Source organism: Streptomyces sp. NPDC058289, from assembly GCF_042880975.1.
Lineage (GTDB): Bacteria > Actinomycetota > Actinomycetes > Streptomycetales > Streptomycetaceae > Streptomyces > Streptomyces stoeckheimensis.
The window spans coordinates 1-55,498 of sequence record NZ_JBHVYI010000047.1; the positions used below are offsets into that span (position 1 = coordinate 1).

At 72.2% G+C, this 55,498-nt stretch carries 55 protein-coding genes and 1 tRNA gene (1 of these 56 cut by a window edge); 32 read left to right on the forward strand and 24 right to left on the reverse strand.

Annotated features, from left to right (window positions below; genetic code table 11):
- The first annotated feature begins 355 nt into the window (after window positions 1-355).
- The 4 genes from ACFVX6_RS23325 to ACFVX6_RS23340 are packed head-to-tail and all read left to right on the forward strand — an operon-like array spanning window position 356 to window position 4,697.
- A complete protein-coding gene (locus ACFVX6_RS23325) occupies window positions 356-1,282 on the forward strand; it encodes an NTP transferase domain-containing protein (RefSeq protein ID WP_389694361.1) in 927 nt (308 codons plus the stop codon).
- The gene (locus ACFVX6_RS23330) at window positions 1,279-2,604 is read left to right on the forward strand and encodes a molybdopterin molybdotransferase MoeA (protein WP_389694363.1); all 1,326 of its coding nucleotides are present in this window, start codon (window positions 1,279-1,281) and stop codon (window positions 2,602-2,604) included. The genes ACFVX6_RS23325 and ACFVX6_RS23330 overlap by 4 nt, the downstream gene beginning before the upstream one ends.
- Entirely contained in the window at window positions 2,592-3,692 is a 1,101-nt protein-coding gene (locus tag ACFVX6_RS23335; protein WP_389694365.1) for a potassium channel family protein, read from the forward strand. The genes ACFVX6_RS23330 and ACFVX6_RS23335 overlap by 13 nt, the downstream gene beginning before the upstream one ends.
- 27 nt (window positions 3,693-3,719) lie before the next feature.
- On the forward strand, window positions 3,720-4,697 hold the full coding sequence (locus ACFVX6_RS23340) for an NAD(P)H-quinone oxidoreductase (RefSeq protein WP_389694367.1): 978 nt from the start codon (window positions 3,720-3,722) through the stop codon (window positions 4,695-4,697).
- Between the two features lie 179 nt (window positions 4,698-4,876).
- Here the strand turns inward: ACFVX6_RS23340 and ACFVX6_RS23345 are convergent, their stop codons facing one another.
- The 3 genes from ACFVX6_RS23345 to pdhA are packed head-to-tail and all read right to left on the reverse strand — an operon-like array spanning window position 4,877 to window position 8,414.
- Window positions 4,877-6,253: a dihydrolipoamide acetyltransferase family protein gene (locus ACFVX6_RS23345; RefSeq protein ID WP_389694369.1), complete on the reverse strand. Its 1,377-nt coding sequence runs from the start codon at window positions 6,251-6,253 to the stop codon at window positions 4,877-4,879.
- The gene (locus ACFVX6_RS23350; RefSeq protein WP_389694371.1) at window positions 6,253-7,266 is read right to left on the reverse strand and encodes an alpha-ketoacid dehydrogenase subunit beta; all 1,014 of its coding nucleotides are present in this window, start codon (window positions 7,264-7,266) and stop codon (window positions 6,253-6,255) included. Before ACFVX6_RS23350 ends, ACFVX6_RS23345 begins: the two co-directional genes overlap by 1 nt.
- Window positions 7,263-8,414, reverse strand: a complete 1,152-nt coding sequence (gene pdhA / locus ACFVX6_RS23355) for a pyruvate dehydrogenase (acetyl-transferring) E1 component subunit alpha (protein WP_389694373.1) — start codon at window positions 8,412-8,414, stop codon at window positions 7,263-7,265. The genes ACFVX6_RS23350 and pdhA overlap by 4 nt, the downstream gene beginning before the upstream one ends.
- A gap of 178 nt (window positions 8,415-8,592) precedes the next feature.
- On the opposite strand from pdhA, the gene ACFVX6_RS23360 reads away from it, so the two are divergent.
- A complete protein-coding gene (locus tag ACFVX6_RS23360; protein WP_389694375.1) occupies window positions 8,593-9,189 on the forward strand; it encodes an Lrp/AsnC family transcriptional regulator in 597 nt (198 codons plus the stop codon).
- 4 nt (window positions 9,190-9,193) lie between these two features.
- Entirely contained in the window at window positions 9,194-9,727 is a 534-nt protein-coding gene (locus tag ACFVX6_RS23365) for a MepB family protein (protein ID WP_389694377.1), read from the forward strand.
- 4 nt (window positions 9,728-9,731) lie between these two features.
- On the opposite strand, the gene ACFVX6_RS23370 is transcribed toward ACFVX6_RS23365, so the two are convergent.
- Together ACFVX6_RS23370 and ACFVX6_RS23375 are read right to left on the reverse strand one after the other, a co-directional pair.
- Window positions 9,732-10,319, reverse strand: coding sequence for a TetR/AcrR family transcriptional regulator (locus ACFVX6_RS23370; RefSeq protein ID WP_274548577.1), 588 nt, complete (start codon window positions 10,317-10,319; stop codon window positions 9,732-9,734).
- Window positions 10,316-11,896: a 3-hydroxyacyl-CoA dehydrogenase gene (locus ACFVX6_RS23375; RefSeq protein WP_389694379.1), complete on the reverse strand. Its 1,581-nt coding sequence runs from the start codon at window positions 11,894-11,896 to the stop codon at window positions 10,316-10,318. The genes ACFVX6_RS23370 and ACFVX6_RS23375 overlap by 4 nt, the downstream gene beginning before the upstream one ends.
- Window positions 11,897-12,053: 157 nt before the next feature.
- Between ACFVX6_RS23375 and paaN the strand changes: the two genes are divergently transcribed.
- Window positions 12,054-13,736 (forward strand): phenylacetic acid degradation protein PaaN, encoded by a 1,683-nt coding sequence (gene paaN, locus ACFVX6_RS23380; protein WP_389694381.1) that lies wholly within the window; start codon window positions 12,054-12,056, stop codon window positions 13,734-13,736.
- Here paaN and ACFVX6_RS23385 read toward each other — a convergent pair.
- From ACFVX6_RS23385 to ACFVX6_RS23395, 3 genes are all read right to left on the reverse strand, one after another.
- Window positions 13,733-14,506, reverse strand: coding sequence for a TrmH family RNA methyltransferase (locus ACFVX6_RS23385; protein WP_389694383.1), 774 nt, complete (start codon window positions 14,504-14,506; stop codon window positions 13,733-13,735). The two genes, paaN and ACFVX6_RS23385, sit on opposite strands and share 4 nt — an antisense overlap.
- A gap of 112 nt (window positions 14,507-14,618) precedes the next feature.
- The gene (locus ACFVX6_RS23390) at window positions 14,619-15,809 is read right to left on the reverse strand and encodes an HTTM domain-containing protein (protein WP_389694385.1); all 1,191 of its coding nucleotides are present in this window, start codon (window positions 15,807-15,809) and stop codon (window positions 14,619-14,621) included.
- Window positions 15,797-16,504, reverse strand: a complete 708-nt coding sequence (locus ACFVX6_RS23395) for a DUF5819 family protein (protein WP_389694387.1) — start codon at window positions 16,502-16,504, stop codon at window positions 15,797-15,799. The genes ACFVX6_RS23390 and ACFVX6_RS23395 overlap by 13 nt, the downstream gene beginning before the upstream one ends.
- A 145-nt stretch (window positions 16,505-16,649) precedes the next feature.
- On the opposite strand from ACFVX6_RS23395, the gene paaA reads away from it, so the two are divergent.
- The 6 genes from paaA to ACFVX6_RS23425 all read left to right on the forward strand — a co-directional run bounded on the left by paaA (window position 16,650) and on the right by ACFVX6_RS23425 (window position 21,675).
- Complete coding sequence (gene paaA / locus ACFVX6_RS23400; RefSeq protein WP_389694389.1) at window positions 16,650-17,699, forward strand: 1,2-phenylacetyl-CoA epoxidase subunit PaaA; 1,050 nt, start codon at window positions 16,650-16,652, stop codon at window positions 17,697-17,699.
- Window positions 17,696-17,980, forward strand: a complete 285-nt coding sequence (paaB, locus tag ACFVX6_RS23405) for a 1,2-phenylacetyl-CoA epoxidase subunit PaaB (RefSeq protein ID WP_243331024.1) — start codon at window positions 17,696-17,698, stop codon at window positions 17,978-17,980. Before paaA ends, paaB begins: the two co-directional genes overlap by 4 nt.
- Window positions 17,977-18,723 (forward strand): 1,2-phenylacetyl-CoA epoxidase subunit PaaC, encoded by a 747-nt coding sequence (paaC, locus tag ACFVX6_RS23410; RefSeq protein ID WP_389694392.1) that lies wholly within the window; start codon window positions 17,977-17,979, stop codon window positions 18,721-18,723. The genes paaB and paaC overlap by 4 nt, the downstream gene beginning before the upstream one ends.
- Window positions 18,720-19,250, forward strand: a complete 531-nt coding sequence (gene paaD / locus ACFVX6_RS23415) for a 1,2-phenylacetyl-CoA epoxidase subunit PaaD (RefSeq protein WP_389694394.1) — start codon at window positions 18,720-18,722, stop codon at window positions 19,248-19,250. Before paaC ends, paaD begins: the two co-directional genes overlap by 4 nt.
- Window positions 19,251-20,420 carry a 2Fe-2S iron-sulfur cluster-binding protein gene (locus ACFVX6_RS23420; RefSeq protein ID WP_389694396.1) on the forward strand — a complete coding sequence of 390 codons (1,170 nt, stop codon included), beginning with the start codon at window positions 19,251-19,253 and terminating at the stop codon, window positions 20,418-20,420.
- Window positions 20,421-20,532: 112 nt separating this feature from the next.
- A complete protein-coding gene (locus ACFVX6_RS23425; protein WP_389694398.1) occupies window positions 20,533-21,675 on the forward strand; it encodes an acyl-CoA dehydrogenase family protein in 1,143 nt (380 codons plus the stop codon).
- 20 nt (window positions 21,676-21,695) lie between these two features.
- On the opposite strand, the gene ACFVX6_RS23430 is transcribed toward ACFVX6_RS23425, so the two are convergent.
- From ACFVX6_RS23430 to ACFVX6_RS23450, 5 genes are all read right to left on the reverse strand, one after another.
- Entirely contained in the window at window positions 21,696-22,040 is a 345-nt protein-coding gene (locus ACFVX6_RS23430) for a rhodanese-like domain-containing protein (RefSeq protein WP_389694400.1), read from the reverse strand.
- A gap of 126 nt (window positions 22,041-22,166) precedes the next feature.
- Window positions 22,167-23,006, reverse strand: a complete 840-nt coding sequence (locus ACFVX6_RS23435) for a J domain-containing protein (RefSeq protein ID WP_389694402.1) — start codon at window positions 23,004-23,006, stop codon at window positions 22,167-22,169.
- A gap of 140 nt (window positions 23,007-23,146) precedes the next feature.
- Window positions 23,147-24,655: a DUF2252 domain-containing protein gene (locus ACFVX6_RS23440; RefSeq protein WP_389694404.1), complete on the reverse strand. Its 1,509-nt coding sequence runs from the start codon at window positions 24,653-24,655 to the stop codon at window positions 23,147-23,149.
- Between the two features lie 43 nt (window positions 24,656-24,698).
- Window positions 24,699-25,346 (reverse strand): response regulator, encoded by a 648-nt coding sequence (locus ACFVX6_RS23445; protein WP_389694481.1) that lies wholly within the window; start codon window positions 25,344-25,346, stop codon window positions 24,699-24,701.
- Between the two features lie 20 nt (window positions 25,347-25,366).
- Window positions 25,367-27,061 carry a sensor histidine kinase gene (locus ACFVX6_RS23450; protein WP_389694406.1) on the reverse strand — a complete coding sequence of 565 codons (1,695 nt, stop codon included), beginning with the start codon at window positions 27,059-27,061 and terminating at the stop codon, window positions 25,367-25,369.
- Between the two features lie 373 nt (window positions 27,062-27,434).
- Between ACFVX6_RS23450 and ACFVX6_RS23455 the strand changes: the two genes are divergently transcribed.
- The 6 genes from ACFVX6_RS23455 (at window position 27,435) to ACFVX6_RS23480 (ending at window position 32,616) form a co-directional block, all read left to right on the forward strand.
- Entirely contained in the window at window positions 27,435-28,046 is a 612-nt protein-coding gene (locus ACFVX6_RS23455; RefSeq protein WP_389694408.1) for a MerR family transcriptional regulator, read from the forward strand.
- Window positions 28,047-28,511: 465 nt separating this feature from the next.
- The gene (locus tag ACFVX6_RS23460) at window positions 28,512-29,315 is read left to right on the forward strand and encodes a sensor histidine kinase (protein ID WP_389694410.1); all 804 of its coding nucleotides are present in this window, start codon (window positions 28,512-28,514) and stop codon (window positions 29,313-29,315) included.
- A complete protein-coding gene (locus ACFVX6_RS23465) occupies window positions 29,299-29,997 on the forward strand; it encodes a response regulator (RefSeq protein WP_389694412.1) in 699 nt (232 codons plus the stop codon). The genes ACFVX6_RS23460 and ACFVX6_RS23465 overlap by 17 nt, the downstream gene beginning before the upstream one ends.
- 231 nt (window positions 29,998-30,228) lie before the next feature.
- Entirely contained in the window at window positions 30,229-31,053 is an 825-nt protein-coding gene (locus tag ACFVX6_RS23470) for a UbiA family prenyltransferase (RefSeq protein WP_389694414.1), read from the forward strand.
- A 124-nt stretch (window positions 31,054-31,177) separates the two neighbouring features.
- Window positions 31,178-31,954 carry a BTAD domain-containing putative transcriptional regulator gene (locus ACFVX6_RS23475; RefSeq protein WP_389694416.1) on the forward strand — a complete coding sequence of 259 codons (777 nt, stop codon included), beginning with the start codon at window positions 31,178-31,180 and terminating at the stop codon, window positions 31,952-31,954.
- A complete protein-coding gene (locus tag ACFVX6_RS23480; RefSeq protein WP_389694418.1) occupies window positions 31,951-32,616 on the forward strand; it encodes a 4'-phosphopantetheinyl transferase family protein in 666 nt (221 codons plus the stop codon). Before ACFVX6_RS23475 ends, ACFVX6_RS23480 begins: the two co-directional genes overlap by 4 nt.
- A gap of 82 nt (window positions 32,617-32,698) precedes the next feature.
- On the opposite strand, the gene ACFVX6_RS23485 is transcribed toward ACFVX6_RS23480, so the two are convergent.
- The 4 genes from ACFVX6_RS23485 to ACFVX6_RS23500 form a co-directional block, all read right to left on the reverse strand.
- Window positions 32,699-33,922 carry a lactonase family protein gene (locus ACFVX6_RS23485; protein ID WP_389694420.1) on the reverse strand — a complete coding sequence of 408 codons (1,224 nt, stop codon included), beginning with the start codon at window positions 33,920-33,922 and terminating at the stop codon, window positions 32,699-32,701.
- On the reverse strand, window positions 33,919-35,148 hold the full coding sequence (locus ACFVX6_RS23490) for a hypothetical protein (protein ID WP_389694422.1): 1,230 nt from the start codon (window positions 35,146-35,148) through the stop codon (window positions 33,919-33,921). The genes ACFVX6_RS23485 and ACFVX6_RS23490 overlap by 4 nt, the downstream gene beginning before the upstream one ends.
- Entirely contained in the window at window positions 35,145-37,355 is a 2,211-nt protein-coding gene (locus tag ACFVX6_RS23495) for an MMPL family transporter (protein WP_389694424.1), read from the reverse strand. Before ACFVX6_RS23495 ends, ACFVX6_RS23490 begins: the two co-directional genes overlap by 4 nt.
- Window positions 37,356-37,478: 123 nt before the next feature.
- A complete protein-coding gene (locus ACFVX6_RS23500; RefSeq protein WP_389694426.1) occupies window positions 37,479-38,144 on the reverse strand; it encodes a DedA family protein in 666 nt (221 codons plus the stop codon).
- A 216-nt stretch (window positions 38,145-38,360) separates the two neighbouring features.
- Between ACFVX6_RS23500 and ACFVX6_RS23505 the strand changes: the two genes are divergently transcribed.
- The gene (locus ACFVX6_RS23505) at window positions 38,361-38,993 is read left to right on the forward strand and encodes a class I SAM-dependent methyltransferase (protein WP_389694428.1); all 633 of its coding nucleotides are present in this window, start codon (window positions 38,361-38,363) and stop codon (window positions 38,991-38,993) included.
- Here the strand turns inward: ACFVX6_RS23505 and ACFVX6_RS23510 are convergent.
- The gene (locus tag ACFVX6_RS23510) at window positions 38,981-39,646 is read right to left on the reverse strand and encodes a MerR family transcriptional regulator (RefSeq protein WP_389694430.1); all 666 of its coding nucleotides are present in this window, start codon (window positions 39,644-39,646) and stop codon (window positions 38,981-38,983) included. The genes ACFVX6_RS23505 and ACFVX6_RS23510 overlap by 13 nt on opposite strands.
- 213 nt (window positions 39,647-39,859) lie before the next feature.
- On the opposite strand from ACFVX6_RS23510, the gene ACFVX6_RS23515 reads away from it, so the two are divergent.
- From ACFVX6_RS23515 to ACFVX6_RS23535, 5 genes are all read left to right on the forward strand, one after another.
- Window positions 39,860-40,849: an AfsA-related hotdog domain-containing protein gene (locus tag ACFVX6_RS23515; RefSeq protein ID WP_389694432.1), complete on the forward strand. Its 990-nt coding sequence runs from the start codon at window positions 39,860-39,862 to the stop codon at window positions 40,847-40,849.
- A complete protein-coding gene (locus tag ACFVX6_RS23520) occupies window positions 40,846-41,529 on the forward strand; it encodes an HAD family hydrolase (protein WP_389694434.1) in 684 nt (227 codons plus the stop codon). Before ACFVX6_RS23515 ends, ACFVX6_RS23520 begins: the two co-directional genes overlap by 4 nt.
- Before the next feature lie 31 nt (window positions 41,530-41,560).
- The gene (fabG, locus tag ACFVX6_RS23525) at window positions 41,561-42,265 is read left to right on the forward strand and encodes a 3-oxoacyl-ACP reductase FabG (protein ID WP_389694436.1); all 705 of its coding nucleotides are present in this window, start codon (window positions 41,561-41,563) and stop codon (window positions 42,263-42,265) included.
- Between the two features lie 98 nt (window positions 42,266-42,363).
- Window positions 42,364-42,807, forward strand: coding sequence for an ester cyclase (locus tag ACFVX6_RS23530; RefSeq protein WP_389694438.1), 444 nt, complete (start codon window positions 42,364-42,366; stop codon window positions 42,805-42,807).
- A gap of 127 nt (window positions 42,808-42,934) precedes the next feature.
- A complete protein-coding gene (locus tag ACFVX6_RS23535) occupies window positions 42,935-44,341 on the forward strand; it encodes an MFS transporter (RefSeq protein WP_389694483.1) in 1,407 nt (468 codons plus the stop codon).
- Here ACFVX6_RS23535 and ACFVX6_RS23540 read toward each other — a convergent pair.
- From ACFVX6_RS23540 to ACFVX6_RS23560, 5 genes are all read right to left on the reverse strand, one after another.
- On the reverse strand, window positions 44,244-44,651 hold the full coding sequence (locus ACFVX6_RS23540) for a MaoC/PaaZ C-terminal domain-containing protein (RefSeq protein ID WP_389694440.1): 408 nt from the start codon (window positions 44,649-44,651) through the stop codon (window positions 44,244-44,246). The genes ACFVX6_RS23535 and ACFVX6_RS23540 overlap by 98 nt on opposite strands.
- Window positions 44,648-45,127: a MaoC family dehydratase N-terminal domain-containing protein gene (locus tag ACFVX6_RS23545; protein WP_389694442.1), complete on the reverse strand. Its 480-nt coding sequence runs from the start codon at window positions 45,125-45,127 to the stop codon at window positions 44,648-44,650. The genes ACFVX6_RS23540 and ACFVX6_RS23545 overlap by 4 nt, the downstream gene beginning before the upstream one ends.
- Window positions 45,128-45,297: 170 nt before the next feature.
- Window positions 45,298-46,428 carry a beta-ketoacyl synthase N-terminal-like domain-containing protein gene (locus ACFVX6_RS23550; protein WP_389694444.1) on the reverse strand — a complete coding sequence of 377 codons (1,131 nt, stop codon included), beginning with the start codon at window positions 46,426-46,428 and terminating at the stop codon, window positions 45,298-45,300.
- Window positions 46,425-47,681 (reverse strand): beta-ketoacyl-[acyl-carrier-protein] synthase family protein, encoded by a 1,257-nt coding sequence (locus tag ACFVX6_RS23555; protein ID WP_389694446.1) that lies wholly within the window; start codon window positions 47,679-47,681, stop codon window positions 46,425-46,427. The genes ACFVX6_RS23550 and ACFVX6_RS23555 overlap by 4 nt, the downstream gene beginning before the upstream one ends.
- Window positions 47,674-47,949 (reverse strand): acyl carrier protein, encoded by a 276-nt coding sequence (locus ACFVX6_RS23560; protein ID WP_250738697.1) that lies wholly within the window; start codon window positions 47,947-47,949, stop codon window positions 47,674-47,676. The genes ACFVX6_RS23555 and ACFVX6_RS23560 overlap by 8 nt, the downstream gene beginning before the upstream one ends.
- 247 nt (window positions 47,950-48,196) lie before the next feature.
- On the opposite strand from ACFVX6_RS23560, the gene ACFVX6_RS23565 reads away from it, so the two are divergent.
- The 3 genes from ACFVX6_RS23565 to ACFVX6_RS23575 are packed head-to-tail and all read left to right on the forward strand — an operon-like array spanning window position 48,197 to window position 51,365.
- Entirely contained in the window at window positions 48,197-49,180 is a 984-nt protein-coding gene (locus tag ACFVX6_RS23565; protein WP_389694448.1) for an ACP S-malonyltransferase, read from the forward strand.
- Entirely contained in the window at window positions 49,177-50,868 is a 1,692-nt protein-coding gene (locus ACFVX6_RS23570) for a phytoene desaturase family protein (protein WP_389694450.1), read from the forward strand. The genes ACFVX6_RS23565 and ACFVX6_RS23570 overlap by 4 nt, the downstream gene beginning before the upstream one ends.
- Window positions 50,865-51,365, forward strand: a complete 501-nt coding sequence (locus ACFVX6_RS23575; RefSeq protein ID WP_389694452.1) for a TetR/AcrR family transcriptional regulator — start codon at window positions 50,865-50,867, stop codon at window positions 51,363-51,365. The genes ACFVX6_RS23570 and ACFVX6_RS23575 overlap by 4 nt, the downstream gene beginning before the upstream one ends.
- Window positions 51,366-51,492: 127 nt before the next feature.
- Here the strand turns inward: ACFVX6_RS23575 and ACFVX6_RS23580 are convergent.
- A tRNA-Leu gene (locus ACFVX6_RS23580) sits at window positions 51,493-51,575 on the reverse strand.
- 293 nt (window positions 51,576-51,868) lie between these two features.
- Here ACFVX6_RS23580 and ACFVX6_RS23585 point away from each other — a divergent pair.
- The 4 genes from ACFVX6_RS23585 to ACFVX6_RS23600 form a co-directional block, all read left to right on the forward strand.
- Window positions 51,869-52,723 carry an FhaA domain-containing protein gene (locus ACFVX6_RS23585; RefSeq protein WP_389694454.1) on the forward strand — a complete coding sequence of 285 codons (855 nt, stop codon included), beginning with the start codon at window positions 51,869-51,871 and terminating at the stop codon, window positions 52,721-52,723.
- A 10-nt stretch (window positions 52,724-52,733) separates the two neighbouring features.
- Window positions 52,734-53,240 (forward strand): FHA domain-containing protein, encoded by a 507-nt coding sequence (locus ACFVX6_RS23590; protein ID WP_389694456.1) that lies wholly within the window; start codon window positions 52,734-52,736, stop codon window positions 53,238-53,240.
- A gap of 141 nt (window positions 53,241-53,381) precedes the next feature.
- Entirely contained in the window at window positions 53,382-54,857 is a 1,476-nt protein-coding gene (locus ACFVX6_RS23595) for a PP2C family protein-serine/threonine phosphatase (RefSeq protein ID WP_389694458.1), read from the forward strand.
- Window positions 54,858-54,888: 31 nt separating this feature from the next.
- Window positions 54,889-55,498 carry the 5' portion of an FtsW/RodA/SpoVE family cell cycle protein gene (locus tag ACFVX6_RS23600; protein WP_389694460.1) on the forward strand. 815 nt of this gene lie beyond the right edge of the window, so the window shows 610 of its 1,425 coding nt (coding positions 1-610); the start codon lies at window positions 54,889-54,891; the stop codon falls past the right edge of the window.

A 55,498-nucleotide genomic window follows, 5' to 3' on the forward strand; every position in this document is an offset into this window, starting at 1 on the left:
GCCCGGTACCCCCCTCCAGCCCGTCCGGCGCTTGAGGACCGGGCTCCGGGCAGCGCCCGGGGACACACACCCAGCCCCGCCGGCGTTTGAGGCGCGGGTCCGGGCAGCGCCCGGGGAACGGTGGAAGGGCGGGTAGGGGACTTCGCCCCGCGCAGCGGCGAAGGGCGCAGCGGGGACTTGGCCCCGTGCAGCGGCATGGAGCCCAGCGGGGACTTGGCCCCGCGCAGCAGCATGGAGCCCAGCGGGGACTCCGCCCCACGCAGCGGCACACCCGCAGCCGACCCCGCGGGCGACCGGGTAAGAACCCGGTAAACGCCACATCCCATCCGGCCCCGACCCCCCGCATACTCGGGGAATGACCTACGACGCCATCGTCCTGGCAGGCGGCGCCGCAAGGCGACTGGGCGGAGCCGACAAACCCGGCCTCCTGGTCGGAGGCCGCCCCCTCCTCGACCGCGTCCTGGACGCCTGCGAAGACGCCCGCACCACCGTCGTCGTCGCCGGCCGCAGGCCCACCGCCCGGCCCGTGCAGTGGGCCCGGGAGGACCCCCCCGGCGGCGGCCCCCTCGCCGCGCTGGACGCCGGGCTGCGGCACACCACCGCCGCGCTGGTCCTCGTACTCTCCGCCGATCTGCCGTTCCTGGACCGGGACACCGTCGGCGCCCTGCTCCGAACCCTCGACGCGCCCGAACACCACGCCCGTGACGGAGCCCTGCTCCGGGACCCGGGCGGCCGCGACCAGCCCCTGGTCGCCGCCTACCGCGCCGAGCCCCTGCGCAGGGAAATCGCCCTGCTGGCCGCCGAACACGGCTCGGTGAACGGCCTCCCCCTGCGCGCCCTCACCGCCGAACTCGACCTCACCCCGGTCACCGCGGCTGCGCCACTCGCCTCCTTCGACTGCGACACCTGGGACGATCTCGCCGCCGCCCGCGCCCGAATCAGAGAGCATGGAACCGTGCTGGAGCAATGGATCACCGCCGTCAAGAACGAGCTGGGCATCGACGTCGCCGTCGACACCAAGACCCTGCTCGACCTCGCCCGTGACGCCGCGCACGGCGTCGCCCGGCCCGCCGCCCCGCTGACGACCTTCCTCGTCGGCTACGCGGCGGCCCACGCCGAAGCCACCGGGGCCGACCCCGCACAGGCCGTGGCCGAGGCCTCCCGCAAGGCCGCCGAACTGGCCCTGCGCTGGGCCGCCGAAGGCCAGGCCGCGGAAGCCGCCGAGGCCCCGGGCGCCACCGGCCGCGAGGCCACCGGCCCCGAAGCGACCGGCTCCGGATGACCGCCGACCCCGGCACCGACGCCGACCGCGCCCTCGACCAGGCCCTCGCTCTGGTCAGCCGCGACCCCCGTTCCGACGCCGCCGTCGGCACCGGCGGCGGTCACCACGCCGCGCCCTGGCACCGGGCCCGGGAGACCGCCACCCGTGCCGGTTCGGCCGTCCGCGGCCGCACCCACCGGGTTCCCCTGGCGGCCGCCCTCGGCGAGGTGCTGGCCGCGCCCCTCGACGCCCTGGGCGACCTGCCGTCCTTCGACACCTCCGCGATGGACGGCTGGGCCGTCGCCGGTCCCGGCCCCTGGACCGTCCGCGCCGGCGAGAGCGCACTGGCCGGGAGCGAGCGCCCCGCGCCCCTCGCGGACGGCGAGGCCGTACGGATCGCCACCGGCGCCCGGATCCCCGCGGACACCAACGCCGTGATCCGCAGCGAGCACTCCCGCGAGGCCGGCGCCCTGCTGTACGCCGAACGTCCCGTCGCCACCGGCCAGGACATCCGCCCGCGCGGCCAGGAATGCCGCTCGGGCGACCTGTTGCTGCCGGCGGGCTCCCTGGTGACCCCGGCCGTCCTCGGCCTCGCCGCGGCCGCCGGGTACGACGAGCTCACCACCCGCCCCCGGCCGCGCGTGGAGATCCTGGTCCTCGGCGACGAACTGCTCACCGAGGGGCCCCCGCACGACGGGCTCATCCGCGACGCCCTGAGCCCCATGCTGGGCCCCTGGCTGACCCGGCTCGGCGCCGAGGTCATCGCCGTCCGGCGGCTCGGCGACGACCCGGCGGGCGCCGAAGCACTGCTGGCGGCCGTCACCGGCACCGCCGCCGACGTGGTCATCACCACCGGCGGCACCGCCTCCGGCCCCGTCGACCACGTCCACCCCGTGCTCGCCAAGGCCGGCGCCGACCTGCTCGTCGACGGGGTTGCGGTACGCCCCGGGCACCCGATGCTGCTGGCCCGCATCGGCGGCGGGGCCCCCGGCCAGGACCCGATCCGCCATCTGGTGGGGCTGCCCGGCAACCCGCTGGCCGCCGTCTCCGGGCTGCTCACCCTCGCCGAACCGCTGCTGCGCGCCCTCGCCGGACGGCGCCCGCGCCCCCGGTACGTGGTGCCCGTGGAGGGCGACGTACCGGGTCACCCGCACGACACCCGGCTCGTACCGGTCCTGCTGACCGAGGACCACGCCGTACCGCTGCGCTACAACGGGCCGGCGATGCTGCGCGGCGTGGCCGCCGCGGACGCGCTGGCCGTCGTACCCCCGAACGGGGCGCGGTCCGGCCAGGAGTTGGAGATCCTCGATCTCCCGTGGGCCTCGGGGGGATGTTTCACGTGAAACTTCACGGATCCGACGCGATGGCACGCGGCGCCGACGAGAAGCTCGTCTCGCGCCGCATCAAACTGCCCAAGCGCATCGTCGAAAAGCCGCTCCGTCAGGTCACGCGCCGCCTGCTGATGGCGCTCTTCGTGATGGCCCTGACGGTCATGATCGTGTGGATCGACCGCGAGGGTTACCACGACAACGCCAACAACAAGGTCGACTTCCTCGACTGCGTCTACTACGCGACCGTCACGCTGTCGACCACCGGCTACGGCGACATCGTCCCGTACAGCGACAGCGCGCGGCTGGTCAACGTCCTGCTGATCACCCCGCTGCGCGTGCTGTTCCTGATCATCCTGGTCGGCACCACCCTGGAAGTCCTCACCGAACGCACCAGGGAAGAGTGGCGGCTCAGCCGCTGGAGGAAGAACTTGCGTGACCACACGGTCGTCGTCGGCTTCGGCACGAAGGGCCGCTCCGCCCTGCAGACCCTGCTGGCCACCGGCCTCAGCAAGGAGCAGGTCGTCATCGTCGACCCCAGCGCCAAGGTGATCGACATCGCCAACGCGGAGGGGTTCACGGGGGTCGTCGGCGATGCCACGCGCTCCGACGTCCTGCTGCGCGCCGAGATCCAGAAGGCCCGTCAGATCGTCATCGCTACCCAGCGCGACGATACGGCGGTCCTCGTCACCCTGACGGCCCGCCAGCTCAACCGCGGCGCGAAGATCGTGGCGGCCGTCCGGGAAGAGGAGAACGCGCCGCTGCTGCGCCAGTCGGGCGCCGACGCGGTCATCACGAGCGCGAGCGCGGCGGGCCGCCTGCTCGGCCTCTCCGTGCTCAGCCCGAGCGCGGGCACCGTGATGGAGGACCTCATCCAGCAGGGCAGCGGGCTCGACCTGATCGAGCGTCCGGTGAACCGGGCGGAGGTCGGCAAATCGGTCCGGGACACCGACGACCTGGTCGTCAGCGTCCTGCGCGGCCACCGCCTGCTCCCGTACGACGATCCGCACGCGAGCCCCCTCCAGCTGACGGACCGCGTGATCACCATCGTCCGCGCGGCCCCCTCGGCCACCCCGCCCGTGGTGCTGGGTTCGGCGGACTGAGCGCTCCGGGGGCGATAGCCTCCGGCCATGCATGCGATCACCATCGAACAGCCCGGCGGCCCCGAGTCCCTGGTGTGGGCCGAAGCACCCGACCCGGTGGCCGGTGACGGCGAGGTCCTCGTCGAGGTGGCGGCGAGCGCCGTGAACCGCGCCGACGTCCTGCAGCGGCAGGGTTTCTACAACCCTCCGCCCGGCGCCTCGCCCCATCCCGGCCTGGAGTGCTCCGGGCGGATCTCCGCGATCGGGGCCGGGGTGTCCGGCTGGTCCGTCGGCGACGAGGTGTGCGCGCTGCTCGCCGGCGGCGGGTACGCGCAGCGGGTGGCCGTCCCGGCGGGCCAACTGCTGCCGGTACCGGCGGGCGTGGACCTGGTGACGGCGGCGGCCCTGCCGGAGGTCGTCGCCACGGTCTGGTCGAACGTGTTCATGGTGGCCGGTCTGCGCCCGGGCGAAACCCTGCTGGTGCACGGTGGATCGAGCGGCATCGGGACGATGGCGATCCAGCTGGCCAAGGCCGTGGGCGCGCGGGTCGCGGTCACGGCGGGCGGCAAGGAGAAGCTGGCGCGCTGCGCCGAACTGGGCGCCGACATCCTGATCGACTACCGCGAGCAGGACTTCGTGGAGGAGGTCCGGGCGGCCACGGACGGCGCCGGGGCGGACGTGATCCTGGACATCATGGGCGCGAAGTACCTGACCCGGAACGTGGACGCGCTGGCCGTGAACGGCCGCCTGGCGATCATCGGACTCCAGGGCGGGGTCAAGGCGGAGCTCAACCTGGCCGCCCTGCTGGCGAAGCGGGCGGCGATCACCGCCACCACGCTCCGGGCCCGCCCCCTGGAGGAGAAGGCGGCGATCGTCGCGGCCGTACGGGAACACGTATGGCCCCAGGTAGCGGCGGGCCGCATCCACCCGGTCGTGCACGCGACGTACCCGATGCAGGACGCAGCCGAGGCCCACCGCGTCCTGGAGGCAAGCACCCACGTGGGCAAACTGCTCCTGACGACCTGAACCCACATCCAGCCCCGCCGACGTGTGAGGCGCGCCGGTCCGGCGCGCAGCCCCAGCGGGTCCGGGGCGCAGCCCCAGCGGGTCCGGGGCTGCGCCCCGGGGAACGGGCGAAGGGCGGGTAGGGGACTCCGCCCCGCAGGGCAGACCACCCGCACCCGCCCCGCACCCGCCTAGGGGTGCTACAGGCTGCGCAGCAGCACCGAGGGCGACTCGACGCAGTCGGCGACGTACCGCAGGAACCCACCCGCGGTCCCGCCATCGCACACCCGGTGATCGAACGTCAGAGACAACTGGACGACCTGCCGGACCGCCAACTCCCCCTGGTGCACCCACGGCTTCGGAATGATCCGCCCCACACCGAGCATCGCCGCCTCGGGGTGGTTGATGATCGGCGTGGAGCCGTCGACCCCGAACACCCCGTAGTTGTTCAGGGTGAAGGTGCCGCCGGTGAGATCGGCCGGGGCCAGCTTCCCCGCCCGGGCCAGCTCGGTGAGCCGGGCGAACTCCGCCGACAGCGACTCCGCGCTGCGCGTCTGCGCGTCCCGGACCACCGGGACCATCAGGCCCCGCTCCGTCTGCGCGGCGAAGCCCAAGTGCACGGCCGGCAGCCGGACGATCTCGTTCGCCGCGAGGTCCACCGTGGAGTTGAGCTCCGGGTGGCGGGCCAGCGCCGCCGTGCAGATCCGGGCGAGCAGCGCGAGCACCGAGATCTTGGGGCCGCCCGCGGCGTTCATCGCCGCCCGGGTCGCCATCAGCTCGGTGGCGTCCGCGTCGACCCAGCAGGTGGCGTCCGGGATCTCGCGCCGGCTTCGCGACAGCTTGTCCGCGACCGCCCCGCGCACCCCCTTGAGGGGGATCCGCGTGGCGCCCTCCGGCGCGGCGGAGGTACCGGCCGGGACCGCGGCGGGAGCCACGACCGACGGCGCGTGAGCCGGTGCGCGCAGCGCCGCCTCGACGTCCGCGCGCAGGATCAGGCCCTCGGGTCCCGTTCCGCGCAGGGCGCGCAGGTCCACCCCGTGGTCCCGGGCCAGCTTGCGCACCAGCGGCGAGATGACCGGCACCGGCCCGGCGACGACGGCCGGTGCGGTGGCCGCCGGTGCCGTGACGGCAGGTGCCGTGACCGCCGCGACCACCGCGACCGCGGCCGGAGCCGGATCCGTGGAAGCGACCCCCGGCGCGGCGGAGCCGGGTCGCACCCGCCTCCGACGCGCCGGACGTGAATGGTCCGAGCCGTAACCGATCAAGGGCCGGGGCGCGTTCGCGGAGTCCGCGGTCCCCTCGGGGGCGTCGGCATCGGCCGGCGCGCACTGCGCACCCACCGCCACCGTGATCAGCGGGGCTCCGACGGGCAGTTCCGTCCCCTCCTCGCCGAAGCGGGCGGTGACCACGCCCCCGTACGGGCAGGGCACCTCCACCATCGCCTTGGCCGTCTCGACCTCGACGACGGGCTGGTCGATGGCGACGACGTCGCCGACGGCCACCAGCCAGCGGACGATCTCCGCCTCGGTCAGCCCTTCCCCCAGGTCCGGCAGCTTGAACTCCATGACCTGCGGCATCAGTTCTCCCACTGCAGACGGGCCACGGTGTCCAGGATCCGGTCCACGCCGGGCAGGTGGTGCTTCTCCAGCATCGGCGGCGGATACGGGATGTCGAAGCCGGCGACGCGCAGCACGGGCGCCTCCAGGTGGTGGAAGCACCGCTCCGTGACCCGGGCGGCGATCTCCGCGCCCGGTCCGCCGAAGCCGCCGGACTCGTGGACCACCACCGCGCGCCCGGTCCGGCGCACGGAGGCCACGACGGTCTCCTCGTCGAAGGGGACCAGCGAGCGGAGGTCCACGACCTCCAGGTCCCAGCCCTCCTCGCGGGCCGCCTCGGCCGCCTCCAGGCACACGGGCAGCGAGGGCCCGTAGGTGATCAGCGTCGCGCTCGTGCCGGTCCGCCGGACGAGCGCCTTGCCGATCCCGGGGACCGCCGCGGGCGCCTCGGGCGACCAGTCGGCCTTGGACCAGTACAGCCGCTTCGGCTCCAGGAAGATCACCGGGTCGTCGCTGGCTATCGAGGCGCGCAGCAGTCCGTACGCGTCCTCGACCGTCGCCGGGGTGACGACGGTGAGCCCGGGCGTGGCCACGTAGTACGCCTCGGAGGAGTCGCAGTGGTGCTCCACCCCGCCGATCCCGCCGCCGTACGGCACCCGGATGGTGATCGGCAGCGGCATCGCGCCCCGCGTGCGGTTGCGCATCTTCGCCACGTGCGAGATCAGCTGCTCGAAGGCCGGGTACGCGAAGGCGTCGAACTGCATCTCCACGACCGGCCGCAGCCCGTACATGGCCATGCCGACGGCCGCGCCGAGTATTCCGGCCTCGGCGAGCGGGGTGTCCGTACAGCGGTCCTCGCCGAACTCCTTCGCGAGGCCGTCCGTGATGCGGAAGACCCCGCCGAGCGCCCCGACGTCCTCGCCCATGACGTGGACGGTCGGGTCCTCGGCCATCGCGTCGCGCATCGCCCGGTTCAGGGCCTGGGCCATGGTCGCCGGCTTGGTGTTCACCGGCTTCACCGCCACCGTGGTCATGATCCGTCCCCCTCTTCCTGCTCGGCCGCGTCCAGCTCGGCACGGAGCATGGCCGCCTGTTCGCGCAGCTGGCCGGTCTGCTCCGCGTAGACGTGTGCGAAGAGGTCCATCGGGTCGAGCACCGGCTCCGCGTTCATCGCGTCCCTCAGATCCGCCGCCATCGCCTCGGCCGCGTCCTTGGCGGCCTTGATGCCCGCCTCGTCCAGCAGGCCGCGCGCGGTCAGCTCGCGCTCCAGCAGCTCGACCGGGTCGTGCGCCTTCCAGGCCTCGACCTCTGCGTCGCCCCGGTAGCGGGTGGCGTCGTCGGCGTTGGTGTGGGCCTCGATGCGGTACGTGACCGCCTCGATCATGGTCGGTCCGCCGCCGGAGCGAGCGCGCCGGACCGCCTCGGACAGCACCTCGTGCATGGCGGCGATGTCGTTGCCGTCGACGAGGCGGCCGGGCATCCCGTACCCCACGGCCTTGTGGGCCAGGGTCGGGGCGGCGGTCTGCTTGGCGAGCGGGACGGAGATCGCGAAGCCGTTGTTCTGGACGAGGAAGACGACCGGCGCCTGCCAGACGGCGGCGAAGTTCATGGCCTCGTGGAAGTCGCCCTCGCTGGTGCCGCCGTCGCCGACCATGGCGAGGGCGACCACGTCGTCACCGCGCAGCCGGGCGGCGTGCGCCAGGCCGACCGCGTGCGGCAGCTGGGTGGCGAGGGGCGTCGAGAGGGGGGCTATCCGGTGCTCGCGCGGGTCGTACCCGGTGTGCCAGTCGCCGCGCAGCAGCGTCAGCGCCTGTACGGGATCGAGTCCGCGCGCCACGGCCGCGAGGGTGTCGCGGTAGCTCGGGAAGAGCCAGTCCTGCTCCTCCAAGACCAGGGCTGCGGCGATCTCGCACGCTTCCTGGCCGACGGTGGACGGATATACGGCCAGACGGCCCTGCCGGGTGAGGGCGGTGGCCTGGGCGTTGTAGCGGCGGCCGCGCACCAGCTCGGCGTAGCACCGCAGCATCAGCTCGGGGTCGAGCCGGTCGGCGGCCGGGGTGCCCAGCACCCGGTACGGCTCGGGGTCCGGGAGCAGCGGGGCGGCATCCGTACGGGGCCTCCAGGCGGGCGGCGGGGTGGAGCGGTGGGACGCACCGGCACCGGGCAGCTCTTGGACCGTCATGGCGGCGTACACCTCCTCGTGGGAAGCGGGCAGGGAGGGCCCCGGGTGTGAGGCGCCTCACCTACCGATTGTTCGGTTGTCCGGGCAATTTGGCTACAGGCGGCGCCAGGCTGTGGACAAAGTGGCGTCGACGCCCTGGTATGGGTGCAGGACGTCCAGGAGAGGCAGGCATCGGGCGATGACGGATGAACAAATGGCCGGAGCGGGTTCCGCGCCGGGCCCGGCAACGGGTTCCGGAGCGGGGGGCGCACTCGGGGGCGCGCCCGTACCGCCGGTAGCCCCCGGGCCGACGGCACCGCCCCGCCCGCTGGACCCGATCGACCGGTCGATCGTGCGGCTGCTCCAGGCGGACGGCCGCGCCTCGATACGCTCCGTCGCCGAACAGGTCCACGTGTCCCGGGCCAATGCCTACGCCCGGATCAACCGGCTCATCGACGACGGGGTGATCCGCGGCTTCACCGCCCGCGTCAACCACGAACGCGCAGGTCAGGGGGCCTCCGCCTATATCACCCTGAAGATCGTCCAGAACTCCTGGCGCACGGTCCGCGAACAGCTCCGCGAACTCCCCGGCGCAGCCCACATCGCCCTGGTCAGCGGCGATTTCGACGTCCTGCTCCTGGTCCACACCCCGGACAACCGCACCCTGCGCGAGCTGGTCCTGACCCGCCTCCAGTCCATCCCGGAGGTCCTCTCCACGCGCACCCTGCTGGTTTTCGAAGAAACGGATCTGCTGGCCCGCGACCCGGCCGCCGGCCCCACGATCACGGAGGACTAGCCACATGGCACGGACCCCCGGCCCGCACCCGGATCTCCTCGCGGCCAAGGAGCTCGTCTACGACCCCTGCGGGTTCACCTGCTCAGCGCCGGTACCCGAAGCCGAGAGCGCCGAGTACGCCGCCCACGCCTTCACCCTCGACGGGCTCGCCGTCCGGTTCCGCGCGGCCAGGACGACCCCCACCAAGGCGGGGCAGTTCGTCACGCTGTGGAAGCGGTCCCCGGGCGGTCCCATCCAGCCCTTCGACACCGCCGACCCGGTCGACCTCTTCGTCGTCGCCACCCGCGACGGCGACCGCACCGGCCAGTTCGTCTTCTCCGTGGACACGCTTCACCGGAACGGTGTCGTATCGGCACACGGGTCCGGCGGGAAGAGGGCGTTCCGCGTCTACCCGCCCTGGGTGACCGCCCCCAACCGGCAGGCCTCCGCCGCCCAGGCGTGGCAGCTGGACCACTTCCTGCCCCTGCCCCCGGACGGGCCCGGAGCCCTGGCCCGCGCCCGCGAGCTCTACCGCCCCCGGGCCGCCCACGCGGGGTAGCGGGTCACCGCTGCGTGCGCAGGCCGTCCAGGGCCATGCTGACCACCGCGTCCGCGAGCTGGTCGGGGGTGGTGCCCGGGTGCGGGCGGTACCACTCGACCAGCGAGTTGACCATGCCGAAGAGCAGCCGGGTGGCGAGCCGGATGTCCACGTCCGCCCGCAGGTCGCCCTCGGCGGCGGCCGCCTTCAGCAGCTCCGCGACCTGGTGGTCGAACTCGCGGCGGCGCTCCAGGGCCCAGCGCTCGGTGCGGGTGTTGCCCCGGACCCGCAGCAGCAGGGTCACGTAGGGGAGCTCCGCGACGAGGACCTCGACCGTGCGGCGCGTGACGTACTCGACGCGTTCGACCGCGCGGCCCCGTATCGCCCCCGGCTCCGCCAGGACCGCGAAGAGCTCGTCCAGGGCCCGGCTGACGGCGCGGTGGAGCAGCTCCTCCTTGCCGGCGACGTGGTGGTAGATCGAGGACTTCGAGATGCCGGCCGCCTTGGAGAGGTGCTCCATCGAGGTGCCGTCGTAGCCGCGCTCGTTGAAGACCTGGACGGCGACCGACAGGAGCGTCTCGGGCGTGTACGTGTCCCGCTTGGCCGTCGTCATTCCGTCTCCCCCGCCGCGTCGTCCGGGCCGTCGTCGTCGGCGGCAGCCGCGTTCTCTGCGCCCTCTGCGTCCTCTGCGTCGTCGTCGCCCGCCGCGTAGCCGAGCTTGTACAGCGCCAGCGAGGGCGCGTACCGGCCGCCGGGACAGCGCTCGTCGAGGTGGTGCAGCAGGTCGTACGCCCAGTCGCGGCCGAGCCGGTCGTGCCATTCGGCGGGGCCCGCAGGGTAGTTGACCCCGAGCCGCATCGCCGTGTCGATGTCCTCGGCGCCCGCCACCCCGCGCGCGACGGCGTCGGCGGTGAGGTCGATCAGCATCGCGACCGTCCGGGCGACGATCATGCCCGGGACGTCGCCGATGACGGAGACCTTCTTGCCGAGCTTCTGGAACAGCCCGACGGCCTCCGCGAGCGTCCGCTCGCTCGTGTCCTCGCTGACGGAGAGCGCGATCCGGGTGGCGTCGCGGTAGTCGAAGGCGAGGTCGAAGTAGACGACGTCGGCGAACTCGATCGCCGTCTTGCCGTCGGCGAGCACGAGCTGCCCCTCGCCGGGCAGCTGGATGTACGGGCCGCCGTGCTCGACGTCCGTGACCTCGATCCCGGCCTCCTCCAGGAGGTCGAGGAGGCCGGCTGCCGGTCCGAGATCACCGACGACGGTCACCTTCGCGGGCGCGTCCTCGGGGCCGGCGGTGTGCGGGGCCGGGGCCTTCGCGTCCGGGCCGTACGGGTACCAGCCGTGGCCCGACTTGCGTCCGAGGCGGCCCGACTGGACCAGCCGCCGCTGCGCGAGGGACGGGGTGAACTTGGGGCTGCGGAAGAAGGACTCCCACACCGAGCGGGTGACGGCCTCGTTGACGTCCTGGCCGATCAGGTCGGTCAGCGCGAAGGGGCCCATCTTGAAGCCGCCGCTCTCGCGGAGCACGGCGTCGATGGTCGCCGGGTCGGCGCCCTGCTCCTCGTACACCGCGAAGGCCTCGGCGTAGAAGGGCCGGGCGATCCGGTTGACGATGAAGCCCGGGGTGTCGGCGCAGCGCACCGGCGTCTTCCCCCAGCCCAGGACGGTGGAGTACGCGCGGTCGGCGGCGGCCGGGTCCGTCGCGAACCCGGAGACCACCTCGACCAGCGGGAGCAGCGGGGCCGGGTTGAAGAAGTGCAGGCCCAGGAAGCGGCCGGGGTGCGCGAGTCCGGCGGCGAGCTCGGTGACCGAGAGGGAGGAGGTGTTGGTGGCCAGCAGCGCCTCCGGTGAAACCACCTCTTCGAGCGCCGCGAAGAGCGCCCGCTTGACGGTGACGTCCTCGACGACCGCCTCCACCACGAGGGCGGCTTCGGCCAGCTCCGGCAGCCCGGCCGCCGATGCGATCCGGCCGATCGCGTCCTCGGACTCGGTGCGGTCCAGACGGCCCTTGGCGGCCATCCGCTCGACCCGGTCCTGGACGAATCCGACCGCGTCGGCGGCGAGCAGGGCGTTGATGTCGTAGATCAGCACGCGGTGACCTGCGAGAAGGGCGACTTGGGCGATGCCCTGCCCCATGGTGCCGGCGCCGACGACCGCCACTGTGCGGGACCGCTCGATTGCTGTCATGCCCAGATCCTCCCGCACCGACTTGTCCACAGGTCTGCCGGGCCCTCTTGTCCCGACCGATCGTTCGGTTACTCTAACTCCAGTCTGCTCTTGTTCATCCCTTCTTGCCTGCCCCGATCGCCTGATCCCGCCCGGCTCAAAGAGGAGTTGGTCCCTGATGGCCGCCGAGCTCACCGTCCCCCAGCTGTCCGCCAAGCACCGGCCCACCCTGGACCAGGCGCTGGCCACCATCCGCAGCCGCGCCTACTGGTCCCCGCACCCCGAGCACCCCAAGGCGTACGGGGAGACCGCGCCGGCCGACGGCCTCGCCGCCTTCGAGGCGCTGCGCGGCACCCGGCTCGACCTCGGGCAGCCCGGGACCGACGGCTGGACGGGCGCGGAGACCTCCCCGTACGGAGTGGAGCTCGGCGTCGAGTACCCGCACGTGGACCCGGAGGTGCTGCTGCCCGCGATGCGGGCCGGCATGGGCGCCTGGCGGGACGCCGGGCCCGAGGTGCGCGCCCTGGTCTGCATCGAGATCCTGGCCCGGATCTCGGCGCGGACGCACGAGTTCGCGCACGCCGTCATGCACACCAGCGGCCAGGCCTTCATGATGGCGTTCCAGGCGGGCGGCCCGCACGCACAGGACCGCGGCCTGGAGGCGGTGGCCTACGCCTACGAGGAGCAGACCCGCGTCCCGGGGCAGGCCGACTGGTCGAAGCCGCAGGGCAAGAAGGACCCCCTCGAGCTCGGCAAGACCTTCACGGCCGTCCCGCGCGGCATCTCCCTGATGATCGGCTGCAACACCTTCCCCACCTGGAACGGGTACCCGGGCATCTTCGCCTCCCTCGCCACGGGCAACCCGGTGCTGGTCAAGCCGCACCCGCGCGCCGTCCTCCCGCTGGCGCTGACCGTCCAGGTGGCCCGCGAGGTCCTGGCGGACGCCGGCTTCGACCCGAACCTGGTCGCGCTGGCCGTGGAGCGTCCGGGCGAGGGCATCGCCAAGGAGCTCGCCGTCCGCCCCGAGATCAAGGTCATCGACTACACCGGGTCCACCGAGTTCGGCGACTGGCTGGAGACCAACGCCCGCCAGGCGCAGGTCTACACGGAGAAGGCCGGCGTCAACACCGTCGTCCTGGACTCCACCGACAACTACAAGGGCATGCTCTCCAACCTGGCCTTCTCCCTGTCCCTCTACAGCGGCCAGATGTGCACCACCCCGCAGAACCTGCTGATCCCGCGCGACGGCATCGAGACGGACGCCGGGCACAAGTCCTACGACGAGGTCGTCTCGGACCTCGCGGGCGCGGTCGGCGGCCTGCTCGGCGACGACGCGCGGGCCAACGCCCTGCTGGGCGCGCTGGTCAACCCGGACGTGAAGGCCCGCCTGGAGGCCGCGGCCGGGCTCGGCGAGGTCGCGCTCGCCTCGCGCGAGGTGACGAACCCGGAGTTCCCGGGCGCGGTGGTGCGCACGCCGGTGATGGTGAAGCTGGACTCGGCCAAGCCGGACGACTCCGCCCCCTACCTCTCGGAGTGCTTCGGCCCGGTCTCCTTCGCGGTGGCGGTCGACTCCACGGAGAGCGCCCTGGAACTGCTGCGGCGCACCGTCCGTGAGAAGGGCGCCATGACGGTCGGGGCGTACACCACGTCCGCGGACACCGAGCGGGCCATCGAGGAGGTCTGCCTGGAGGAGTCGGCGCAGCTCTCGCTGAACCTGACGGGCGGGGTCTATGTGAACCAGACCGCGGCCTTCTCCGACTTCCACGGCTCCGGCGGCAACCCGGCGGCGAACGCCGCACTGTGCGACGGGGCCTTCGTGTCGAACCGCTTCCGCGTGGTGGAGGTCCGCCGCCAGGGCTAGGCCGTCTCCTTCGGCCCGCCCCAGTGGAAGAGGGCCATGGCCACGCTGGTGGCCAGGTTGTAGCTGGAGACCTGCGGCCGCATCGGCAGGGACACCAGGTGATCGGCGCGGGCGCGCAGCTCGGGCGAGATGCCGTGGCGTTCGGAGCCGAAGGCGAGCAGGGCCTCGTCCGGGAGGGTGAGGGCGCGGATGTCCTCGCCCTCCGGGTCGAGGGCGTACAGCGGGCCGGGCGGCAGCGTGCCGAGCTCCACCCGGTCCACGGTCGTGGCGTAGTGCAGACCCGCCCCGGCGCGGACCACGTTGGGGTGCCAGGGGTCGAGGTCGCCGCGGGTGACCACGCCGGTGGCGCCGAAGCCGGCGGCGAGCCGGACGACGGCGCCGACGTTGCCCAGGTTGCGGGGGTTGTCGAGGAGCACGATCGGGGCCGTCCTGGGCCGTGCGTCGAGCCGGGCCCGCCCCGCGGCCCGGTCGGGCCGGACCGCGAGGGCCGCCACCCCGGTGGGGTGCACCCGCGCCAGCAGCCCCTTGAGCGGGGCCCGCCGCACCAGCCGGGCCACGTCCGCCTCCACGTCCGGCGCCAACTCGCGCGCGAGGCCCCGTACGGCGTCCGGCTCCTCGGCGACAACCATCCGCACGTCCGCCCCGAACCGCAGGGCGTGCTTCAGCGCGTGAAACCCGTCGAGAAGCACGAGGTCCTCCCGCGCGACACCCTCCCGCCACTGCCGTTCGGTGTCTTCGCTGCCGTCGGGAGTCCCGTGCTGCTCACTCATACCGCCGACCCTACGTTCCGATCCTGCCCCTCCGGCGTTTGAGGACCGGGTCCGGGCAGAGCCCGGGGAACGGGCGAAGGGCGGGTAGGGGACAGCCCTGCAGGACCGGCCCTCAGCGAGGGACCGGGCTGGGGAGCGCCGGCTCGGGGTCCACGTAGGGCTCCGGCTCCCGGTCCGGAACGGACCCCCGCGCAGCGACCCGCGCGCCGACCCAAACCAGGAAGCCGGTCGGCAGGAACACCGCATCGGCGGCGATCATCGCCATCGAGAAGAACGGCAGACCCAGCAGCACCGCGATCCCGGCGTGCTCCAGCATCATCAGCGCCAGCAGCACGTTCTTGATCCGCCGGTTGAACAGCGTGAACGGGAAGGCCACCTGGACCGCGACCGTCCCGTAGGACAGCAGCATGACCAGCGTGCCGCTGCTCCCGAGGAAGGCCGAGACCCCGGGCCACGGGGTGAAGTAGTCCAGGTTCAGCGGGTAGTACAGCGCCGTGCCGTCCTGCCACCGCGAACCCTGGATCTTGTACCACCCGGCCGTCGCGTAGATCAGGCAGACCTCCACCATGATCACCAGCATTCCGGCGTTGTGCAGCAGGTTGGCCAGGACGTCGAGGACGGCCCGCCCCTCCCCCTCCGGCTCGTAGCGGTCGACCATCCACCACAGCGCGGCGAGCACCCACAGGGCCGTGAAGACCACCAGCCAGCCGGTGCTGAACCGCCCGGTCGCGGCCCCGTACGCGAACACCGCGCCGAGCACGCCCCACAGCACCGGCCCCGCCCGCCCGGCCGAGGCCGCGCCGAGGCGGCGGGCGCGGCGGGCGTCCAGCGACCACACCTGCGCGCACCGGGTCAGCACGAGGTAGATCGCCATCAGGTGGATGACGTTGTCCCCGCCGTCGCCCATGAAGACGCTGCGGTTCTGCAGGGACAGCACGCCGACCATGAACACCACGGAGGTCGCCCAGGTGCGCCAGCCCAGCATCAGCAGGGCGGACGAGAGCACGGCCACGGCGTAGACGATCTCGAACCAGAGCGCCGAGTCCGACCACATCAGCACCGTGAAGGCACGGTTCGAGTCGATCAGCCGCTGCGCCAGCTCCCAGCTCCACGGTCCGTCCGGCCCGTACATTTCGTGGCGGTGGGGGAACTCCCGCAGCAGGAAGAACAGCCAGGTGCCGGCGAAGCCGATGCGGACCACGGCGCTCTGGTACGGGCCCAGTGCCTGCCCGCTGACCCGGGCCAGCGCCCGTCCGGCGGAGGCCTTGAGCCCCGCCGCGCCGGGCCCCCTCAGACCGTCCACCACGGCAGCTCCCGGTAGTACGTCTGGGTGTCGGCCTTCTCGTCGGACCACTTGGGTGCGGCGACCTCCGTCGTCGCCCCGCGCAGCTGGATCCGTACGATCCGGCCCTCGGTGACTCGACCTAGCTGCCCGCCCTTGCCGTCGGACGTATCGGCCGGCGTGCGCGGGTCCAGCCGGTCCAGGGCGATCCGGCGCAGGTATTCCTCGGCGAGTGCGCCGCGGTCGCCGGTGGACTTGTTGTCCTCGTCGTGGGAGGTGGTGAAGAAGTCCCAGGCCCGGCGGAGCTCGTTCTGCTCGGTGTGGCTGGGCAGCAGGCTGTGGCGGATGGCCGCGCCGTCCTCGGCGGACAGCCCGCGCCAGTTGCCGGTCACCAGCCGTCCGTCGTCCGTCCGCACTTCCGCGCGCACCTCCACGGCGATGTTCTGCTGGAGCGGGTTCGGGGCGAAGAGCTTCCAGTTCTGTTCGAACTCGGGGTAGATCCAGCCGTCGATCGTGCGCGCGTGCCGCTTGCTGACCGTGTTGGACGGGGCCACGTGCAGGAAGACGAGGGCCAGGTGCCCGCAGGCGGCCACCGCCACCGCTCCGAGGGCGAGGGCCGTGACGACCCGGTACGGCGTGGACAGGCCGGCGATTCCGGGCGCTCTGGGCGGGGGTGGAGCCGCTGCGTCGAGGGGCTCGCGCTCGTTCGAATCCATCCCGCCCCGATCATCCGGTGTCCACAGGGTTGACCACAGAGGTTGACACCCTACGGGCCCTCGTCCCACCATTGAAGAGCATGAACCGAACGATCGGTCGGTCGGGCGGGACGAGGCGGGAAAAGACCTCTGACAGGGGGCCGTGATGGTGGCAGTGACCCCGGCAGCGACATCGGGGACCGGGGGGCGGGACGCAGGGCAGGACGCGGGGACCGACATGACCGCCGACCTCGGCGCGCAGCTCGCGGCGGCCTTCGACGCAGCCGTGGCAGCCGACGAGCGGGTGGAACCGCGCGACTGGATGCCCGACGAGTACCGCGCCTCCCTGGTCCGCCAGATGGCCCAGCACGCCCATTCCGAGATCATCGGCATGCAGCCCGAGGCGAACTGGATCACCCGCGCACCCTCGCTGCGCCGCAAGGCGATCCTGATGGCGAAGGTCCAGGACGAGGCCGGCCACGGCCTGTACCTGTACAGCGCCGCCGAGACCCTGGGCACCAGCCGCGACGAGCTCCTCGACAAGCTCCACGCCGGGAAGCAGAAGTACTCCTCGATCTTCAACTACCCCACGCTGACCTGGGCAGACGTCGGCGCGATCGGCTGGCTCGTGGACGGCGCGGCGATCACCAACCAGGTCCCGATCTGCCGCTGCTCCTACGGGCCGTACGCGCGGGCCATGGTCCGGATCTGCAAGGAGGAGTCCTTCCACCAGCGCCAGGGGTACGAGCTGCTCCTCGCCCTCTCCCGGGGCACCGAGGCCCAGCACGCGATGGCGCAGGACGCCGTGAACCGCTGGTGGTGGCCCTCGCTGATGATGTTCGGCCCGCCGGACGGGGAGTCCGCGCACTCCGCGCAGTCGATGGCCTGGCGGATCAAGCGCCACACCAATGACGACCTGCGCCAGCGCTTCGTGGACATCGCCGTCCCGCAGGCCGAGTCGCTGGGGCTGACCCTGCCCGACCCGGACCTGAAGTGGAACGAGGAGCGCGGGCACCACGACTTCGGAGCCATCGACTGGGCGGAGTTCTGGGAGGTCCTCAAGGGCAACGGCCCGTGCAACGAGGAACGGATCGGCCAGCGCCGCACGGCGCACGAGGAAGGCGCCTGGGTGCGCGACGCGGCCGCGGCGTATGCGGAGAAGCAGGCGGCGGCCACGGCCGCCGCGGCAGCAATCGGAAGCGAGGCTCGGGTATGACGCAGAACTGGCCCCTGTGGGAGGTGTTCGTCCGCTCGCGGCGCGGCCTCTCGCACACGCACGCGGGCAGCCTGCACGCCCCCGACGCGGAGATGGCCCTGCGCAACGCCCGCGATCTCTACACCCGGCGCGGCGAGGGCATCTCCATCTGGGTGGTGCCCTCCACGGAGATCACCGCCTCATCCCCGGACGAGCGGGACCCGTTCTTCGCCCCGTCCGCCGACAAGCCGTACCGGCACCCCACCTTCTACGAGATCCCCGAGGGGGTGCAGCACCTGTGACGAGCACCGAGACGAGCACCGGAGCGGGTACGACCGCCGAGACGGCGGCGCTGGCCCTCGGCGACGACGCGCTGATCCTTTCGCACCGCCTCGCCGAATGGGCGGGCCACGCGCCCGTCCTGGAGGAGGAGGTCGCCCTGGCCAACATCGCCCTCGACCTGCTCGGCCAGGCCCGCGTCCTGCTGTCGACGGCCGGCGACGAGGACGAGCTGGCCTACCTCCGCGAGGAGCGGTCCTTCCGCAACCTCCAGCTGGTCGAGCAGCCGAACGGCGACTTCGCCCACACCATCGCGCGCCAGCTCTACTTCTCGCTCTACCAGCACGAGCTCTACGGGGAACTCGCGCTCGGCGACGGCCCGTTCGCGCCGCTCGCCGCCAAGGCGGTCAAGGAGACCGCCTACCACCGCGACCACGCCGAGCAGTGGACGCTGCGGCTCGGCGACGGCACCGAGGAGAGTCGGCGCCGGATGCGCGCCGGCCTGGACGGGCTGTGGAAGTACACCGGGGAGATGTTCCGGCCGGTGGAAGGGCTCGACGAGATCGACTGGGCCGCCCTGGAAGGCCGCTGGCTGGCCGCGCTGGGCGGCGTACTGGAGCGGGCCGGACTGGAGCTGCCCCAGGGGCCGCGGCACGGCGCCTGGGCCGCCGGAGCCGGCCGGCAGGGACTGCACACCGAGTCCTTCGGGCGGCTGCTCGCGGAGATGCAGCACCTGCACCGCAGCCACCCGGGGGCATCGTGGTGACCGGCACCGGTGCGGGTACCGGGGCCGGTGCCTGCACCGAGCAGACCCGGCTGGAGGTGGAGCTGGCCGCGCTGGCCGGCTCCGTCCCCGACCCCGAACTGCCCGTGCTCACCCTCGCCGAGCTCGGCGTGATGCGCGGGGTGCGGATGCACGAGGACGGCCACGTGGAGGTCACCCTGACCCCCACCTACACCGGCTGCCCGGCCATCGAGGCCATGTCCGCCGACATCGAACGGGTCCTGACCGACCACGGCATACCGGAGGTCCGGGTGCGGACCGTGCTGGCCCCCGCCTGGTCCACCGACGACATCAGCGCCGAAGGCCGCCGCAAACTGGCGGAGTTCGGCATCGCCCCGCCGCGGCCGCACGCCGCCGGCGGACCGGTCCCGCTCACCCTGTCCGTCCGCTGCCCGAACTGCGGATCGACCGACACCGAGCTGCTCAGCCGGTTCTCCTCCACCGCATGCAAGGCGCTGCGCCGCTGCATCGCCTGCCGTGAACCGTTCGACCACTTCAAGGAGCTGTAAATGGCCGTGTCACCGCCGTCGCCCACGCCGGTGGCGCCCGCCGCGCCGGTGCGCCCCGCGCGCCACGGCGCGTTCCACACCTTGACGGTGACGGCCGTCGACCGGCTCACCGAGGACTCCGTGGCCCTGACCCTGGCCGTCCCGCCGGAGCTGCGCACCGAGTACCGGCACGCCCCCGGCCAGCACCTCACCCTGCGCCGCGGCGGCTCCGGCACGGCCGGCACCGGCACGGCCGGCATCGCGGAGGTCCGGCGCACCTACTCGATCTGCTCCCCCGCCCCGGCCGCCGACGGGCCCGGCCCCGCAGCGCTGCGGGTCGGGGTGCGGCTGGTGGAGGGCGGGGAGTTCTCTTCCTTCGCCCACAAGGAGATCGCCGCCGGGGACGTCCTGGACGTGATGGTCCCGGCCGGCCGCTTCGTCCTGGACCCCGCGGCGGCGCCGCCCGCCGCGCACTACGCCGCGATCGTCGGCGGCAGCGGCATCACCCCGGTGCTGTCGATCGCCGCCACCCTCCTCGCCGCCCGCACCGACGCCCGGTTCTGCCTGGTGCGCAGCGACCGCAGCGCGGCTTCGACGATGTTCCTCGAGGAGGTCGCCGACCTCAAGGACCGCTATCCCGACCGGTTCCAGCTCGTCACCGTGCTGTCCCGGGAGGAGCAGGAGGCCGGGCTGCCCTCGGGGCGGCTCGGCGAGGAGCGGCTGACGGAGCTGCTGCCCGCCCTGCTGCCGGTCACGGAGGTGACGGGCTGGTTCCTGTGCGGGCCGTACGGTCTGGTGACGGGAGCGGACCGGGCGCTGGCCGCGCTCGGTGTCCTGCGGACCCGGGTCCACGAGGAGGTCTTCCACGTCGAGGACACGGCCCCGCCAGCCCGCACCGCTTCGGCCGACACCACCCGCGGCCGGGTCACGGCGCGGCTCGACGGCCGCTCGGGCACCTGGCCGGTGCGCGACGGCGAATCCCTGCTCGACGCGGTGCTCCGTGCCCGCGCGGACGCCCCGTACGCCTGCAAGGGCGGGGTGTGCGGCACCTGTCGGGCGTTCGTCGTATCGGGCGAGGTGCGGATGGACCGCAATTTCGCGCTGGAGGAGCAGGAGACGGAGGCCGGGTTCGTGCTGGCCTGCCAGTCGCACCCGGTGTCGGAGGACGTGGAGATCGACTTCGACCGCTGAGCGTCCCGCTGCCGCCCCCTGTCGAATCTCCAGGCTGTGCTTTTTTAGAAACGTGTTCTATCTTGACGCACCGTCAGGCAGAGCACGATTCGGGTACGCGGGAGGACAGGCAGTGGACTTCACCTTCACCGAGGAGCAGCAGGCCGCCGTCGAGGCGGCCAAGGCCGTGTTCGCGGACGTGGCCCCCGACGGCGTGCCCAGCCCCGCACTCACCCCGAGGGCGGTGGCCGAGGAGTTCGACCGCGAGCTGTGGGCGAAGCTCGCCGACTCCGACCTGCTGAGCCTGGTCCTCACCGAGGAGCACGGCGGCTCCGGACTCGACGCCATCGCCCTGTGCCTGGTCCTGCGCGAGTCGGCGAGGGTACTGGCCCGGGTGCCGCTCCTGGAGCACTGCGCCACCGCCATGACCGTCCAGGCCCACGGCAGCCCCGAGCTGGCCGGCGCCCTGCTGCCCGGCGCCGGACAGGGCAGCCTCGTCCTCACCGTCGCCGCGCACGGCCGCAGCGGCCACGACCCGGCCGAACTGGCCGTCACCGCACGGCGGGACGCAGACACCTGGGTGCTGGAGGGCCTCCAGACGGCCGTCGCCTGGGCGCACAGCGCCGACTGGATTGCCGTACCGGCCCACACCGGGGAGGGCGAAGCGATCCTCGCGTTCGTCCCCCGCGGCGCCGAGGGCCTGTCCCTCGCGGAGCAGTACTCCACCAGCGGGGAGCGGCTCGCCGAGCTCACCCTCGACGGCGTACGGGTCCCGGCCGCGCACCTGATCGAAGCGCCCGGCGCCTGGGACCACCTGCGCCAGCTCCTGGCCACCGGAACCTGTGCGCTCGCGCTCGGGCTCGGCGAGAACGTGCTCACCATGACCAGCCAGTACACGAGCAAGCGCGAGCAGTTCGGCTTCCCGGTGGCCAGTTTCCAGGCCGTCGCCGTCCAGGCCGCCGACCGCTACATCGACCTGCGCGCCATGGAGGTCACCCTTTGGCAGGCCGCCTGGCGGCTCGACGCCTCCACGGGCGGAGCGGGCGGACCGCTGCCCAGCGCCGGTGACGTGGCCGTGGCCAAGATCTGGGCCTCCGAGGGCGTACGCCGCGTCGTGCAGACCGCACAGCACCTGCACGGCGGCTTCGGCGCCGACACCGACTACCCGCTGCACCGCTACCACGCCTGGGCCAAGCAGCTGGAACTCCAGCTCGGCCCGGCCGCGGCCCACGAGGAGGCGCTGGGCGACCTGCTGGCCGCCCACCCCCTCGCCTAGGCCGTCACGGGGCGGTCGTCTCAGACGACGAAGCCCGGGGTGCCCGCGTCGGTCACGACCGGGCGGCCCGCGGCCTCCCAGTCCTGCATGCCGCCGGCCACGTTCACGGCGTCGATGTCCTGGCTCCGCAGGTACTGGGCCACCTGGGCGGAGCGTCCGCCGACCCGGCACATCACGTAGACCGGGCGCTCGTCCTCGATCTTCTCGGTCAGCTCACCGATGCGCGCCACGAACTCGCTCATCGGGATGTGCAGTGCGCCCTCGGCATGGCCGGCCGCCCATTCGTCGTTCTCGCGAACGTCGAGGACAAAGGCTTCGGAGGGCAGCGCGGAGGCGGCCACCGAGGGAAGCGGTCCGGAGTTCATGTCTGTCGCCTTCTCTCGTCACGGATAGCTGAGCCAACCTATCCGACCCGGCCTGCCGACCCGTCCGCCGCGGCCCCGGCCTCAGCCGGGCCGCTGCCACGCCTCAGCCACGCCTCAGTCGGCGCCTCACTCGGCGGTGAGCTCCGCCAGCTCCGCCTCGCGCTTCTCCACGTCGCCGAGCAGCTGCTCGGCGATCTCCTCCAGCAGCCGGTCCGGGTCCTCCGGGGCCATCCGCAGCATCGACCCGATCGCGCTCTCCTCGAGGTCCCGGGCGACCACCGACAGCAGCTCCTTGCGGCGCGAGAGCCACTCCAGGCGCTCGTACAGCTCCTCGCTCTCGCTCAGCCGCTGCTCGGCCGGCGCCGGGCCGTCCGCCCACTCCTGTGCCAGCTCGCGCAGCGCCTGCTCCTCGCCGCGCCCGTAGGCCGCATTGACCCGGGCGATGAACTCATCGCGCCGCTCGCGCTCGGCCTCGTCCTGGGCCAGGTCGGGATGCGCCTGGCGGACCAGCTCGCGGTAGAGGCGGCGTACCTCCTCCGAGGGGCGCACCCGCTCCGGCGGCCGCACCGCGCGGTCCGTGAGCATCGCGGAGGCGTCGTCGGACATTCCGTCCGAGTCCAGCCAGTCGTGGAACAGCTCGTCGACCCCGGGCATCGGCATCACCAGCGAGCGGGCCTCGCGCGCACGGCGCAGGTCCTCCGGATCCCCGGTGCGCTGCGCCTTCGCCTCGGCGATCAGCGCGTCCAGCTCGTCGAGCCGTGAGTACATGGGGCCGAGCTTCTGGTGGTGCAGGCGGGAGAAGTTCTCCACCTCCACCCGGAAGGTCTCCACCGCGATCTCGAACTCGATCAGTGCCTGCTCGGCGGCCCGCACGGCGCGCTCCAGGCGCGCCTCGGGCCGCTCGTCGGCAGCGGGGCCGGGGCCGGAGCCGGGCTCGGACGCTTCGGGAACAGTCTGCTCGCTCACCCGGCCAGCCTAAGGCCCTCGGGCCCGGGTGTTTCACGTGAAACATCCACCGGTTTCACGTGAAACATCCCGGCCGCTCAGACCCCGGACTCCGCCGCTCGGACCCCGGACTCCGCCGCTCGAACCTCAGGCTCCGCCGCTCAGACCCCGGACTCCGCCGCGATCCGACCGGACCGCACCGCCGCCACCAGCACCGCGTGGTCGGCCTCGCTCCGGTCGGCGTAGGCCACGGCGAAGCCGGCCACGGCCTCGTCCAGCTCGTCGCTCTTGCCGCAGTACCCGGCCAGCAGCCGCGGATCGGCGCTGTGCGCGTGCGCCCGCGCCAGCAGGGCTCCGGTCATCCGCCCGTAGTCGTCGAACTGGTCGGCGGCCAGCGCCGCCGGGTCCACACTGCCCTTGCGGTTGCGGAACTGGCGGACCTGGAAGGGCCGCCCCTCCACCGTCGTCCAGCCCAGCAGGATGTCGGAGACCACCTGCATCCGCTTCTGCCCGGCCACCACCCGGCGGCCCTCGTGCTCCTCCGGCGGGGAGACGAAGCCGAGCCCGGGCAGGTGCGGCAGCAGCGCCGAGGGCCTGGCCTCCTTCACCTGGAGGACCAGCGCCTCACCCCGGTGGTCCAGCAGCAGCACCACGTACGAGCGCGTGCCGACGCTGCCCGTGCCCACCACCCGGAAGGCCACGTCGTGGATCGCGTACCGGGCCAGCAACGGCAGCCGGTCGCCCTGCAGGGTCTCCAGGTACGGGCCCAGCGCGGCCGCCACGGCCGCCGCCTCCCCGTCCCCGACCCGGCGCAGCACGGGCAGCGCGTCCACGAAGGACCGGCCCCCGTCGGGCGTGAGCTCGGTGGACTTCGCGGCGAACCGGGCGGAGGTGTTGTTGCGGGCCTTCTCCGAGACGCGTTCCAGGGTGCCCAGCAGGTCACGGGCATCGGTGTGCGAGACGAGTTCCTCGTCCGCGATGGCGTTCCACGCGTCGAGGGCCGGCAGTTTGGCCAGCAGGCGCATCGTGCGCCGGTAGGCGCCCGCCGCGTCGTGCGCGGCCGCACGACAGGTCTCCTCGTCCGCGCCGGCCACCCGGCCCGCCAGGACCAGGGAGGTGGCCAGCCGCTTCAGGTCCCACTCCCACGGGCCGAAGACGGTCTCGTCGAAGTCGTTGAGGTCGATGACCAGTCGGCCGCGCGCGTCCCCGTACAGGCCGAAGTTGGCCGCGTGGGCGTCTCCGCAGATCTGCGCGCCGATCCCGGTGACGGGACCGCCGGAGAGGTCGTGGGCCATCAGCCCGGCCGCCCCGCGCAGGAACGTGAAGGGGTTGGCGGCCATCCGGCCGACCCGTATCGGAGCGAGTTCGGCGACCCGCCCGACGTTGGACTCCTCTACCGCCCGCACCGCGTCCGGACGGTCGGCCGGAGCCTCGAACCGCGCGTGCGCCGACCGGGGCACCCGCGTGCGCAGCGCCTTGCCCGCCGCCCGGGGCGAGACGGCGGGCGAACCGGCCTGCGAACCGGCGGCAGGACCGGCGCCAGAACCGGCCCGCGCACCCGCGTCGCGCGTCGCCGACCCCGCGGAGTACCGCGGAGCGAACCCCTCGACCACCGGGATCCGTACCTTCGACTCCGGTCCCACGCCATGCTGCTGCGCTACCGCCGTCATGCGCCCCGCCCCCTGATCGCCATCGATTTCGGCCCGACCGTACCTACAGCCCGGCGTCCCTGGCCAGCAGGGCCGCCTGGACCCGGTTCTCGCATTCCAGTTTCGCCAGGATCCGGCTCACGTACGTCTTCACCGTGGCCTCGCTCATGTGCAGCCGCCGCCCCGCGTCCGCGTTCGACAGCCCCTCCCCCAGCAGCGCCAGCACCCCGCGTTCGCGATCGCTCAGTTCGGCCACCCGGCGCCGCGCTTGCTCGTCACGTCCGGCCGTCCGGCCGGACGCGAGCTGGTCCACCACGTGTCGGGTCGCCGCCGGAGACAGGTACGCGTCCCCCGCCGCGGCCGCCCGTACGGCGCCGATGAGTTCGCCGGGCGCCGAGTCCTTCAGCAGGAACCCCGCTCCGCCGCCGCTCAGCGCCCGCAGCACGTTCTCCTTCTCCCCGAAGGTGGTCAGGATCAGCGCCCGCACCTCGGGTGCCGCCCGCCCGAGCTCGGCCAGTGCCGTCAGCCCGTCCATCACCGGCATCTGGATGTCCATCAGCACCACGTCCGGGGCGTGCGCCCGGGCCAGTTCCACCGCCTCTCGGCCGTTCGCCGCCTCGGCGACGACCTCGATGTCCGCCGCCGAGGTCAGGATCATCCTGATCCCGGCCCGGATCAGCGGTTCGTCGTCAGCGATCACCACGCGGATCACCTTGGCTGTCACCCCTGCTCCTACTGCTTGGCCTGGTACGCCTGCTTCTCGACGAGCTTGCCGTCCTTGAAGCAGAACCGGAAAACGCTGTCGCTGTCCCACTCGCTGCCCTCGTCCGCGAGCAGGGCCAGACAGGTGGCGCCCTGCGGACGGGGCGGACCCTTCCGGTCGAGGCCCTCGGTCAGGACACTGTCCCCGCTGGGCAGACGCGACCGTACCGCGCTCTCCGGCTCGCCCACCTGGATGTCGTCGTAGTCGGCACGGCCGATCGTCACGTCGCTCACCGAGCCCACCAGCAGCGCAACCGCGGCCCCGATCACGATCACCAGCACCACCACGGCCGCGACCGCGATCCCGCAGCCCAGCGTCACGCCCCCGACGCGGCCGCCCCCGCTCAGCAGCTTCCGGTCGACCGCGTCCCAGTCCACCGGCCCGGCGCTTCCGCTCAGGGTCCTGGCCTGCATCTGCTGTCCGAAGTCATCGGCGACCCCGCCCGGCCCCGCCTCCTCGGCCCCGGCCGGTTCGGTCCCGTACGGGAGCACCCCGGCCACCCGGAACCCGCCGCCCTCCGCCGCCCCCGCGTAGACCATGCCGCCGACCAGCCGGGCCCGTTCGCGCAGCCCGGTCAGCCCCTGCCCGCCGGACACCACCTCACCGGCGCCCGGGCCGGCCGCAGGGCCATTGGCGATCTCCACCACCAAGGAGTCGTCCTCGTAGCGCAGTTCCACCGTGATGGGCGCGCCCGGCGCGTGCTTGTAGGCGTTGGTCAGCGCCTCCTGCGCGATCCGGTACGCCGCGTGGTCGCACGCCGCGACCAGCGGCCTGGGCCGCCCCGCAGTGGTGAGCCGTACGTCCGTCCCCGCGCTCCGCGCCGACTCCACGATCCCGGCGATGCCCGCCACCCCGCGCGCGGCGGGCTGCGCCTCTTCGACCGGCAGCGGCGCCTCCACCCCGTCCCGCAGGATGCCGACGACCTCGCGCAGCTCGTGCATGGCCGCGACCGAGGCCTGGCGCAGGACGCCCACCGCCTCGCGCTGCCGGTCGGTCAGGACAGGATCGACCTCCAGCGCACCGGTGTGCACCGAGATCAGCGCGAGCTGGTGGCCGAGGCTGTCGTGCATGTCCTGGGCGATGCGCTGGCGTTCGCGCAGCCGGGCCTGCCCCGCGACCATCGCCCGCTCGCGCAGCAGTTGGGCGTTGCGCTCCTGGAGGGCGCGCAGCAGCGTATGGCGCTGGGACCAGTAGCGGCTGGCCAGACCGGGCATGACCACCATGGCCAGGAACATCAGCGCACTGAAGACCACGATCAGCACCGCGCGGCCCTGCGACCACTCCTTGACCACGCTGAGGACGACGGCCAGGGCGAAGGCCGCGGTGAAGGCGCCGAGCGCCCGTCCGACGCCGACGATGCGCCGCCCCGCCGACCAGCCGAGGGGGATCGCCACGAGGAAGGCCCCGGGCAGGTAGACGCCCACCACCGAGCCGGCCACCAGCGTGGACACCGGCAACCGGCGCCGCAGCAGGGTCAGCACCACCACGGCCACGGCACTGGCCAGCATCCGCGCCGCGGAGCCGTTGTCGAGGTCCTCGACCCCCAGCCCGATCAGCACCAGCACCCCGGCCAGCGCCAGATCCCCCGCCAGCATCCGCCGGGTCCAGGGCTCGGGCCCCTTCACCCAGTCCCATCCCGCACGCACCCTCGCCGTCACATCCACCCGGCCGACCCTAGACACCGCGCCACCACCGGGCTGCCCTCTTTCGTCGCGCCCTCCGCAACGAAAGTCTCCCGGCGCAGTCCGGAACCGGGTCCGGAGCCGGGTCCGGAACCGGGTCCGGAACCGGGTCCGCGCCCGGGGCAGGGGTCCGGGGCCGTTCCCTACCGCCCCGGGGCAGTCCTCCGGCTTCTCCGCTACAGGCGACCTGCCTCCGAAGGGGAGCACTCCCCTACCTCTTTCGAGGCAGCACCGTCTCCGTCGGGCCGCTCCGCCTTGTGAGCCTCGTCGCTCCTACCTAAGGTCCTGCCATGACCGAACGGAATGGATCACGCAGGGAAACCGGCGGCAGAGAAGATCGGCGGGTGGAAGAGGCGTGCAGCTACCGGAACTGAGCGCCGAGATCCGCATACCCCTCCATGTCCTTCAGCTTTATGTACGCATGGGATTGCTCCCCGCTCTTCCCGCGTACGACGAGTCCCATGTCCGCAGAGCCGTATTGGTCAGAACCCTGCTGGACGTCGGAGGTCTTTCGTATTCCTCCGCCCGCCGCGTCGTGCGGAAGATAGACATCTCACCGCCGCCGATCGGCGAATTGTGCGGCACCATCCAGTACGCCCTGCCCTCGGCCGGCTCAGAGGCGCGCGACCAGAATTGGGAGCGGGCCCGGGAGCGTGTTCAGGCACTGGCCCTGTCGCGGAACTGGCGGGTCAGTCCGGAGAATCCGGCGTGGCAGACCTTGACTCAGACCCTCGTCGCGGTGGAGTGGCTCGGACACGACGACCTACTGCGCCTCCTGGACACTTATGCGGACGCACTGGAACCGGTTGTGGCCGCCGAGGTACGTCTCCTGCACGAACAGCCTGACCCGGAGAGTGCGGCCGCGCACATGGTGACGGGAACCGTTCTCGGTGACGTCGCATTCTCCGCACTACGCCGCCTTATCCACGAGCACGCTTCCTCCCAAGAACCGTCTGAATGTCCGTAACGGCAACTACCGCCCAGTAAGTACCTTAAGGTTGACGCCCCTACCGTTGACGTGCATGCTGTTTGGTGATCACTGGAGCCCACTCCTTCCGAACAGAACGACCGTAAGGGGATAGGCGACTTCGGGCTACAGCAAGGGCGGGGGATCTTGCGGTACAACCCAGACGGACACGGGATCGATACACCAAACAACACAAGAGAAGGGGTGGGATTAGCAAAGAAATTCCAGGACCAGCTGCCAGAACTTCTCGAGGAATATCGAAACACTCTGGTCGAGCATCACAATCCATTAGGCTCGAATCCGGAAGCATGGGCCACCTGCAGAGAACAAGCCCAGCACATTCTCGCCGAATGCCTCCGGGCGCTGGAAGACGGAGCCGAGGAACCACTCGACACCCACCTCATCGCGAAGACCCGACGGCTCAGCGGCGCCCGCATCTCGCAGGGAATCGCACCCATCCATTCGGTGCGCGCCGGGGCCCTGCTCTTCCAGGTCGCCACGAGCCACCTCATCCGGATCGCCTCGGCTCGGCCCGAGGACCAGAGCTGCCTGATGAAGATGCTGCCCGTACTGCAGTCGTCGATCACCCAGCGGCTGGAAGCCGGCTCCACCGGACACGACCTCTTCCTGCTCGACGTCGTACGCGATGCCACCCGGCACGGCCGTGACGGCATGGCCCGCGAGATCCACGACCGCATCGGCAGCTCCGCCAGCCTCGCGCTGCGCCAGCTGGAGCTCTACGAGCTCACCCGGCACCCGTCGGGAACGGACCCCAGGCTCGAGGCCCTGAAGCAGGCCATCCTGGAAACGCTCTACACCACGCGGGACATCGTGACGGACCTGCGGACCCGGGCCGAAGCCACCCAGTCCCTCTACGTCTCGCTCTCGGCCTTCGTCTCCGCCATGGCCATGGACGACCTGCAGGTCGACATCCACGTGACCGATCCGGGCGACCTCCTGCCGGACGAACTCACCGAAGACCTCTACCTGATGCTCCGCGAATGCCTGCGCAACTCCTTCACCCACGCCCGTTCGTCGCGGATCGACATGGAGGTCCGCGTCGAAACGGGCCGGGTCGACGCGTCGGTACGGGACGACGGCAAGGGCTTCGACCCACACGCCCACCGGCGGGGAAACGGGCTGTCATCCCTGACCGAGCGCACCAAACTGCTGGGCGGCCGGCTCACCATCGACAGCTCTCCGGGGCAAGGGACGGCGATCAACCTGTCCATCCCCTTCGACACGGAGAACCATGCACACGCCAACTGAGCCGCGCCCGGCCGCCGAACCGCTCCGCATCATCGCCGTCGACGATCACTCGCTGCTCCGCCGGGCCCTGTGCGAGCTGATCGAATCGGAGGACGACCTCACCGTCGTCGCCGACACGGACACCTCAGAGGGACTGGCCGACCTCGTCGAACGCACCAGACCCCACGTGGTCCTCCTCGACGTGGAAATGCCGGGTCACCACGCGCCCACCGTCGTGCGCGCCCTGACCACCCGTTTTCCCCAGTTGCACGTACTGATCCTGACCATGCACAGCGACGCCCAGCTGGTTCAGGAACTGCTCGCCCACGGAGCCCGCGGCTATCTGCACAAGAGCGTCCCGCGCGAATCGCTGCTCGCGGCGCTGCGGAACACCGCCTCCCGCGATCCGCACGTCACGATCGCCCTGCCGAGCAGCGGCGTTCCCACCGTCGGATTCAGCACCTCGCACCAGACCCTCTCGCCGCGGGAGCGGGAGGTGCTCACGTACGTCGCCGCCGCGCTGAGCAACCGGCAGATCGCCGTCCGGTTGCGCATCACCGAGGGCACCGTGAAGCGGCACCTGCGCAACGTATTCGAGAAACTCGGCGCGATATCACGCATCGACGCGGCGAACAAGGCAATTGATGCGCGTCTCATCAGAAGGCCCGGGCCGGAAGACCGCCCGGGCGCCGGAAGGGGATAGGACCAAAAAGCTGCACAACAGGCCCGTACGTATGCCTCTTTGAGAGTATCGGGGTTACCCCCAGCGGGTCTGCCCCGGGTTGGGGCATTCAAATATATTCGAGCCATGTCGACAAAGACGCCCATAATCTCCGATGGAATTGAGCGTTCCACAAGACCGTTATCGCCGTCGGCCGCACCCTTCAAATGGGTCCGGATCCTGCTGCTCTGCTTCCAGGAATCCCGGGCTGCGGTGCAGGCCATTTTCCTGATGCGCTTCCTGCTGGCCGCCACGGCCGGCGCCACGTCCTACCTGACGCTGCCCCCCGCCCTGTTCGGCGGGGCCGGCGTCTGGCTGATGGCCGCGACGTCCGTCTACCTCTTCAACGGGGTGACGGACGTCGACGAGGACCGGGCCAACGGCTCCACCCGCCCCATCGGGCGGGGCGCACTGTCACCCGCCGACGCCCGTCGTACCGCGCACGTGATGGCCGCCGTGGCGCTGGCCGGCGGTGCGTGGATCGGCCCCGCGATGCTCACGGCGACCGCGTGCATGCTGCTCCTCGGCTTCGTCTACTCCGCTCCCGGCATCGCCCTCAAGACCAGCACCCCCGGCACCATGGCCACCGTGATCGGCAGCGGCGCCCTCACCTACACCGCCGGCATCGTGTGTTCCGGGAGCCCCGTCTCGCCGTCGCTGATCGCGTTCTGCACCGCGATGTGCCTGTGGATGGGGCTGGTCGGGGCCGTCACGAAGGACTTCTCCGACGCCGCGGGCGACGCCCGGCACGGCCGACGCAACTGGACGGTCCTGTGGGGGTACGCGAGGACGGCCGCCGTCGTCTCGCTGAGCGCCGTGACGGTGGGGGCGGGGCTGCTGGTGTCCGCCCTCGTCCTGAACGCGCCGCAGCTGCTGGTCCCCGCCTTCGTCCTGCTGGGCGGGGCACTGGCGCTGGCGGCCGCGGCGCTCACGGGGCGGTCGGACGACTCGCGCTCCCGGCGCAGGCTGCCCTACCGGATGTTCATGGTCACGCAGTACGCGGCGCATCTCGTCGCTTTCGCCCAGCCCATCGGCTGAAGACACCCATCGACTGAACCACAACGGGGGAACCACAGTGAGGCACAGTCAGATCCATCCCTGGGCAACCGCCCGCCCGGACGCGCGACCCGGCGCCACTGCCGGCGCCGACACCGATGCCGCAATGCGCCACGACGGGTTCGGCATCCGCATCCTCGGCCCGCTGGAGGCGGTCAACGGCGCCTCGGCGCACCGCCCGCGCGGCCCCAAGGTGCGCAAGCTGCTCGCCCTGCTGGCCGTCCGCGCGGGGGACATCGTCGAGGTGGACACGCTCGTGGAGGAGCTGTGGGACGGGTCGCCCCCGCCCACCGCGGTCAGCACGGTCCGTACGCACGTCTACCACCTGCGCCAGGAGCTGGGAAGGGAGTTGGGGGACACCGACGTCCGCCGCGTCATCACCACCGAGGGCACCGGGTACTCGCTGTGCCTGGCCCCCGGCCGGCTGGACCTGGAGCAGTTCACCCAGCTGTACGGACAGGCCCGCACCGACCTGCGCGCCGGCAACGCCGAAGCCGCGCTGGAGCGGCTGGACACCGCGCTCGGCCTCTGGCGGGGCCGCGCGCTGGCCGATGTGAGCCGGGGCCGCGTACTGACGGGGCACGGCGCCCGCATCGAGGAACTGCGCTCGCGGGCCCAGCAGTTGTGGATCGAGGTCATCATGGTCCTGGGGCGCCACGGCGAGGTCGTGCCGGAACTGCTGCGGCTGGTCGCGGTGGATCCGCTGAACGAATGGCTGCACGCCCGCCTGATAGACGCCCTGTACCGGAGCGGGCGGCGGGGCGACGCCCTGCGCGCCTTCCACCACGTACGGAACGTACTGGCCGAGGAGTTGGGCCTGGAGCCCTCCGACGACCTGCGCCGGCTCCAGCACCACATCCTTGCCGGAGGAGCGGCCGCGTGAGCATCCGGATCTGGACCGTCCCGACCGCGGACGCGGCGGCCTGGGCGACGTACGAAGAGGCGTACGCGGTGATGGACTCCCGGGAGCGGCACCGGCTGGCCCGCTTCGGCCGCGCGACCGACCGGTTGCGCTACCTGGCCGTCCACCACGTCTACCGGAGCCTGCTCGGGCGGGAACTGGGCATCCACCCGGCCGAGGTGGCCTTCCGCCGGTCCTGCGCCCGCTGCGAGAGCGGGGAGCACGGCCGGCCGGTGCCCTACGGACCGGACGGGACCACCCTGTCGGTGAGCCTGTCCCATTCGGCGGCGTACGCGGTCGTCGCGATCGGCGACAGCCCGGACGTCCCGGTCGGGGTGGACATCGAGCGGGTGCGGCCGCACATGGACTGGAGCCGCATCCCGTGCGTCCAGGGCGTGCGCACGACCCACGGCTTCGAGCAGTGGACGCGGGCCGAGGCGCTGGTGAAGGCCGCGGGCACCGGCCTGAAGGCCGACCCGCCCCGCTACACCGGCCAGGCCTTCGGGCCGTGGCGCGCCGCGCTCGTACCGGGCTCGGCGCAGGACTGGTACGTGCGCAGCATCCGCTCCCCCGAGGGGTACGCCGCTTCGGTGGCGTCCGCGAGCGCGGACGCGACGGTCACCGTCGCGCAGTGGCGGCCCTGACGGCCGGCGCCGGGAGACAGACAGGAGGGCGGCCCCCGGGAAGTTCCGGGGGCCGCCCTCCTGTGTCTGCCCTCCCGCGCGGCTACCGCAGCAGCACGCAGCTGGGGCTGGGTACGGAAAGCGGGGGCGCGGCCGGGGTGAGCCGGCCGGTGGCCGGGTCCAGGCGGAAGGCACTGACCGACTGCCCGGCCTGGTTGGCCGTGTACACGTACCGGTCGGAGGCGTCGAGGGCCACGTCCCGCGGCCAGCAGGTGCCCGGCGCCTTGGCGCTGACGGGTTGGGACTCGATGAGAGCGAGGCTCCGGCCCGCGTTGCCCACCCGGAAGGACTCGACGGTGTCGAGCCCCCGGTCGGCCGTGATCAGGAGCCCGCCGTCGCGCGTGAGGTGCACGGCGGAGGGGGCGTTGCGGGGGTTGATGCCGGGCGGCGCGACGGAGGCGTGGGAGACCGGGCGGAGCTCTCCGGTGCCGGCGTCGTAGAACAACACGGTGACGGTGTGCCCGAGTTCGTTGGTCACGTAGGCCAGGTCTCCCCGCGGGTGGAAGACCAGGTGCCGCGGGCCGATGCCGCTGCCGAGCCGGACCCTGCCGGCCGGACGCAGCGCGCCGGTGGCGGAGTCGAAGTCGTAGACGTGGATGTGGTCGTCGCCCTTGTCGGGAACCAGCACCCGGCGGCCCGCGGGATCGAAGGCGATCATGTGCGGATGCGGGCCGCGCTGCTCCTCGGGGTGCGGGCCGCGGCCGTCGTGGCGTACGACGGTCACGGCCTCGCCCAGCGATCCGTCGGCCGTCACGGGCAGGACGGCGATGTGCCCCGAGTCATAGTTGGCCGTGAGCAGGAAGCGGCCTTCGGGATGGACCGCGAGGTGCACGGGCGCCGCGCCCGCGCTGGAGCGGGGGCTCCCGAGCGGGTGGAGCCGGTCCCCGTCGATCCGGTAGGCGTGGACGGCTCCGGTGGCTCCGTCCGGGAGCTGGCTGACGGCGTAGAGGCGGGCCCCGTCGGGCGAGAGCGCGAGGAACGAGGGGTTCGCGATCCCGCGCTGCCACCTCCTGACGTCGAGCCGGCCGTCGGCGCCGACGGCGGCGATCCCGATGCCGGGAAGGCCCGGCAGCCCGTACTCACCGATCGTGAAGCCGCCGATGTAGGCGTGCCGGGCGTCCGGACGGGGTGCTTCGCCCGCGGCGGTGGACATGCCGGTCCAGCCGATCCCCGCGAGGGCACCCGCCCCGGCGAGCGCGAGGAATCCGCGACGGTCGTAGGAGGAAGGGGCCGAGGCCCGTTCGCCAAGTCTGCTGGGGCGGTTCACAGTTCGGCTCCGAAGATCAGCCCGGGTGCGAGGAGGACGGCGAGCCCTCCGCCGGCCAGGGCCAGCAGGACCTGCCACCCGGTGCGCAGGTTCCTGATCCGGGCCCGGCGGCGGGCCAGGGCGAGCACCGCGACCGACGCCGCCCAGGCGGGAAGTGCAATGCGCAGGCTGACCTCGCCGGTGAACAGCAGCCCGGCGCGGCCCGTGATGCACTCGGCCGCCGAGCACGAGTCGGGCGGGTCGGACGAGGACCACAGGACCCCGAGCCCCAGGAAGAGCAGCGGGGCCAGGGCGGCGAGTCCGGTGGTCCACACGTAGGGCGACAGTCCGGTGTTCCGGCGGGCACGCCGCCGGGTGATGGCGAAGGCGGCCAGGGCGGGTACCCACCCCGTCACCACGCCGAACAGCCCCGCGTGCGCGGCCTCCGAGAGCGCGGCCCAGCCGGCGTCCAGCCCCCAGCCGCCCCGCAGCAGTGCCAGGAGGCCGGTGGCGGCGGCGAGTCCGGCCGCGGTGTGCGCCCAGGTCCGTGCGAAGAAGGGGGCGCCGGCCCAGCCGACGAAGACGCCGGCCAGCGAGACCAGGAGCACGGGCGGACCCGCGGTCACCCCCCAGGGCAGCGGAAACCCGGGCAGGCCGTCGCCCAGGGGCGCGGACCAGCTCCCCCAGTCGCCGAACAGGGCCGCCAGGACGGCGGTGACACAGGCGGCGACGGCGCCGGCGTGCTGCACCCGGTCGGTCTCGGCCCTGGCCCGCTCGGCCCGGTCGGCATCCACCCGGACCCGGCGCATCCGGTCGGCGTCCGCCCGGTCGGCGTCCGCCCGGTCGGCGTCCGCCTGGTCGGCCTCGGCCCGGTCCGCCTCCGCCCGGTCGGCCTCCCCCCGGGCACGCTCCCCCCGGGCACGCTCCCCCCGGTCGGTCTCACCCCCGGCCTCGCCCCCGCCCTCCCCGCCCCCTGTCAGGACGAGCGCCACGCCCCGGGCCCGGAACGGGGGAGATCCGGTGACGGGGCGCGGCGCTGCCTGCGGGATCGCCGGGCCGGTGGAAGCCGGCCCGGTCGCGGCCCCGTGGGCAGCCTCGGAGGGAAGTCGGGGGACCGTCCCCTCCGAGGCGGTTCGTGGCGTCGGGCCGAGGGCGCCGGCGGCTATGTCCGCCTCCGGCTCCTCGGAACCCTTCGCAGTCGCGGGGCGCCCGGATGCGGACGCTCCGGCGGTCCGGGCCGTGGTCATCGCCCGGCCTCGGCGGCGTGGGCGGCGCGGGCACCAACCTCCGGCGCAGGGCCCGTACGCTCCTCAGCCGCGGACTCCCGGAAGCCGTAGCGGGACCACCAGCGGGCCAGCGGCGCCGGTGCCCACCACGCCCACTTGCCCATCAGCGCCATGGTGGCGGGCACGAGCAGGCCCCGGACCACGGTCGCGTCGATGACCACCGCGATCACCAGGCCGACCCCGATCATCTTCATGAACAGGATGGACGAGGTCATGAAGCCCCCGACCACGACGACGAGCAGCAGCGCGGCACTGGTGATGATCTTCGCGGTGCGCTGGAGCCCGATGGCCATCGACTCGACCGGGTCACCACTGGCCTCCCATTCCTCGCGCACGCGGGAGAGCAGGAAGACCTCGTAGTCCATGGCCAGACCGAAGGCGATCGCCACGACGAGCACGGGGAAGTTGGCGTCCACCGCGCCGATGGGTTCGAAGCCGAGCACCCCGGAGAGATGCCCGTCCTGGAAGATCCACTTGATGGCGCCGAAGGTGGCCAGGAGCGACAGCAGGTTCAGGATCACGGACTTCAGCGGGAGCAGCAGCGAGCCGAAGGCCAGGAAGAGCACCAGGAAGGACACGACGGCCACGAACAGGGCCATCCACGGAAGACGTCCGCCGATCATGTCGACGATGTCCACGCGGGAGGCCGGCATCCCGGTTACCAGCGTCTTCGCGCCCTCCGGCGCTGCGGTGTCCCGGACCCCGTGCACCAGGTCCACGGCCGATCGGGACATCGGGTCGGGCGCGTACCGCACCGTCACCCGTGCGTCGTTGCCCGCGAAGGCCGTGGGCGTCGCGGACGTCACGCCCGCAACCCCCTCGAGCCGGTCCGCGTAGGCCTCTACGGCGCTGCGGTCGGCCGGGCCGCCGAAGCGGACGACCGAGGTCATGGTCCGGCCGGGGTTGGTGTCGAAGTCGGCGGCCAGGGTCTTGCTGACGACCTTCGCGTCCCCGTTCGACGGCAGGACCCACTCGCCCGGCCGGGCCCAGTTGACGCCGAGCAGCGGCGCCCCGAGGCCGACCAGGACGGCGACGATCGCCAGCGAGGACAGCAGCGGCTTGCGCATGACCGCGTGCGCGGTGCGGTACCAGCGCCCCTGCGTCAGCGGCTTCGCCGCGCCGCCCCGGCCGCCCGGCAGCGGGACCCGCCACTTGTCGATGCGGTGTCCCGTGTAGCGCAGCAGGGCCGGGAGCAGCGTCAGCGAGCCGACGACCGCGAAGGAGACCACGGCGACGGCCGCGTACCCCATGGAGGACAGGAACCGCGACGGGAAGAGGGCCAGGCCCGCGAAGGAGATGGCCACGGCGAGCCCGGAGAAGGCGACCGTGCGCCCGGCCGTGGCCGTCGCGCGCCGGACCGCGGTGTCCACGTCCGCGCCGGCGTGCAGTTCCTCGCGGAACCGGTTGACCAGGAAGAGGGCGTAGTCGATGGCCAGGCCCAGGCCCAGGATCGTGATGACGTTGATGACGGTGCTGGAGATCTCGGTGAACATCGTCAGCACGCGCAGCACCACGAAGGATCCGAGTGCCACGAAGGTGCCGACGGCCAGGGGCAGCAGCGCGGCAACCGCACTGCGGAAGATCAGCACCAGCAGGACGAGCAGGATCGGGATCGAGAGCATCTCGGCCCGGGCGATGTCCGAGCCGGTCAGGGCGTTGACCTGCTCCGTCATCGCGGCCACGCCGCCGAAGCGGGCGGTGACCCCCTCGGCCTCGAACTCCTCCTTGATCTTCGTCAGCGCCTCGACCTGGTGCTGGTCGTTGTCGTCGGAGAACTGCACGGTCGCGTACATGCGGGTGCGGTCCCGCGATACGTAGGCGTCGGCGCCCTGCGCGCCGGGGTCCCAGTAGGAGCTCAGGCGGGTGATGCCCTCGCGCGGGACGCCGTCGAGTGCCGACCGGACGGCGCCGCCGAACTCCTCGGCGCTCCGGCCGGCGACCTTGGACTCGTAGAGGACGATCAGGTCGTTGGACTCGCGCCCCAGGGGGCCTTCGAGAACCTTGTCGGCCTCGACCGACTCACTGGCCGGGTCGTCGAATCCGGCACCGCCGGTGAACGAGCCGAAGACGCCGGTACCCCACACGCCGGCGAACAGCGTGAAGACGACCGCCGCGATCACGACCCATTTGCGACGCCGCGCGGTGAATGCTCCGATGGCGGCAAACAATTTTCTCTCCCTGGCTGGTATCGCTTTTGCTGAGGCTTGCTGGATACGTCCGACCCCGCGCAGGTTCGGTTCATGACTCTTTCAGAGCCGGTAATTACGCGGAATGCACATTCGGATTGCTCGCTATACCTCTTTCGACACATTCCCGGCCGCGCTCCGCACGGGAAGGGCGAGCCGGGTGGTGCGCCGGGTGGTGCGCCGCTGCGCGAGCGAGGCGACCACTCCCACCACCAGCGACAGCCCGAGACCAATGGCCACCGAGTGGACCGGGTCGTCGCTGATCGCGCCGCCGAAATAGCCGACCCCCACGGAGTACGCGGTCCATATCGACTCCGCGAGCGCGGCCCCGGCGGCGAACCTGCCGAGGGGGTACCCGGCGGCGCCCGCCGCCAGCCCGCCCAGCAGCCGCCCGCTCGGCAGGAAGCGCACGCCGACGACGAAGGGAAACCCGCGCCGGCGCACCTGCCCGGACATCCACTCGAAGAGCTCGCCGCGCCGCCCGCGCGTCACGGCGCCCAGGCGCGCCCGGTTTCCGAGGAGCCGGCCGCAGCGGTGTATCAGCAGGTCACCGAGGAGCGCACTGCCGGCCACCGACAGCACGACCAGGACGATCGACATCTCCCCCTGCGCCGCGAGCACACCGCTGGTCACCAGCAGGACGCTGTTCGGCAGCAGCGGCGGCAGGGTCGTGAGCGCCAGGATCGCGTACGCCCAGCAGGCCCAGCCCGACAGGTTCCCCGCCAGGCCGGAGGTGACGTCGACCCAGGTCACGAGCGAGTTGATGTCCACGGCCTTCCCTCCATCCGTTCGACCCCGGCCACGAAGGGTCCGGGGCGGCCGGCACTACCTCTTTCGAGGCATGCGCCGGGTCATTGGTGAGTGATGACCCCAGGTCGGCGGGTCATTAGCGTCGGTTCGGCAGCGGACGAACGCGCCTCCACATGAACTGTAACCTAAGGTATCGATAGATTCACTATCACCTATCACCAGCCTAGGCGGGCGCACATGACCGACGTGATGCTGTTCCTCAAGGAGTTCGCCCGGACGCGGCGGGACACGGGAGCCATCGCTCCCAGCAGTCCCTTACTGGCCCGGGCCCTCACCCGCTACGTGATCCCCAGTCCGGGCAGGCCGCGCGCCGTGCTCGAAGTCGGCCCCGGCACGGGCGCCGTGACCCGGCACATCCAGCCGGCGCTGGGCCCCCTCGACACCCTCGAACTGATCGAGCCCAACGCGCGGTTCACCGAGCTGCTGCGCCACACCTACCGGGACGACTCGCGCATAGGACTGCTGCCGGGCCTGGTCCAGGACCACGAACTCGGCTCGTACGACACGATCGTGTGCGGCCTGCCCTTCGCGAACTTCGAGGCCCCGGTCGTGGAGGACATCCTCGGGCAGCTGCTGGCCTCGCTGAACCCGGGCGGCACGCTGTCCTTCTTCGCGTACGCCGGAGTCCCGCCCCTGCGCCGGGCCCTCACCTCGGGCGAGACGCGCGAGCGCACGCTGGGAACCCAGGCGGTACTGGAACGGACGCTGCGGCGCCACCGGTTCCGTACGGAGACCGTGCTGTGGAACGTACCGCCCGCCCACGTGCACCACCTGGCCCTGGTGGCACCCGCGCTCGCCTACAGCGCCTGATCCTCCACGAGCGCCTGATCCTCCACCCGGGCGGACACGCGTCCGGACGCGTCCTCCTGAGCGATGCGGCGCAGGGCCGACATGGCCGCGTCGCCGAGGAGGGTGCCGAGGACGACGCCCTCCACCTTGCCGTCCACGCTGGGCACCCGGGCGAGGGCGGCCAGCTCGGCGCCGGCCAGGCGTCCGGCCACGGCCGCGTACTCGTCGAGCAGGGACAGCAGGTCGCCGCGGCCCAGGTCGCGGTAGGTCACGACGATCTGGACCAGCGCCTTCCAGCCGGGGTTCTCGGGCTTGACCGCCCAGCCCTGGCGCCGCACCAGATCCTCGACGGCGCGTTCGGCACCCGCCCAGTCGCCCTCCGGATTCGGGTCGGCCACGGCGCGGGTGACCGCGGACTGGGCGACGCCGAGCATGCCGTGGACCGTGCGGTGGGGCGAGTCGACCTCGGCGAGCACCTCGCGGACGGCAGCGATCGACAGACCGCCGACCTCCAGCATCGCCCGGATCAGCCTGAGCCGGTGCGCGTGCGCCTCGGAGTAGCTCACCTGGTTGGGGCTCGTCCGCTCGCCGGACGGCAACAGCCCTTCACGGGCGTAGTACTTGACCGTCGCTACCGAAACTCCGGTACTCCGCGCCAGCTCTCCGATACGCATTCCACCAGGATACTGCGTTTCCCCTCCGCGTTTACCCCCCGGCCACAACAACCCGTCCGGAGACCGCCGCATCCGCGAATTGCCCAGCTTTTATCGGTCTTGAATTTGCGCACGATCGCGCTTCCATGCCGGACTGCCAGGCTCAATCCGTACCGAAACTCCCCTCTTGGAAGCCAAAGAACCCAGCCGAAGACCCAGCCGAAGGAATCAGGTATGACCACAGAAGTGGTTCCGGAGCTTCCCTCGGAGCCCGGCGATCTCACCTACGGGCGCACCGTGGACCGCTCCCTGGTCCACCGGGCCGCCGTCTCCGAGGTCTTCGTGACCGACATCAGGCCCCTGACCGCCATGCGCGTCCGCACCGCGGTCCAACTTCCCCTGACACACGGCTACTACAGCGACCACGTGCAGCAGCCGGCCCTCTACGACGCCCTGCTGCTCCTGGAGTCGGGCCGGCAGGCCGCGATCGCCGGATCGCACGCCCACATGGGCCTGTCCCAGGGCACCACGATGATCGTCGACAGCTTCCGCATGGACCTGTACGGCCTCGCGGCCCTGAAGATCGGCTCGAAGCCGGGACGGCTGCGCATCGACACCGAGTACTCCGGCAAGGCGAACCGGCGCGGCCGGGTCCGCAAGGGCATGGTCGCCCAGCGGTACTTCATGGACGGCGTCGAGGTCGGCGACCACGAGATGGACGTGCTCTTCCTCAACCCGCACGAGAACGAGGTGCTGCGGCACGCCCAGCGCGGCACCCCGGCGCCCCGGACCTCGGACTACGGCCGCCACGCACCGGGTGACGACGGCAACGGACAGCTGCGGCCCGGACAGGTCGGCCGGGGCAACCCCCTCAACGTCCTGCTGTCCCGCGCCGAACACGCGCCGGAAGCGGTCACGGCCCGGGTGACACCCCGCTTCGACAACCGCGCCCTCTTCGACCACGTCTACGACCACCTCCCGGCCATGACCCTCGTCGAGGCCGCCCGCCAGCTCGCCCTGCTCGCCACCGGCGAACCCCTGGCCACGTACGCCGTCGGCTTCGAGGCCCGGTTCGACCGGTTCGCCGAACTGGACGACACCGTCCTCGCCGAAGCGGCCCGCCCCGACGGGGGTGCACCCGGCACGGTTCCGGTGCGCTTCCTCCAGGCCGGGGCCCAGATCGCCCACGTCACCGTCACCACCGCATCCGGGAGCCAACTGTGAGTACGCGGCGCCTTGCCGTCTGGACCGACTTCGGCGGTGTTCTGACACCCCCGATCTCCCACACGATGGCCGCCTTCTGCGCGGCACAGAACCTCGACCAGCAGGTGCTCGGGCAGGCCCTCGGAAAGGTCACCGCCCGCTACGGCACGGCCGACCCGATGGAGCCCATCGACACCCCCCTCATCACCGAAGAGCAGTGGCTCGACGAGATCTCCGCCGTGCTGGCGGCCGATCACGGAATCACCGGGCGCAAGCTGACGACCCTCGCCGACACCTGGTTCGACGGCCGTGAGACCAACCACGCCTGGGTCGCCGAGCTCCGCAAGGCGCGCGAGGGCGGCGCCTTCGTCGGGATGATCTCGAACATGGTCCCGACCTGGGACGCCCACTGGCGCCGCATGGTCGACGTGGACGAGCTCTTCGAGGACGTCCTGCTCTCCTTCGAGGTCGGCCACCGCAAGCCCTCGCCCGCCATGTTCGCGCTCGCCGCGGAGCGAGCCGGGGTCCCCGCCGCCGACTGCGTCCTGATCGACGATCTCGCGCACAACGTCGCGGGAGCCGAGGCCGCCGGCTGGACGGCGATCCACTTCACCGACACGAGCACGGCGGCGGAGCAGCTGGGTTCCCTGTTGGCGTCCACCGCGTCGCCCGCGTACTCGTCCGCGCCGTCATCCACGTAGTCGCCCGACCTTCGATAAGGAGCCCCATACCGTGAGCCGTTCCGTGCTCGTCACCGGCGGGAACAGAGGCATCGGCCTCGCCACCGCCCGCGCCTTCGCCGAACAGGGCGACAAGGTCACCGTCACCTACCGCACCGGCGAGCCGCCCGAGGGGCTCTTCGGTGTGCGCTGCGACGTGACGGACCCCGAGTCCGTGCGCCGCGCCGTGGAGGAGGCCCGCATCCAGCACGGGCCGATCCAGGTACTGGTCTCCAACGCCGGCATCACCCGCGACGAGCTGTTCGTCGGCATGGACGCCGAGGACTTCCGCGCCGTCATCGAGACGAACCTGCTCGCGGCGGTGGCCGTCACCAAGGAGGTCCTGCCGGACATGCTCAAGGCCCGCTGGGGCCGGATCGTCCTGGTCGCCTCGGTGAGCGCCCTGTCCGGCGCCCCGGGCCAGACCAACTACGCCGCCTCCAAGGCCGGCCTGATCGGGTTCGGCCGCTCCCTCTCGCGGGAGGTCGGGCGCCGCAAGGTCACCGTCAACGTGGTGACCCCGGGCCTGATCGAGACCGACATGGTCAAGGACGTCACCGGCCCGCGCCGCGAGCACCTGCTCAGCCAGACCTCCCTGTTCCGCGCGGGCGAGCCCGAAGAGGTGGCCGGCGTCGTGAAGTTCCTGGCGAGCGACGACGCCTCGTACGTCACCTCGGCGGTGGTCCCCGTCACCGGCGGCCTCGGCGTCGGCCACTGACCATCCCCACGCGCCAATCCCCGAGCGCCGCTCCCCCCACGCACCCCTCCCCACGCGCCACATCCACCCGTCACATCCACCCGCAGGAAAGGAAACCCATGGCGAACGACAAGGTCCTTGAGATCGCCCACCAGATGGGCCGGATCTTCAACGATCTGGACGCGGAGGCCGCCCACGCGCTGGTCGCCCCCGACTTCGTCGACTACGAGGCCCCGCCCGGCACCCCCGGTGGCCCCGACGGCTACCTCGGCACCGCCCGATGGATGAACTCCGTGTTCTCCGAGGCCGGCTGGGACCACCTCGACTCCTTCGCCGACGGCGACAGGGCCGTGATCCGGGTGCGGTTCACCGGAATCCACACCGGCAACTTCCTCGGCTTCGAGGGCACCGGCAACAAGGTCGACGTCGAGCACATCCACATCTACCGCGTCGGTGACGACGGCCTCGTCCACGAGCACTGGGCCTGCCGCCAGGACCTGTTCCTGCTGGCCCAGATCGGCGCGGTCGAACTGAAGCTGCCGCCCACGGGCACGCAGGCGTAACCCCCATCCACGCCCCACCACTCAGGTCGCCGAACACCCCACGGGTTCGGCGGCCTGAGTGCATTTCCAGCAGCACGCGACAGACACGACAGACACGACGGAAACGACAGAGAGGAACGAAGCCGTGATGAGAGCCGACCGGCCGGCGTGGGCCCTGGTGGCGACCTCGCTGCCCATGTTCATGGTCGCCGTGGACAACCTGGTGGTCACCAACGCCCTCGCCGTGATCGCGGAGGACCTGAACACCAGCCAGACCGGCCTGCAATGGGTGGTCAACGGCTACATCCTGCCCTTCGCCGGACTCCTGCTAGCCGGCGCCGCACTGGGCGACCGGATCGGCCGGCGCCGCGTCTTCGTCTGGGGCATCGGCGTGTTCACCGCGGCCTCGGCGGCCTGCGCGCTGGCGACCTCGGCGGGGGCACTGATGGCCGCCCGCGTCCTGCAGGGCGCCGGAGCCGCCGCGATCCTGCCGGTCTCCCTGACCCTTGCGGTCGCCGCGGTCGGCCCGGCCAAACGCGCCCTCGCGGTCGGCGTGTGGGGCGGGGTCAACGGCCTGGGCATCGCCATCGGCCCGATGGCGGGCGGGATGGTGACCCAGGGCCTGGACTGGCACTGGATCTTCTGGCTCAACGTGCCGGTGGGCCTGCTGGCCCTGCCGCTCGCCCTGTGGGCCGTACGCGAATCGACCGGTGCGGCCCGCCCCCTCGACGTGTGGGGGACCCTGCTCTCGTGCGGCACCGTCGTGGCCGCGGTCTGGTCCATCATCCAGTCCGCCGGAGAGGACGCGTCACCGCTGCGCACGCTCCTCGGCGTCGCCCTGACCGCCGCACTCGCCGCCGCGTTCGCCTACCGACAGCGCACCGCCGCGCACCCGCTCATCCCGCTCCACCTCTACCGGGTGCGGCCGTTCATGCTGAGCAACTTGCTGGCGATGGCCATGTACTTCGGCGTGTTCGGATCCATCTTCTTCCTGGCCCAGTTCCTCCAGGGTCCGATGGGCTACTCCCCGCTCGAAGCGGGCCTGCGCACCCTGCCCTGGACCGTGGCCCCGATGGTGGCCGTACCCGTGGCCAGCGCCCTGCTGGACCGGGTGGGCGGCTGGCGGCTCCAGGCCGCCGGCTGTCTGGCCCAGGCCCTCGCGCTGGCCTGGCTGGGGCTGATCGCCCGGCCGGGGGTGTCCTACGGGCCGATGGTCGTCGCCATGGTGCTCGCCGGCGTCGGCATGGGCCTGGTCTTCGCGGCCAACCCCGCGACGGTGATCGGTTCCGTGAAGGAGCACGAGCACAACCTGGCGTCCGGGGTGAACAACACCATCCGCGAGTTCGGCGGCGCCCTCGGCATCGCCGTGCTCACCCTCGTGTACGTACAAGGCGGCCTCCGCAGCGCTGTGCTGACGGGGGCCGCCGTGGTGTTCGCGGGCGCCTTCGCGGGACTGGCTATCGGGCGTACGTCAGCACGGCCCGGGTCCGCGCCAGCACCTTCTGCGTCCCCGAGCGCACGGTCAGATCGACCCGAACCGAGCCGTCTTCCCTGACCTCCGCCACCGCGCCGTCGACGGTGATCTCCACACCGTCGGCGGTGTCGGGGACCACGACGGGCCGGGTGAACCGGGTTCCGTACTCCTCGAAGACGGCCCCCTCGCCCGCCCACCCGCGCAGGGCCGTCGCGGCGAGGCCCATGCTGAGCATCCCGTGGGCGATGACCCCCGGCAGCCCCACCAGGGCTGCCCTGGAGTCGGACCAGTGGATCGGGTTGTGGTCACCGGACGCCGCCGCGTACCGGACGAGATCGGCCCGGGTCACGCGGAAGGTCCGGGTGGGGAAGGTGTCTCCTGCGGCGGTCACCGGCCGGCCTCCTCTTGTCCCGAAGCGACGAGCACCGAAGCGGTCTGTCCCGAAGCGCTCGCCGCAGCGTGCCGTGAAACGAGCGTGGACGTCGTCGTGCACACCAGCGCGTCGCCGTCCGCCTCCCGCACCTGCCCGCGCAGGGTGAGCACGTCGTTGCCGTCGACGACGGCGGCGGCGAGCACCTCGATCACGACGACGAGGCGGTCCCCCGACCGGATCGGCCGCACCGCCTCGAACCGCTGGTCGCGGTGGAGGACCCGGGAGAAGTCGAAGCCGAGCCCGGGATCGTCGATCACCTGCCGCTCGGCGTGCATGGACAGCACGATGGGGAACGTGGGCGGCGCCGTCAGGCCGTCCCCGGCCTCGGCGCCCACCGCGCGCGAGAACTCGCGGATGGTCTCGCGGCCGACTTCGTAGGGCTCGCTCGGTGGATACGTACGCCCCGCGAAGGACGTGTCGAAGGCAGATGGCATGGGGCCTCTCCTCGGAAAGTGCAGACAGAAGGACGGACAGACGGACTGGCAGACGGACTGGCAGACGGACTGGCAGACGGACTGGTAGGAGGACGGGCAACACCAACGGCCTGACAGCACAGCGGCGCCCGCGCGAGGGTTCGCGGGCGCCGCTGTGAGCCGGCCGGACATCAGCGGGGTGAACGCACCACCAGGGCGGCCGCGTTGCCGTCCCACCCCACGGAGGTGATGAGCGCGGTCACCCGTGAGACGGGCGGCTGCGCCTTCCACAGCGCGAGGAGACCGGCGAGCTGCATCGAGCCGCTCGCGCTGTACGTCTCACCGAGCGCGTCGGCGATCCGCAGGGTCTGCGACGGCTCACCGCCCAGCGCGACCCGCACGCCGCGCCGTTCGACCGCTTCCAGACCGCGCTGGTGCACGGCCCCGAGGGAGACCACGTCGACCTCGCCCGGTTCGACCCCGCTGCGCTCCAGCGCACGCGAGACGGCGAAGGCCAGACCGTCAGCGTAGTCCCGCGGATCGGGGGTGAACCGCGACTCGCACGCGAGGAGCTCGGCCAGCTCGCCCCCGGCCGGCCGGTCGGGCTGGACCGTGAACACCGCGCCGCCCTCGCCGAGCGCGGCACCCTCCCGCAGCACCCCGGTACGGTGCCAGCCCCAGGCCGCCGGAGCGCTCAGCTCCTCCACGCCACCGACCAGCAGCCGGTCCGCGCGCCCGAGCGTGAGCGCCAGCCGGGCGTGCCGGAAGGCGAGCAGGGAGGCCGTCTGGCCGCCCGCCACCGTGGCGTTGAGGCCGCGCAGTCCGTTGCGGATGGCGATCTGGCCGGTGGTGCTGTTCATCACGGTGTTCGGGAACCGGCCCGGATTGACCAGGTACGGCTTCTCCAGCGTCAGCGTGTCGTAGAGCAGGGTGCTGTGCGTGGACACCGACCCGGTGTTCGTGGCGAGCACCACGCCCGTGCGCGCCCCGTCGACCTCGATCCCCCGGAGCACCTCCTTGCAGGACACCAGCCCGAAGGCGGTCAGGCGGTCCAGGTACTTGGTTCCCTTGCGCCCGAGCTGCTCCTTGACGTCCAGGCCGCGTACCGCGCGGATCGGACGCGGCGGGTACGCCGCCGCGTCCTCGCCGACCGGCTCGTCGTTGGCCTCGCCGCCGCCGAGCAGCCGCTCGGCCAGCGCGTCCAGCCCCAGACCGGCCGCGGAGACGACTCCCGCCGAAGCCACGTAGAGCGGTTCGACGACGGTCACCTTCCGCTCCTCGGCAGCGCCTGTTGCTGTGTTCTTGGCGGGCCTGACGGTCACGAAACCCTCCCCAGGATGGTGATGACGTTGTTCCCGCCGAAGGCGAAGCCGTGGTTCTGCACGATGTTCAGGCGGGCCTCGCGGCCGACGCCCGGCACGCAGTCGACGCCCTCGCCGAGCTCGGGGTCCGGCTCGGTGACGTGCGCGGTGGGCGGCAGGAAGTCCTGCTCCAGCGCCTTGCAGCAGGCGATCGCGCCGAACCCGGAGGCCGCGCCCATGGTGTGGCCCAGCATCGACTTGATCGAGCTGATCGGCGGGATGCGGTCGCCGAACACCTCGCGCGCCGCCGCCACTTCGGTGGCGTCGTTGGTGGGGGTGCCCGTTCCGTGCGCGCAGATGTAGTCGATCTGCTCCGGGTCCACCCCCGCCGCCTCGTGCGCGGCCCGGATGCCGGACGCGATGCTGGCCGCGTCGGGGTGCACCATGTGGGAGGCGTCGCAGTTCGCCGCGTACCCGAGGACCTCGGCGTACATGCGGGCCCCACGCCGCTGCGCGTGTTCGTACGACTCCAGGACCAGCACCGCGCCGCCCTCGCCGGTGACGATGCCGGAGCGGTCCGCGGCGAAGGGCCGCGGAACGTCCTCGGCCATGGCGCCGAGGGCGTAGAACCCGGCGTGCGTCAGCCGGTTGACGGCATCGGCGCCGCCCGCCAGCATCACGTCGGCCTCACCGCTGCGGACCAGGTCGAAGGCGTACCCGAGCGCGTAGTTGGAGGCGGAACAGGCCGTCGGGATCGTCTGGGTGTCGCCGCTCAACAGCAGCTCGGAGCTGACCGCGTTGGCGATCCGCGCGGCCGGGGTCTGCCCGGCCAGCCCGCCGTCGATCGACTCCAGTCCGCCCTGGATCCACTGCTCGGCCAGCTCCTGGACGACGGCGGACTCCCCGCTGGTCGTCCCCATGATCGCGCCGGCCCCGGCGGCTTCCAGCTGGCCCTCGTCGATCCCCGCGTCGACGATGGCCAGCCGGGCGGCCGCGGCGGCCAGCAGGCCGCTGCGGCCCCAACGGGCCGGGTCGAGCCGCTTGAGGTGGTCGGCGGGATCGAAATCGAGGACCTCGCCGGCATTGCGCCGCGGGAAAGCACTCGCGTCGAAACTCTCGATCGGCGCGATGCCGTTCTCGCCCGCACGGATCGCAGCGGCGAATACATCGGCGCCAATACCGACCGGAGACACCGCGCCGAGCCCGGTGATGACCACCCGGCGGTACGTTCCCGCCGCCTTGCCGGCAGTACGCACGGGTCCGGTCTCAGCCATTCGGGTTCTCCTTGGCGTACCGCTCGACACCGTCCACCAGGAGACGCAGGTTCACGAGTTCGGTGAGGTCGGTCTTCGGAATGACCACACCCAATTCCTTCTCGATCCTGGCAACGACGGTGATGAGGGAGAGCGAGTCGCTGTCGTAGTCGTCGATGAAGTGGCCACCGTCGGTGAGCTCGCCCTCCTCCAGCTCGAGCTCCTCGTTCACGATCGCACTGACAGCCGCGTAGTAGTCGCTCACGGATGCCACGGTCTGCTGAGTCATGCGCTTGCCTCTCGTCGCCTTCGAACCGTTTCGATGAGGACCGTATGCGGGCATGAATTGACCGAGCAAGGCCCACTCAACCAAAGAGGCAGCACATTCCTCAAAAGTGACAACGCCGCAACTCACCCCTCTTCGCCCAGCATTTGCCTGGGGTTTTATCGACGGTTTATCGAGGGTTTATCGAGATTCTAAACCTCCCTGCCAGAATCACCGGGACGGTGATATCGGGACGGCGGAAGAGGTCGAGATGAGCGGTCTGCATGGTCTGCGCGGTCCACGTTTGGCTTTGATATTTCCAGGCCAGGATGCGCGGCGTCCCGGAATGGGGCGGCCCTGGGCCGACTCCCCGAGCTGGTTCCTGGCCGAGCGCGCGAGCGAGGTCTCCGGGCACGACGTGGCCGCCCTGCTGCTGGACCCCGCCCGCGGCGCGGACCACCCGCCGCGGACGGACGGCGCCCAGATCGCCACCTTCGTACTGGAGATGGTGATCCTCGCCGATCTGAGACGGGCCCTGCCCGCGGCCGCCCGGCCCCTCGTCTGCGCCGGCCACGGCCTGGGCGAGTACTCCGCCCTCGTCGCCGCCGGGATCATCGGCTTCGACGAGGGCGTACGCCTGGTCGCCGCCCGCGGCAAGGCCATGCAGGAGGCGTCCGCCGCGGACCCCGGCACCATGACGGCCGTGCACGGGCTCTCCCCCGAAGCCCTGGAGCGCGCCGCGGAGTCGGTGCGCGAGGCCGGCGGCCGGGTCTGGGTGGCGCACCTCGACTCGGTCCAGCAGTCCGTCCTGTCGGGCGACCCGGCCTCCGTGGCCCGCTGCCGCACCCTGGCACGGGAGCTGGGGGCCTCCCGGATCCTGCCGGTCCCCCTCGGCGGCGCCTTCCACACCCCGCTGATGGCCGACGCGGCGGCGGCCTTCTCCACCGCCCTCGCCGCCACGGAGTTCCACCGCGGATCCGCGCCCGTCGTGGCCAACACGGACGCGCAGCCGCACCACGGCACGGACGACTGGCCGGGCCTGCTGGAGCGCCAGCTGACCGGCCCGGTGCGCTGGGCGGAGTCGGTGCTCGCGATGGCCGACGGCCTGTACTGCGACATGTTCGTGGAGGTCGGCCCCGGCCGCAGCCTCACCGCACTGGCCCGCCAGACCGCGCCTCGAGTCTCCCGCCTGACCATCTCGGAACCGGGTCAACTGCCCGCCGTCCCGAGGACCCTCGTACGGAGCGCCGCATGAACACCACCACGCACACGACCACGCCCGCGAACCCGACCACGGACGCGGCCGCCCGCACCCACTGGGACGCGATCGTCATCGGCTCGGGCATCGGCGGCCTGGTGTGCGCGGCCTACCTCGCGGTCGGCGGCAAGCGGGTGCTGGTCGCCGAACAGGGAGCGGTCGCGGGAGGCAACAGCCACGTGTTCCGCAGACGCCGCGCCTACGAGTTCGACGTGGGCGTGCACTACCTCGGCGACTGCGGCCCCGACGGCATCCTGCCCGCCATCCTGGACGGTCTGGGGCTGCGCGGCAGGGTCCCGTACGAGGAGATGGACCCCGACGGCTTCGACCGCATCGTGGCCGGGGGCACCACCCTCGACATGCCGGCGGACTGGAAGCGGTACCGCGAGCGGCTCCAGGAGGCCTGCCCCGCGGACGCCGCCGGGATCGACACCTTCCTGGACGTCGTGGCCGGGCTCGGCGCCGAGCGCCGCGACGCCATCGTCTCCGCCGCGGACCTGCCCATGGCGGAGCTGCAACGCCTCGCCCCGCAGTCGGTGGCCTGGGGCCGGCGCACGCTGACCGAGCTCTTCGACCACTGCGCGCTCTCCACCCGCGCCCGCACCCTGCTGGCCGCCCAGTCACCCAACTACGGGATGTCGCCGGACGAGGCCACCGTCGCCACGCACGCCACCCTCATCGACCACTACGTCCGCGGCGCCTACTACCCGCAAGGGGGCGGGCAGATGCTCGCCTCGGGGCTGCTCGAAGTGATCCGCGCGCACGGCGGGGCCCTGCGGACCCGCGCCAGGGTGACGCGGATCGCGATCGAGGAGGGCCGCACCCGCGGCGTCGAGTTCGCGGACGGGACCGGCGCCACGGCTCCGGTCGTCGTATCGAACGCCGACTACCGCCGCACCATGCTCGAGCTGGTGGGCGAGGACCGGCTGCCCCGGCGCCTGGCCGCCAAGACCAGGGACGCCCGGATGGCACTGCCCTGGGCCACCGTCTACGTGGCCCTGGACAAGGACATCGAGCGCCACGCCAACGTGTGGTGGTACCGCGGCGAGGACATCGGCCGCTACTACGAGGACCTCCGCTCCGGCGCCCCGTCCTCCACCACCGACTTCCTCTTCATGTCCTTCGCCTCCGGCAAGGACCACGTCGGCCGCCGCATCTGCCCGCCCGGCCACTCCAACTTCCAGCTGATGACGCTCTGCCCGCCCGGCCTCGAACGCTGGGGAGTCGCCGACGGCGGTACGTACCGCGACGACCCGGTGTACCGCAAGGAGAAGGCGCGGCTCACCGAAGCCGTCCTGGACGCCGCGGAGGAGGTCCTCGGCCCGTTCCGCGGCCACATCACCCACCTGGAGACGGCGACCCCGCTCACCCAGGAGCGGTACACGCTCTCCACCGGCGGCACCCCCTTCGGCATGGCGCAGTGGGGCGCCACCGGCGCCCGCCCGGACACGGCCACCCTCATCGAGGGCCTGCACATAGCCGGGGCCAACACCCGCTACGGCAACGGCATCACGGGCTCGGCCGTCAGCGGCATCGCCTGCGCCGGCCAGATCCTGGGCCGCCGCCTCATGCACGAGGTGCACTCGGGCTCGGTGCTCGGGGACCCCGCGCTGCTCCCGGACCGCGGCGCCGACTGGGACCCCCTGGCGGTGTCCCGCGGGCTGTCGCCCCGCGGGCCGGCGTGAGGCTGAGCGCGGACGAACGCCGGGAGACCGTGCTCCGGGCCGCGATCGCCGAGTTCGCCACCGGCGGCTACCACGGCACCTCGACGGAGGCGATCGCACGCCGGGTCGGGGTCTCCCAGCCGTACCTGTTCCGGCTGTTCCCGACCAAGCGCGCCCTGTTCCAGGCCGCGGCGGTCCGTTCCTTCGAGCGGACCGCCGCGGTGTACGAGCTGGCCGCCGCAGAACTGCGGGGCACCGAGGCGCTGGACGCCATGGCCCGCGCCAGCGACCGCCTCCTCGCCGAGGAACCCCTCCCCCTGATGCGGCTCCAGGCCGTCGCCGCGGCGGCGGCCCTGGACGACCACCCCTTCGCCGCCGTCGTCCGCCGCTCCTGGTGCGACCTGTGGGACCTGGTCCACACCTGCTCCGGCGCCGCCCCGGCCGAGGTCACGGCCTTCTTCGCGCACGAAGCCCTGGCCACCACGCGAGCGGCCATCACGTCGCCGGCCCCGCGCTAGGCCGTCTCTTTCGGATCTTGCCCGGCCCGACCACCCGAGACCCTCGTCACCCCCGCACCCACGGATCCGGGGCACAACGAAAGAGCCCTCGCTCCGGATCTCTCCGGAGCGAGGGCTCTTTCACATGTGCGCGAGGGGGGATTTGAACCCCCACGTCCCGAAGGACACTGGCACCTGAAGCCAGCGCGTCTGCCGTTCCGCCACTCGCGCAAAGTGACTACCAGCGGTTCTTCCCTTGCGGGCCGTTCCCCTGGCGACATCGGAACATTAGCACGTCGGAGGGGCTGGATTCACATCGCTTTTCGTGCTCTCCCGACGCCCGCCGGCGACCGCCCCTCCCGCACTCGGCCGCCGGTGCGGGACACTGTCCTCGGGGCGCCCCTACGATCGCTTGTGAGGACCAACACTCATGCGCACGTGACCGATGGGGAACCACCCGAATCCGCCACGCGTGGATACGATCAGTAAGCAGTACAGGGCGACAACGACGGAGGAGGTGCCCCATGGGAGTCCTGAAGCGGTTCGAGCAGCGACTCGAAGGTCTGGTGAACGGCACCTTCGCCAAGGTGTTCAAGTCCGAGGTCCAGCCGGTGGAGATCGCGGGCGCCCTCCAGCGCGAGTGCGACAACAACGCCACCATCTGGAACCGCGAGCGGACCGTCGTCCCCAACGACTTCATCGTGGAGCTGAGCACGGGCGACTACGAGCGCCTGAGCCCCTACTCGGGCCAGCTCGGCGACGAGCTCGCGGGCCTCGTCCGCGACTACGCCAAGCAGCAGCGCTACAGCTTCATGGGCCCCATCAAGGTCCAGCTGGAGAAGGCCGACGACCTGGACACCGGGCTCTACCGGGTCCGCAGCCGCACGCTCGCCGCCAGCACCTCCCAGTCCCCCGGCCAGCCTGGTCCGGGCCAGGGACAGGGCCACCAGGCCCCCCCGGCCCAGCCCGGCGGCTACGGGTACCCCCCGGCCTCCGCGCCGCCCATGCCCGCAGGACCGCCCCCGGGCGGACCCGGCGCACGCCGGCCGGGCGCCGGCGGACCGGGCGGACCGGCTCCCGTACCCACCGGCGGCGCCGTCCGGCGCCACTGGATCGAGATCAACGGCACCCGCCATCAGATCTCGCGCCCTACGCTCGTACTCGGCCGGAGCACCGAGGCCGATGTGCGGATCGACGACCCCGGCGTATCGCGCCGGCACTGTGAGATCCGGACCGGAACGCCCTCGACGATCCAGGATCTAGGGTCCACCAACGGCATCGTGGTGGACGGGCAGCACACCACCCGCGCTACGCTCCGCGACGGTTCGCGGATCGTCGTGGGCAGCACCACCATCATTTACCGGCAAGCCGAAGGGTGAAGCGGGGGCAATGTCAGAGCTGACCCTGACGGTCATGCGGTTGGGTTTCCTGGCCGTTCTGTGGCTGTTCGTCATCGTGGCCGTTCAGGTCATCCGCAGCGATCTCTTCGGTACGAGAGTCACGCAGCGCGGTTCCCGACGCGGCGGGGGCGCTTCCGGCGCCCCGGCGGCGCAACAGGGCCGCCAGCCCGCGGCTCCACCGCAGCAGCGCCAGCGCCGCGGTGCGCCGACCAAACTCGTCGTCTCCGAGGGCACCCTCACGGGCACCACGGTGGCCCTCGCAGGCCAGACGATCACTTTGGGCCGCGCCCACGACTCCACGATCGTGCTGGACGACGACTACGCCTCCAGCAGGCATGCCAGGATCTACCCAGACCGTGACGGTCAGTGGATCGTCGAGGATCTCGGGTCCACCAACGGCACGTATCTCGACCGGACCCGGCTGACCACCCCGACGCCCATTCCGCCGGGCGCCCCGATCCGCATCGGCAAGACCGTCATCGAGCTGCGGAAGTAGTACGAGAATGAGCGAGCGGAGCGAGCGAGCCGCAGCGGTCCGTCCCACCGGGGACACGGACCCGAGCGCGCTCCAGGCCGGAGGGTGGGCAGTGTGGCTCGAGACCGGTTGTACCCCGAGGCGTCGACAGGGCAGGTGCGCATGAGTCTGTCCCTGCGGTTCGCCGCCGGATCGCACAAGGGCATGATCCGGGAGGGCAACGAGGACTCCGGCTACGCCGGTCCCCGTCTCCTCGCGATCGCCGACGGCATGGGCGGCCAGGCCGCCGGCGAAGTCGCCAGCTCCGAGGTGATCTCCGCCCTCGTGCAGCTCGACGACGACGTTCCGGGCTCCGACATGCTCACCGCGCTCAGCACCGCGGTGCAGCGCGCCAACGACCAGTTGCGCGTCATGGTCGAGGAGGACCCCCAGCTCGAGGGCATGGGCACCACGCTCACCGCCCTCCTGTGGACGGGCCAGCGCCTCGGCCTGGTCCACGTCGGCGACTCCCGTGCCTACCTGCTCCGCGACGGCGTCCTCACGCAGATCACCCAGGACCACACCTGGGTGCAGCGCCTCGTCGACGAGGGCCGGATCACCGAAGAGGAAGCCACCACCCACCCGCAGCGCTCCCTGCTGATGAGAGCCCTGGGCAGCGGCGACATCGTCGAGCCCGACCTCTCCATCCGCGAGGTCCGGGTCGGCGACCGCTACCTGATCTGCTCCGACGGGCTCTCCGGCGTGGTCTCCCACCAGACCCTGGAGGAGACCCTCGCCGACTACCACGGCCCCCGCGAGACCGTGGCCTCCCTCATCCAGCTCGCGCTGCGCGGCGGCGGCCCCGACAACATCACCTGCATCGTGGCCGACGTCCTCGACACCGACAGCGGCGACACCCTGGCCGCGCAGGTCAACGACACCCCGGTCGTCGTCGGCGCGGTCGCCGAGAACCAGCACCACCAGCTCTTCGACGGCGGCAACGCCATGCAGACGCCGGCCGGCCGCGCCTCCGGGCTCGGCCGCCAGAGCCCCCCGCCCGCCGGCGCCTTCGGCCCCCCCGGCAGCGGCGAGGCCCCGGGTTACGGCGGCTACGGCGCCCAGGGACAGGGCGGCGGAGCCGACGCGTACGGCAGCTTCGGCGAGCCCGACCCGTACGACGGCGACTCCGGGTACGAGGACACGTACGACCACCCTCGTCGGCGGCGCGGCAAGGGCCGCAAGTGGACCACGCGCACGCTGACGCTGCTCGTGGTCCTCGGTGTCATCGGCGGCGGCCTGTACGCGGGCTACCGCTGGACGCAGACGCAGTTCTACGTCGGGGTCAAGGACGAGCACGTCGCGCTCTTCCGCGGGATCAGCCAGAAGCTGGGACCGCTGGAGCTCTCCAAGGTGGAGACCGACCGCCCCGACATCGAACTGAAGTACCTGCCGCCCTTCAAGCGCAAGCAGGTCGTGGACACGATCAGCGAGAGCAGCCTCGACTCCGCCCGGACGAAGATCGACGAGCTCGGCACCCAGACCTCCGCGTGCAAGAAGGACGAGGAGCGGCGTGCCGCAGAGGCGGCGGGCAACCAAACACCCGGCCCCGTCCTGACTGCCGCCGAGCAGCAGGTCGTCGGCCTGTGCGAGAAGCAGTAGACATACGCGGGCACAGGGGGCCCGCCACACCATGAGCGTTGTCACCAACACGACCACCATCGGCGCCATCGAGGCGCCGAGCCGGCGGAACACCGAGCTCCTGCTGCTCGCCTTCGCCGTGGTCATCCCGATCTTCGCCTACGCCAACGCGGGCATGTCGCTCCACGGGAAGCTGCCCCCGGGCATGCTCACCTACGGGCTCGGCCTCGGCGTCCTGGCGGGCATCGCCCACTTCGTCGTCCGGCGCTACGCCAAGTACGCCGACCCGTTGCTGCTGCCGATCGCCACGCTCCTCAACGGGCTGGGCCTCGTCCTGATCTGGCGCCTCGACCAGTCCGAGCGCCTGCAGAACCTGGCGAAGCGGTCCTTCGGAACCTTCTCCGAGTCCGCGCCCCGGCAGATGATGTACACGGCCCTGGCCATCGCCCTGTTCGCCGGCGTACTGCTGGTCCTCAAGGACCACCGCGTGCTCCAGCGGTTCACGTACATCTCCATGGCCGCCTCGCTCGTGCTGCTGATCCTGCCCGTGATCCCGGGTCTGGGGGCCGACGTCTTCGGCGCCAAGATCTGGATCAGCGTCGGCGGGTTCTCCATCCAGCCCGGCGAGTTCGCGAAGATCGTCATCGCCGTCTTCTTCGCCG

What these genes read in the sequence shown, in the direction of transcription:
- ACFVX6_RS23330 (WP_389694363.1), top strand. Translation starts at nt 1,279, where the DNA reads ATGACCGCCGACCCCGGCACCGACGCCGACCGCGCCCTCGACCAGGCC.
- ACFVX6_RS23360 (WP_389694375.1), top strand. Translation starts at nt 8,593, where the DNA reads ATGACGGATGAACAAATGGCCGGAGCGGGTTCCGCGCCGGGCCCGGCA.
- ACFVX6_RS23515 (WP_389694432.1), top strand. Translation starts at nt 39,860, where the DNA reads ATGACCACAGAAGTGGTTCCGGAGCTTCCCTCGGAGCCCGGCGATCTC.
- ACFVX6_RS23475 (WP_389694416.1), top strand. Translation starts at nt 31,178, where the DNA reads ATGCGCCACGACGGGTTCGGCATCCGCATCCTCGGCCCGCTGGAGGCG.
- ACFVX6_RS23430 (WP_389694400.1), bottom strand. Translation starts at nt 22,040, where the DNA reads ATGAACTCCGGACCGCTTCCCTCGGTGGCCGCCTCCGCGCTGCCCTCC.
- ACFVX6_RS23590 (WP_389694456.1), top strand. Translation starts at nt 52,734, where the DNA reads ATGTCAGAGCTGACCCTGACGGTCATGCGGTTGGGTTTCCTGGCCGTT.
- ACFVX6_RS23345 (WP_389694369.1), bottom strand. Translation starts at nt 6,253, where the DNA reads ATGCCGCAGGTCATGGAGTTCAAGCTGCCGGACCTGGGGGAAGGGCTG.
- ACFVX6_RS23340 (WP_389694367.1), top strand. Translation starts at nt 3,720, where the DNA reads ATGCATGCGATCACCATCGAACAGCCCGGCGGCCCCGAGTCCCTGGTG.
- ACFVX6_RS23325 (WP_389694361.1), top strand. Translation starts at nt 356, where the DNA reads ATGACCTACGACGCCATCGTCCTGGCAGGCGGCGCCGCAAGGCGACTG.
- ACFVX6_RS23530 (WP_389694438.1), top strand. Translation starts at nt 42,364, where the DNA reads ATGGCGAACGACAAGGTCCTTGAGATCGCCCACCAGATGGGCCGGATC.
- ACFVX6_RS23420 (WP_389694396.1), top strand. Translation starts at nt 19,251, where the DNA reads ATGGCCGTGTCACCGCCGTCGCCCACGCCGGTGGCGCCCGCCGCGCCG.
- ACFVX6_RS23585 (WP_389694454.1), top strand. Translation starts at nt 51,869, where the DNA reads ATGGGAGTCCTGAAGCGGTTCGAGCAGCGACTCGAAGGTCTGGTGAAC.
- ACFVX6_RS23385 (WP_389694383.1), bottom strand. Translation starts at nt 14,506, where the DNA reads ATGAGTGAGCAGCACGGGACTCCCGACGGCAGCGAAGACACCGAACGG.
- ACFVX6_RS23545 (WP_389694442.1), bottom strand. Translation starts at nt 45,127, where the DNA reads ATGCCATCTGCCTTCGACACGTCCTTCGCGGGGCGTACGTATCCACCG.
- ACFVX6_RS23440 (WP_389694404.1), bottom strand. Translation starts at nt 24,655, where the DNA reads ATGACGGCGGTAGCGCAGCAGCATGGCGTGGGACCGGAGTCGAAGGTA.
- paaB (WP_243331024.1), top strand. Translation starts at nt 17,696, where the DNA reads ATGACGCAGAACTGGCCCCTGTGGGAGGTGTTCGTCCGCTCGCGGCGC.
- ACFVX6_RS23335 (WP_389694365.1), top strand. Translation starts at nt 2,592, where the DNA reads ATGTTTCACGTGAAACTTCACGGATCCGACGCGATGGCACGCGGCGCC.
- ACFVX6_RS23395 (WP_389694387.1), bottom strand. Translation starts at nt 16,504, where the DNA reads ATGGATTCGAACGAGCGCGAGCCCCTCGACGCAGCGGCTCCACCCCCG.
- ACFVX6_RS23505 (WP_389694428.1), top strand. Translation starts at nt 38,361, where the DNA reads ATGACCGACGTGATGCTGTTCCTCAAGGAGTTCGCCCGGACGCGGCGG.
- ACFVX6_RS23375 (WP_389694379.1), bottom strand. Translation starts at nt 11,896, where the DNA reads ATGACAGCAATCGAGCGGTCCCGCACAGTGGCGGTCGTCGGCGCCGGC.
- pdhA (WP_389694373.1), bottom strand. Translation starts at nt 8,414, where the DNA reads ATGACGGTCCAAGAGCTGCCCGGTGCCGGTGCGTCCCACCGCTCCACC.
- ACFVX6_RS23490 (WP_389694422.1), bottom strand. Translation starts at nt 35,148, where the DNA reads ATGACCACGGCCCGGACCGCCGGAGCGTCCGCATCCGGGCGCCCCGCG.
- paaA (WP_389694389.1), top strand. Translation starts at nt 16,650, where the DNA reads ATGGTGGCAGTGACCCCGGCAGCGACATCGGGGACCGGGGGGCGGGAC.
- ACFVX6_RS23535 (WP_389694483.1), top strand. Translation starts at nt 42,935, where the DNA reads ATGAGAGCCGACCGGCCGGCGTGGGCCCTGGTGGCGACCTCGCTGCCC.
- ACFVX6_RS23565 (WP_389694448.1), top strand. Translation starts at nt 48,197, where the DNA reads ATGAGCGGTCTGCATGGTCTGCGCGGTCCACGTTTGGCTTTGATATTT.
- ACFVX6_RS23350 (WP_389694371.1), bottom strand. Translation starts at nt 7,266, where the DNA reads ATGACCACGGTGGCGGTGAAGCCGGTGAACACCAAGCCGGCGACCATG.
- ACFVX6_RS23555 (WP_389694446.1), bottom strand. Translation starts at nt 47,681, where the DNA reads ATGGCTGAGACCGGACCCGTGCGTACTGCCGGCAAGGCGGCGGGAACG.
- ACFVX6_RS23365 (WP_389694377.1), top strand. Translation starts at nt 9,194, where the DNA reads ATGGCACGGACCCCCGGCCCGCACCCGGATCTCCTCGCGGCCAAGGAG.
- ACFVX6_RS23595 (WP_389694458.1), top strand. Translation starts at nt 53,382, where the DNA reads ATGAGTCTGTCCCTGCGGTTCGCCGCCGGATCGCACAAGGGCATGATC.
- ACFVX6_RS23370 (WP_274548577.1), bottom strand. Translation starts at nt 10,319, where the DNA reads ATGACGACGGCCAAGCGGGACACGTACACGCCCGAGACGCTCCTGTCG.
- ACFVX6_RS23465 (WP_389694412.1), top strand. Translation starts at nt 29,299, where the DNA reads ATGCACACGCCAACTGAGCCGCGCCCGGCCGCCGAACCGCTCCGCATC.
- paaN (WP_389694381.1), top strand. Translation starts at nt 12,054, where the DNA reads ATGGCCGCCGAGCTCACCGTCCCCCAGCTGTCCGCCAAGCACCGGCCC.
- ACFVX6_RS23510 (WP_389694430.1), bottom strand. Translation starts at nt 39,646, where the DNA reads ATGCGTATCGGAGAGCTGGCGCGGAGTACCGGAGTTTCGGTAGCGACG.
- ACFVX6_RS23560 (WP_250738697.1), bottom strand. Translation starts at nt 47,949, where the DNA reads ATGACTCAGCAGACCGTGGCATCCGTGAGCGACTACTACGCGGCTGTC.
- ACFVX6_RS23570 (WP_389694450.1), top strand. Translation starts at nt 49,177, where the DNA reads ATGAACACCACCACGCACACGACCACGCCCGCGAACCCGACCACGGAC.